The sequence below is a fragment of the Glutamicibacter sp. genome, assembly GCF_050701915.1.
Lineage (GTDB): Bacteria > Actinomycetota > Actinomycetes > Actinomycetales > Micrococcaceae > Glutamicibacter.
On record NZ_JBOGEG010000017.1, the window covers coordinates 1 to 56,217 of the forward strand.

56 protein-coding genes, 1 tRNA gene and 1 pseudogene are annotated in these 56,217 nt (G+C 60.9%); 27 read left to right on the forward strand and 31 right to left on the reverse strand.

The window, feature by feature from the left end; all coding sequences use genetic code 11:
• Positions 1-643 (reverse strand): aminotransferase class I/II-fold pyridoxal phosphate-dependent enzyme (locus tag ACRDT3_RS11145; protein ID WP_431493034.1); only part of this gene is annotated, 643 nt, incomplete at its 3' end.
• A 151-nt stretch (positions 644-794) separates the two neighbouring features.
• On the opposite strand from ACRDT3_RS11145, the gene ACRDT3_RS11150 reads away from it, so the two are divergent.
• The 9 genes from ACRDT3_RS11150 (at position 795) to ACRDT3_RS11190 (ending at position 10,928) form a co-directional block, all read left to right on the forward strand.
• The gene (locus ACRDT3_RS11150) at positions 795-1,454 is read left to right on the forward strand and encodes a GntR family transcriptional regulator (RefSeq protein WP_431493035.1); all 660 of its coding nucleotides are present in this window, start codon (positions 795-797) and stop codon (positions 1,452-1,454) included.
• 131 nt (positions 1,455-1,585) lie between these two features.
• A complete protein-coding gene (locus ACRDT3_RS11155) occupies positions 1,586-3,040 on the forward strand; it encodes an HNH endonuclease (protein ID WP_431493036.1) in 1,455 nt (484 codons plus the stop codon).
• A gap of 382 nt (positions 3,041-3,422) precedes the next feature.
• The gene (locus tag ACRDT3_RS11160) at positions 3,423-4,217 is read left to right on the forward strand and encodes a creatininase (protein ID WP_431493037.1); all 795 of its coding nucleotides are present in this window, start codon (positions 3,423-3,425) and stop codon (positions 4,215-4,217) included.
• A 121-nt stretch (positions 4,218-4,338) separates the two neighbouring features.
• Positions 4,339-5,964 (forward strand): BCCT family transporter, encoded by a 1,626-nt coding sequence (locus ACRDT3_RS11165; protein ID WP_431493107.1) that lies wholly within the window; start codon positions 4,339-4,341, stop codon positions 5,962-5,964.
• A 295-nt stretch (positions 5,965-6,259) separates the two neighbouring features.
• Positions 6,260-7,513, forward strand: a complete 1,254-nt coding sequence (locus tag ACRDT3_RS11170) for an aminopeptidase P family protein (RefSeq protein ID WP_431493038.1) — start codon at positions 6,260-6,262, stop codon at positions 7,511-7,513.
• 193 nt (positions 7,514-7,706) lie between these two features.
• Positions 7,707-9,059: an MFS transporter gene (locus ACRDT3_RS11175; protein WP_431493039.1), complete on the forward strand. Its 1,353-nt coding sequence runs from the start codon at positions 7,707-7,709 to the stop codon at positions 9,057-9,059.
• 31 nt (positions 9,060-9,090) lie between these two features.
• Positions 9,091-9,864, forward strand: coding sequence for an IclR family transcriptional regulator (locus tag ACRDT3_RS11180; protein WP_402735165.1), 774 nt, complete (start codon positions 9,091-9,093; stop codon positions 9,862-9,864).
• 2 nt (positions 9,865-9,866) lie between these two features.
• Complete coding sequence (locus ACRDT3_RS11185; protein ID WP_431493040.1) at positions 9,867-10,283, forward strand: cupin domain-containing protein; 417 nt, start codon at positions 9,867-9,869, stop codon at positions 10,281-10,283.
• Between the two features lie 57 nt (positions 10,284-10,340).
• Positions 10,341-10,928, forward strand: coding sequence for an NADPH-dependent FMN reductase (locus tag ACRDT3_RS11190; protein WP_431493041.1), 588 nt, complete (start codon positions 10,341-10,343; stop codon positions 10,926-10,928).
• Between the two features lie 14 nt (positions 10,929-10,942).
• Here the strand turns inward: ACRDT3_RS11190 and ACRDT3_RS11195 are convergent, their stop codons facing one another.
• Positions 10,943-11,515 (reverse strand): dihydrofolate reductase family protein, encoded by a 573-nt coding sequence (locus ACRDT3_RS11195; protein ID WP_431493042.1) that lies wholly within the window; start codon positions 11,513-11,515, stop codon positions 10,943-10,945.
• 133 nt (positions 11,516-11,648) lie between these two features.
• A tRNA-Ala gene (locus tag ACRDT3_RS11200) sits at positions 11,649-11,724 on the reverse strand.
• 192 nt (positions 11,725-11,916) lie between these two features.
• Here ACRDT3_RS11200 and ACRDT3_RS11205 point away from each other — a divergent pair.
• A complete protein-coding gene (locus ACRDT3_RS11205) occupies positions 11,917-12,342 on the forward strand; it encodes a VOC family protein (RefSeq protein ID WP_431493043.1) in 426 nt (141 codons plus the stop codon).
• A gap of 8 nt (positions 12,343-12,350) precedes the next feature.
• On the opposite strand, the gene ACRDT3_RS11210 is transcribed toward ACRDT3_RS11205, so the two are convergent.
• Entirely contained in the window at positions 12,351-13,577 is a 1,227-nt protein-coding gene (locus ACRDT3_RS11210) for an MFS transporter (protein ID WP_431493044.1), read from the reverse strand.
• Positions 13,578-13,785: 208 nt separating this feature from the next.
• On the opposite strand from ACRDT3_RS11210, the gene ACRDT3_RS11215 reads away from it, so the two are divergent.
• Positions 13,786-14,664 carry an endonuclease/exonuclease/phosphatase family protein gene (locus tag ACRDT3_RS11215; protein WP_431493045.1) on the forward strand — a complete coding sequence of 293 codons (879 nt, stop codon included), beginning with the start codon at positions 13,786-13,788 and terminating at the stop codon, positions 14,662-14,664.
• Between the two features lie 5 nt (positions 14,665-14,669).
• On the opposite strand, the gene ACRDT3_RS11220 is transcribed toward ACRDT3_RS11215, so the two are convergent.
• Positions 14,670-15,335 (reverse strand): alpha-ketoglutarate-dependent dioxygenase AlkB family protein, encoded by a 666-nt coding sequence (locus tag ACRDT3_RS11220; RefSeq protein ID WP_431493108.1) that lies wholly within the window; start codon positions 15,333-15,335, stop codon positions 14,670-14,672.
• Between the two features lie 290 nt (positions 15,336-15,625).
• On the opposite strand from ACRDT3_RS11220, the gene cobA reads away from it, so the two are divergent.
• From cobA to ACRDT3_RS11240, 4 genes are all read left to right on the forward strand, one after another.
• Positions 15,626-16,645: a uroporphyrinogen-III C-methyltransferase gene (gene cobA / locus ACRDT3_RS11225; protein WP_431493046.1), complete on the forward strand. Its 1,020-nt coding sequence runs from the start codon at positions 15,626-15,628 to the stop codon at positions 16,643-16,645.
• Positions 16,645-17,745 (forward strand): uroporphyrinogen-III synthase, encoded by a 1,101-nt coding sequence (locus tag ACRDT3_RS11230; protein ID WP_431493047.1) that lies wholly within the window; start codon positions 16,645-16,647, stop codon positions 17,743-17,745. Before cobA ends, ACRDT3_RS11230 begins: the two co-directional genes overlap by 1 nt.
• A 46-nt stretch (positions 17,746-17,791) precedes the next feature.
• Positions 17,792-18,700: a carbohydrate kinase family protein gene (locus tag ACRDT3_RS11235; RefSeq protein ID WP_431493048.1), complete on the forward strand. Its 909-nt coding sequence runs from the start codon at positions 17,792-17,794 to the stop codon at positions 18,698-18,700.
• A gap of 202 nt (positions 18,701-18,902) precedes the next feature.
• On the forward strand, positions 18,903-19,676 hold the full coding sequence (locus ACRDT3_RS11240) for an IclR family transcriptional regulator (protein WP_431493049.1): 774 nt from the start codon (positions 18,903-18,905) through the stop codon (positions 19,674-19,676).
• Positions 19,677-19,683: 7 nt separating this feature from the next.
• Here the strand turns inward: ACRDT3_RS11240 and ACRDT3_RS11245 are convergent, their stop codons facing one another.
• The 7 genes from ACRDT3_RS11245 to ACRDT3_RS11275 all read right to left on the reverse strand — a co-directional run bounded on the left by ACRDT3_RS11245 (position 19,684) and on the right by ACRDT3_RS11275 (position 27,010).
• Complete coding sequence (locus ACRDT3_RS11245; protein WP_431493050.1) at positions 19,684-20,694, reverse strand: sugar phosphate isomerase/epimerase family protein; 1,011 nt, start codon at positions 20,692-20,694, stop codon at positions 19,684-19,686.
• Positions 20,695-20,707: 13 nt separating this feature from the next.
• Positions 20,708-21,814, reverse strand: a complete 1,107-nt coding sequence (locus tag ACRDT3_RS11250; protein WP_431493051.1) for a Gfo/Idh/MocA family protein — start codon at positions 21,812-21,814, stop codon at positions 20,708-20,710.
• Positions 21,815-21,832: 18 nt separating this feature from the next.
• Positions 21,833-22,672, reverse strand: a complete 840-nt coding sequence (locus tag ACRDT3_RS11255; protein WP_431493052.1) for a carbohydrate ABC transporter permease — start codon at positions 22,670-22,672, stop codon at positions 21,833-21,835.
• The gene (locus tag ACRDT3_RS11260) at positions 22,665-23,657 is read right to left on the reverse strand and encodes a carbohydrate ABC transporter permease (protein WP_431493053.1); all 993 of its coding nucleotides are present in this window, start codon (positions 23,655-23,657) and stop codon (positions 22,665-22,667) included. The genes ACRDT3_RS11255 and ACRDT3_RS11260 overlap by 8 nt, the downstream gene beginning before the upstream one ends.
• 95 nt (positions 23,658-23,752) lie before the next feature.
• Positions 23,753-25,105 carry an ABC transporter substrate-binding protein gene (locus tag ACRDT3_RS11265; RefSeq protein WP_431493054.1) on the reverse strand — a complete coding sequence of 451 codons (1,353 nt, stop codon included), beginning with the start codon at positions 25,103-25,105 and terminating at the stop codon, positions 23,753-23,755.
• Between the two features lie 46 nt (positions 25,106-25,151).
• Positions 25,152-26,264 carry a Gfo/Idh/MocA family protein gene (locus ACRDT3_RS11270; RefSeq protein ID WP_431493055.1) on the reverse strand — a complete coding sequence of 371 codons (1,113 nt, stop codon included), beginning with the start codon at positions 26,262-26,264 and terminating at the stop codon, positions 25,152-25,154.
• Positions 26,265-26,269: 5 nt separating this feature from the next.
• A complete protein-coding gene (locus ACRDT3_RS11275) occupies positions 26,270-27,010 on the reverse strand; it encodes a sugar phosphate isomerase/epimerase family protein (protein ID WP_431493056.1) in 741 nt (246 codons plus the stop codon).
• 158 nt (positions 27,011-27,168) lie between these two features.
• Here ACRDT3_RS11275 and ACRDT3_RS11280 point away from each other — a divergent pair, with 158 nt between their 5' ends.
• Both ACRDT3_RS11280 and hutU read left to right on the forward strand, forming a co-directional pair.
• Entirely contained in the window at positions 27,169-28,383 is a 1,215-nt protein-coding gene (locus ACRDT3_RS11280) for an ROK family protein (protein WP_431493057.1), read from the forward strand.
• A 130-nt stretch (positions 28,384-28,513) separates the two neighbouring features.
• Positions 28,514-30,190, forward strand: a complete 1,677-nt coding sequence (hutU, locus tag ACRDT3_RS11285; RefSeq protein WP_431493058.1) for a urocanate hydratase — start codon at positions 28,514-28,516, stop codon at positions 30,188-30,190.
• 81 nt (positions 30,191-30,271) lie between these two features.
• On the opposite strand, the gene ACRDT3_RS11290 is transcribed toward hutU, so the two are convergent.
• The 4 genes from ACRDT3_RS11290 to ACRDT3_RS11305 all read right to left on the reverse strand — a co-directional run bounded on the left by ACRDT3_RS11290 (position 30,272) and on the right by ACRDT3_RS11305 (position 32,449).
• Positions 30,272-30,781, reverse strand: coding sequence for a Dps family protein (locus ACRDT3_RS11290; protein WP_431493059.1), 510 nt, complete (start codon positions 30,779-30,781; stop codon positions 30,272-30,274).
• Positions 30,782-31,064: 283 nt separating this feature from the next.
• Positions 31,065-31,232, reverse strand: a complete 168-nt coding sequence (locus ACRDT3_RS11295; RefSeq protein WP_431493109.1) for a hypothetical protein — start codon at positions 31,230-31,232, stop codon at positions 31,065-31,067.
• Positions 31,233-31,559: 327 nt separating this feature from the next.
• On the reverse strand, positions 31,560-31,913 hold the full coding sequence (locus tag ACRDT3_RS11300) for a transposase (protein ID WP_431493060.1): 354 nt from the start codon (positions 31,911-31,913) through the stop codon (positions 31,560-31,562).
• Between the two features lie 341 nt (positions 31,914-32,254).
• Positions 32,255-32,449 (reverse strand): hypothetical protein, encoded by a 195-nt coding sequence (locus tag ACRDT3_RS11305; RefSeq protein WP_431493061.1) that lies wholly within the window; start codon positions 32,447-32,449, stop codon positions 32,255-32,257.
• A 755-nt stretch (positions 32,450-33,204) separates the two neighbouring features.
• Here ACRDT3_RS11305 and ACRDT3_RS11310 point away from each other — a divergent pair.
• From ACRDT3_RS11310 to panD, 4 genes and pseudogenes are all read left to right on the forward strand, one after another.
• A pseudogene (locus ACRDT3_RS11310) lies at positions 33,205-33,734 on the forward strand (IS110 family transposase); the annotation flags it as partial.
• 23 nt (positions 33,735-33,757) lie between these two features.
• Positions 33,758-34,330 (forward strand): DUF3060 domain-containing protein, encoded by a 573-nt coding sequence (locus ACRDT3_RS11315; protein ID WP_431493062.1) that lies wholly within the window; start codon positions 33,758-33,760, stop codon positions 34,328-34,330.
• Between the two features lie 180 nt (positions 34,331-34,510).
• Positions 34,511-36,052 (forward strand): histidine ammonia-lyase, encoded by a 1,542-nt coding sequence (gene hutH, locus ACRDT3_RS11320; protein WP_431493063.1) that lies wholly within the window; start codon positions 34,511-34,513, stop codon positions 36,050-36,052.
• Between the two features lie 110 nt (positions 36,053-36,162).
• Entirely contained in the window at positions 36,163-36,585 is a 423-nt protein-coding gene (gene panD / locus ACRDT3_RS11325) for an aspartate 1-decarboxylase (RefSeq protein WP_431493064.1), read from the forward strand.
• Between the two features lie 7 nt (positions 36,586-36,592).
• Here panD and ACRDT3_RS11330 read toward each other — a convergent pair whose 3' ends face one another.
• Together ACRDT3_RS11330 and ACRDT3_RS11335 are read right to left on the reverse strand one after the other, a co-directional pair.
• Positions 36,593-39,049 (reverse strand): ABC transporter, encoded by a 2,457-nt coding sequence (locus tag ACRDT3_RS11330; protein WP_431493065.1) that lies wholly within the window; start codon positions 39,047-39,049, stop codon positions 36,593-36,595.
• A 53-nt stretch (positions 39,050-39,102) separates the two neighbouring features.
• On the reverse strand, positions 39,103-39,468 hold the full coding sequence (locus ACRDT3_RS11335; protein WP_431493066.1) for a hypothetical protein: 366 nt from the start codon (positions 39,466-39,468) through the stop codon (positions 39,103-39,105).
• Positions 39,469-39,635: 167 nt separating this feature from the next.
• Here ACRDT3_RS11335 and ACRDT3_RS11340 point away from each other — a divergent pair, with 167 nt between their 5' ends.
• The gene (locus ACRDT3_RS11340) at positions 39,636-40,121 is read left to right on the forward strand and encodes a DUF6328 family protein (protein WP_431493067.1); all 486 of its coding nucleotides are present in this window, start codon (positions 39,636-39,638) and stop codon (positions 40,119-40,121) included.
• Positions 40,122-40,133: 12 nt separating this feature from the next.
• Here the strand turns inward: ACRDT3_RS11340 and ACRDT3_RS11345 are convergent, their stop codons facing one another.
• From ACRDT3_RS11345 to ACRDT3_RS11365, 5 genes are all read right to left on the reverse strand, one after another.
• Positions 40,134-40,934 carry an oxygenase MpaB family protein gene (locus ACRDT3_RS11345; protein WP_431493068.1) on the reverse strand — a complete coding sequence of 267 codons (801 nt, stop codon included), beginning with the start codon at positions 40,932-40,934 and terminating at the stop codon, positions 40,134-40,136.
• Positions 40,935-41,078: 144 nt separating this feature from the next.
• Positions 41,079-41,909: an ABC transporter ATP-binding protein gene (locus ACRDT3_RS11350; protein WP_431493069.1), complete on the reverse strand. Its 831-nt coding sequence runs from the start codon at positions 41,907-41,909 to the stop codon at positions 41,079-41,081.
• A gap of 15 nt (positions 41,910-41,924) precedes the next feature.
• Positions 41,925-42,728, reverse strand: coding sequence for an ABC transporter permease (locus tag ACRDT3_RS11355; protein ID WP_431493070.1), 804 nt, complete (start codon positions 42,726-42,728; stop codon positions 41,925-41,927).
• Between the two features lie 2 nt (positions 42,729-42,730).
• On the reverse strand, positions 42,731-43,507 hold the full coding sequence (locus ACRDT3_RS11360; protein ID WP_431493071.1) for an ABC transporter permease: 777 nt from the start codon (positions 43,505-43,507) through the stop codon (positions 42,731-42,733).
• 33 nt (positions 43,508-43,540) lie between these two features.
• Positions 43,541-44,530 carry an ABC transporter substrate-binding protein gene (locus ACRDT3_RS11365; protein WP_431493072.1) on the reverse strand — a complete coding sequence of 330 codons (990 nt, stop codon included), beginning with the start codon at positions 44,528-44,530 and terminating at the stop codon, positions 43,541-43,543.
• A gap of 229 nt (positions 44,531-44,759) precedes the next feature.
• On the opposite strand from ACRDT3_RS11365, the gene ACRDT3_RS11370 reads away from it, so the two are divergent.
• Positions 44,760-45,773: an MBL fold metallo-hydrolase gene (locus ACRDT3_RS11370; RefSeq protein WP_431493110.1), complete on the forward strand. Its 1,014-nt coding sequence runs from the start codon at positions 44,760-44,762 to the stop codon at positions 45,771-45,773.
• 68 nt (positions 45,774-45,841) lie between these two features.
• Complete coding sequence (locus ACRDT3_RS11375) at positions 45,842-46,750, forward strand: LysR family transcriptional regulator (RefSeq protein WP_431493073.1); 909 nt, start codon at positions 45,842-45,844, stop codon at positions 46,748-46,750.
• A gap of 131 nt (positions 46,751-46,881) precedes the next feature.
• Here the strand turns inward: ACRDT3_RS11375 and ACRDT3_RS11380 are convergent, their stop codons facing one another.
• The 7 genes from ACRDT3_RS11380 to ACRDT3_RS11410 form a co-directional block, all read right to left on the reverse strand.
• Positions 46,882-47,073: a hypothetical protein gene (locus ACRDT3_RS11380; RefSeq protein WP_431493074.1), complete on the reverse strand. Its 192-nt coding sequence runs from the start codon at positions 47,071-47,073 to the stop codon at positions 46,882-46,884.
• A gap of 90 nt (positions 47,074-47,163) precedes the next feature.
• Entirely contained in the window at positions 47,164-47,547 is a 384-nt protein-coding gene (rbsD, locus tag ACRDT3_RS11385) for a D-ribose pyranase (protein ID WP_431493075.1), read from the reverse strand.
• Between the two features lie 36 nt (positions 47,548-47,583).
• A complete protein-coding gene (locus ACRDT3_RS11390; protein WP_431493076.1) occupies positions 47,584-48,507 on the reverse strand; it encodes a ribokinase in 924 nt (307 codons plus the stop codon).
• Positions 48,508-48,581: 74 nt separating this feature from the next.
• On the reverse strand, positions 48,582-49,517 hold the full coding sequence (locus ACRDT3_RS11395; protein WP_431493077.1) for a substrate-binding domain-containing protein: 936 nt from the start codon (positions 49,515-49,517) through the stop codon (positions 48,582-48,584).
• 49 nt (positions 49,518-49,566) lie between these two features.
• On the reverse strand, positions 49,567-50,535 hold the full coding sequence (locus ACRDT3_RS11400; protein ID WP_431493078.1) for an ABC transporter permease: 969 nt from the start codon (positions 50,533-50,535) through the stop codon (positions 49,567-49,569).
• Positions 50,535-52,049, reverse strand: a complete 1,515-nt coding sequence (locus tag ACRDT3_RS11405; RefSeq protein ID WP_431493079.1) for a sugar ABC transporter ATP-binding protein — start codon at positions 52,047-52,049, stop codon at positions 50,535-50,537. The genes ACRDT3_RS11400 and ACRDT3_RS11405 overlap by 1 nt, the downstream gene beginning before the upstream one ends.
• 21 nt (positions 52,050-52,070) lie before the next feature.
• Complete coding sequence (locus ACRDT3_RS11410; protein WP_431493080.1) at positions 52,071-53,105, reverse strand: LacI family DNA-binding transcriptional regulator; 1,035 nt, start codon at positions 53,103-53,105, stop codon at positions 52,071-52,073.
• 239 nt (positions 53,106-53,344) lie between these two features.
• Between ACRDT3_RS11410 and ACRDT3_RS11415 the strand changes: the two genes are divergently transcribed.
• The 3 genes from ACRDT3_RS11415 (at position 53,345) to ACRDT3_RS11425 (ending at position 55,174) form a co-directional block, all read left to right on the forward strand.
• Positions 53,345-54,022: a metal-dependent transcriptional regulator gene (locus tag ACRDT3_RS11415; protein WP_431493111.1), complete on the forward strand. Its 678-nt coding sequence runs from the start codon at positions 53,345-53,347 to the stop codon at positions 54,020-54,022.
• A 189-nt stretch (positions 54,023-54,211) separates the two neighbouring features.
• Entirely contained in the window at positions 54,212-54,958 is a 747-nt protein-coding gene (locus tag ACRDT3_RS11420; protein ID WP_431493081.1) for an HNH endonuclease family protein, read from the forward strand.
• Between the two features lie 84 nt (positions 54,959-55,042).
• Positions 55,043-55,174 carry a hypothetical protein gene (locus tag ACRDT3_RS11425; RefSeq protein ID WP_431493082.1) on the forward strand — a complete coding sequence of 44 codons (132 nt, stop codon included), beginning with the start codon at positions 55,043-55,045 and terminating at the stop codon, positions 55,172-55,174.
• Between the two features lie 15 nt (positions 55,175-55,189).
• Here the strand turns inward: ACRDT3_RS11425 and ACRDT3_RS11430 are convergent, their stop codons facing one another.
• Positions 55,190-56,050, reverse strand: a complete 861-nt coding sequence (locus tag ACRDT3_RS11430; RefSeq protein ID WP_431493083.1) for a GDSL-type esterase/lipase family protein — start codon at positions 56,048-56,050, stop codon at positions 55,190-55,192.
• Positions 56,051-56,217: the final 167 nt, after the last annotated feature.

Here is a 56,217-nt window from a genome sequence, read left to right on the forward strand (position 1 = left end):
CAGCAAAGTGCGCCATGTCCACGAACAGGTACGCGCCAACCTTGTCAGCGATTTCGCGGAAGCGCTTGAAGTCCAGCTGGCGAGGGTACGCCGACCAGCCTGCAACGATCATCTTCGGCTGGTGCTCGATGGCAAGGCGCTCCACCTCATCCATGTCCACTTCGTAGGTCTGCTCGTCTACACCGTAAGGAACGATGTTGAACAGGCGGCCCGAGAAGTTCAGCTTCATGCCGTGGGTCAGGTGGCCGCCGTGGTTCAGATTCAGGCCGAGCACGGTATCGCCTGGGCGAACCAGTGCGTGGTACACCGACGCATTGGCCTGCGCACCGGAGTGCGGCTGGACATTGGCGAACTTCGCCCCGAACAGCTCCTTGAGGCGCTCGATAGCCAACGTCTCGATGACATCGACCTCTTCGCAACCGCCGTAGTAGCGGCGGCCCGGATAGCCCTCGGCATACTTGTTGGTCAGCACCGAACCCTGCGCCTGCATAATTGCCTGCGCAGTGTGGTTCTCCGAAGCGATCATTTCCAAGCCGCGCTGCTGGCGGGCCAACTCAGCGTCAATACGCTGCGCTACTTCAGGGTCGAGATGTGCGAGGTCTGCGGTCAGGGATTCTGCCGCGAGAGTTGAAGCTTGTGCCATTGCCCATTCCTAAATGTATGAATTGCCGACAACTGATATATCAATCTGCGTTTCACTGTATGATGGAAGTCGCAGCCCGGTCAATGGGTAATCCGAAATTATTTCGGCGCGTAGCAATCATGCAGAATAAAGCAGAGAAATCGGAGGCAGGATGACAACCACCACGCAGCTTCCCATGGGCGCAGAGTCCATGGCCGAACGGGCCTACCAGATTCTGCGGGACCGGCTCATCATGATGGACATCGCCCCCGGCGACCCGATCAACGAAGCCCAGCTGGTCAACGAACTTGGCGTGGGGCGCACGCCGTTGCGCGAAGCGCTCAAGCGCCTTGAGGTCGACCACCTGGTGCACTCCTACCCGCGCCGCGGCACCTTCGCCACCCGGGTGGACATCACGGAGCTGGCCGATATCACCGAGGTCCGCCAGGCGCTTGAACCCCTGGCCGCGGCACGAGCGGCAACCCTGAGCGGAGGCAGTGCGCGCTCCGGCATCGAGGCGACGCTTGAAGCGGTAAGCCGGCTCTCGGGCGAGAACCTTCGCCGCACGCTCATGGAAAACGACCTGGAGGTCCACCGGCTGATCTACCAGGCGGCGAACAACCATCACTTGGAACAGACGCTGATCCGTCTGGACAATCTGGCCACCCGCATTTGGTGCATGGCCCTGGATCGCCTGCCGAGCATCGACGAGCACATCGCGGAGCATGTCTCGCTGCTCCAGGCCATCCTCGACGGGCATGCGCAGTTGGCGCATGATTTGGCCCTGGAGCATATTGTGCATTTCGAGAAATCGGTGCGATCCGTCCTCTAGCCTGCCGCCCTCGACAGGCCGGCCTTGCCGCGGCTGCGCGCTGGGATACGCTGCTTTCGCTGGCGCAAGAATAGTTATCCCCATTGCAAGAAATCGAAGACATGTTCGAATAAGCGAAGTATAATTAGAACATGTCCGAAGCAAAGGCGCACGGAAACAGCCTCACCCCACCAGCACCGCCAGACCCCTTCGACCTGCACCTGCACAACCTGCAAGAAGACCTCGTCCAGCTCGAAGAACACGGCACCAAAGCCGAATGCGCCCACGCCATCGAAGGCCTCGAAGCACTAGCCTCCTACATCCGCTACCAGCAAGCCTGCCTCTCCCACCAGATCGAGAAGAGCTTCGTGCGCGACCATGAGGAACGCGGCGTCCACATGGATGACCAAACCCGCGGCGCCGCCGCCTGCGTCGCCTTGGCCCGCAAGCAATCCCCGCACGGCATGCGCAACTACCTGGTCAACTGCCGCATCCTCTTCGAAGACACCCCGCACCTGGCCGCCGCCTGCTCCCGCGGAGAATTCACCGAAGCCCAAACCCAGGCCATCTTGACCCCGCTCCAGGACCTTAGAGCCCAGCGCCGCACCGAATTCGACCAGCTCTACGCCCAAAACCCGGACATGTTCGACTCCATGGGCACCACCCAGATCAAGGACACCGTCCGCAAGTTCGTCCTCGCCTACACCTCCGACCCGGAATCCATCAAGCAGAAAACCATCGAGGAACAACGCAACCTCACCCTGGAAATCGACCAGAAGCACGGCTGCATCAAGATCCGCGGCGAATACCCCCTGCTCCCGGGCATGTGCCTCAAGCGCTATCTGGACGAGGAATCCAAGACCCTGCGCAAGAAAGGCGACCCGCGCACCCGCACCCAGATCCGCGCCGATTTGCTCTTCAGCTACATGATGATCGGCGAGCCCTCCAAAATGCCCGTCGCCCTGAACATCGGAGTGATCATGACCGACCGGGCCCTGTTCGCCGGCGAACGCGAACCAGCGCTATTGGAAGGCTACGGCTACATCCCTGCCCAGAGCGTGCGTGAATGGATCGGCGGGCACCAGATCCCCAACGATCTGACTTTCGAGCAGATGGAAGCGAAACTCACCCGCGAAAACATCGAGCAAATCGAAGTGCGCACCGAACTCGCCCGCTTCTACACCGCGCCGGGCGACCAGGAACTGATCTCCATGGACTCCAAGGCACGGATCTTCCCGGAGAAGCTCAAGAAGTTCATCGCCGTGCGCGACCGGCACTGCCGCACCCCGTTCTGCGACGGCATCGTGGAGGAAATAGACCACGTGAAGCAGTACGCCCGTGGCGGCAAGACCACGGTCTTCAACGGCGATGGCCGCTGCGCGGCCTGCAACAAGGCCAAGCAAGCCGCCGGATGGTACGAATACACGGCCTACGGCAACGGGCACAGCATCACCATTTGCCCCGGCTCGGCGATGTCCTACGAATCCACCGCGCCACCGGCCACGGGGTACGCGCACAGGCCGTTCCCGCAGCTGATGCGCGACGGCACCTGGCTGCAGAAACTCAAGGAACGCCTGAAGAATCCACCCGAGCCTCCGGAGCCGTGAGCGGCGAGCCGAAACCGCTCATCAACGCCGCCCGCCGCTACTACGCAACCACGCATCACCTACAGCGCCACCCTGCGCGGCGCGCTAAACCGCGCAGGCCGACCCGCCTGGCCTGCGTCCCCTGCGCAACAATTCGAATTTCGTGAACCCGGCAGGCGGGCTTCTGGATACCGCATTGGCTTGGCACCTCCTTCATCCCGCTCGTCGATCAGATGCCGGTCCTGCGAGGACAACCAGGGAAATTTTTCACCAGGAGGCTTGACTGTGATGTGAGCCACTGAAATGATTCAGTGCAACAGCGTTGCGTATCTTGCAACCAGACTCCGATACAGAATATTTCCCGCCTGCGGCAATACTTGCCCCACGGATTCAGGAGAATTCCATGCACTCAGTATTCATTGACGAACTTGATGCCCAGACCTACGCCGAGAACGTAGCGCGTACCGGATCCACCATCATCATCCCGGCCGGAGCCACCGAACAGCACGGACCGCATATGCCGCTGGGCGTAGATGCCATGCTCTCGCGTTCCATCGCTGAAGCGGTTGCGCAGCGCACAGGTGCTTTGGTCGCGCCGGCATTCAGCTACGGCTACAAGTCCCAGCCGCGCTCCGGGGGCGGCAACCACCGCCAAGGCACCACCAGCCTCGGCGGCTCTTCGCTTAGTCTGATGGTTGAGGACGTGGTCGCATCCTTCATTTCCCAGGGCTTCGATAATGTTGTCGTGCTCAACGGGCACTTCGAGAACTACCAGTTCATCTACGAGGGATTGGACAACGCTGTAGCCAAGTGCCGAGCCGCCGGGGCCACCTCGCGTGCCATCCTGCTGTCCTACTGGGACTTTGTCGATGAGGAAACCTTGGCCAAGGTCTTCCCCGACGGTTTCCTCGGCTGGGACATCGAGCACGGAGGCATCCTCGAAACCTCCTTGATGCTGTTGCTCCACCCGCAGCTGGTGAATATGGACCGGGTCGTCGACCACCCGCCGGCAAAGCTCACGCCCTATGACATCTTCCCGGAGGATCCATCACGCACGCCGGACAGCGGTTGCCTCTCTTCCGCGAAGGGCGCCACGGCAGATCGCGGTCAGCTACTTTTCGATACCATCACTGACCACGTTGCAGATGCGCTCAAAGGCGAGCTGCTACTGGGCGACATCAGCATCGAGGTGAAATAGCATGTCGGTGGATAGCTCAACATCCCGAGACCGGAAAAAGTCCGCAAAATCACCCCGGGCATCCGAGGACAACAAGAAGCAAATTGAGGTGCCGCGTTTCATGGGGAGGCACATACCTCCCATGGACCGGCTGCTCATTCGCGTAATCCCGCCAGTATTGATTATTGCCGTGATGATTTGGGTGCTTTCCAATCCAGAAGCCGCCTCAGCCACGATTTCCGAAATGCGCACTTTCGTCACCGGAAAATTCACCTGGCTCTTCATCTTGTATTCAGTTTTCACCGTGGTGGTGTGCATTTGGCTCTCCATGAGCCGAGTTGGCAAGATCCGCCTTGGCGGCCCAAATGCCAAACCGCAGCACAGCAAGTTCGCCTGGTATTCCATGCTGTTCGCTTGCGGCCAAGGCATCGGCCTGATCTTCTGGTCAGTTGCTGAACCAATTATGCTGCGCGATGAAAACCCCGTCATCCCGGCAGGACCGAACGGCGGCGGCGAAGAAGGCGCCATCGTCTGGACCTACTTCCACTGGGGCTTGACCGCCTGGGCCATGTATTGCGCCGTGGCAGTGTGCTTGGCTTACTCGCATCACAACCTCGGCAAGACCTTGACTTTCCGCGAAGCTACAGTCGACATCTTGCCCCGCTGGTCGCGTCGCGGAGCCGGAGTCATCGTTGAGCTCCTGGCAATTATCGCGACCGTACTTGGCCTGGCTACATCTTTCGGATTCGCGGCCATGCAGTTCTCCTCGGGCCTGACTTCCTTCACCGGATTGGCCGCCAGCCCAATGATGTGGTTCATGGTCATTTTGATCTTCGCTGGCATCACCTCAATTTCGGCCATCGTCGGCATCAACAAGGGCATGGCTCGAATCAGCGGATTGAACTCGATCCTCAGTATCACGCTGATCGCAGCGGTGCTGGTCTTCGGCCCGTCGCTGTACATCATCTCGAATATGTCCCAGACTTTCGGCAGCTTCTTCACGAACTTCGCGAATATGAGCCTGTGGACCGATTCAGGCCTGGCCGCCAACACACTGGATTCATGGCAAGACAGCTGGAACGGCTGGTGGACGGTCTTCATATGGTGCTGGGTTATTGCCTTCTCGCCGTTCGTCGCCGGCTTCATTGCGCGCATTTCGCGTGGCCGCACCATCCGCGAATTCGTCCTCGGCGTGACCATCATTCCGTCATTGATCGTGATGGTTTGGGTTGCAGTGATCGGCTCCGCCGCCCTGTACTACGATGACCAGACTGATCGTGGCATCAGCAGCGCAGTTGCCGAGGACACCTCCTCCGGCTTGTTCGCCATGCTTGATTCCCTGCCGGTAGTTGGCACGGTCCTGCTAGTTGTTTCCACCGTCCTGGTGGCCACCTACTACGTGACCTCCTTGGACTCAGGCATTTACGCGCTCAGTGAGTTCGTCTCCGCCCCGGGTAAATCCGGTCCAGTCTTCCGCGTGGTTCTCGTGCTGTCTGTCGCAACGGTGACCACAGTGCTGCTGACCATGGGCGGAACCGCGGTGGTGGATACGGTCCAAACCGGCACAATCATCGGAGCCTTCCCATTCTCGTTCGTGATCATTTTGATGATTATCAATCTGATCCGCAGGCTGCTCAAACGGGACAAGGCGATCAAGCAGCTGGAAAAGGACATCAATAACCCTGACCCGAACCTTGTCTTCGTTGCCGACCCCGACGGCGACGGAGCGATCCTCAAGGCAGAACCGGGACGGGATCAGCAAAACTGAACGGAAAATCCTGCATTGGAATGAAGGCCGCGAAGCTCGTCATATTGCGCTTCGCGGCCTTCTTCTCTACCGAATGGTTTTCATATTCATGCAGGTCAATCCAAATTTACCGCACTGAAGAAAAAGATTTCACAACCACCCTTGACAGTGATGCAGAGCACACATAATCTAGTTGCAACGGCGTTGCAGTGAGCGCAACACGTAATTCTTCTCCGGCGATTCCCATGAATCCTCGCAATCCATCTGATTGGGCCGGCCTCCCTTGACAGTTGATTTCCCACAAGGAGCCAAAACCATGACTACCGCCAACATCGCCACCAACGTTTCCGAACTGGCACGCCTGAAGACCCTGCACAACGGCACCAAGCAGCCACTGACTTTCTCGGATGCAGAGTTCGAGCGCCGCCTGACCGGCCTGCGCCAGATCATGGCCGCCAAGTCCCTGGACGCGGTCATCCTGACCAGCTACCACGGCATCAAGTACTACTCGGATTTCCTGTACACCACCTTCGGCCGCAACTACGCCCTGGTGGTCACCGCCAGCAATTCGACCACCGTCACCGCGAACATCGATGCCGGAATGCCATGGCGCACCAGCTACGGCGACAACATCGTGTACACCGACTGGAAGCGCGACAACTTCTTCTACGGCCTTCAGGAAGCGCTCAAGCGCGATGGAGTGAAGGCAAGCCGGATCGGCGTGGAAGACGACTTCCTGCCGGGCCGCACCCGCCAGCAGATCGCCGACACCTTCGACGGTGCGGCCCTGGTAGATGTTTCGCAGGACGCCATGCGCCAGCGCATGATCAAGTCCGCAGAGGAAATCGAAGTCATCAAGCACGGTGCGCGCATCGGCGATCTGGGCGGCGAAGCCATCAAGGCCGCCATCCGCGAAGGCATCAGCGAATACGAAGTAGCCTTGATCGGCACCGAAGCGATGGTGCACGAGATCGCCAAGACCTTCCCCCACCGCGAAGTGCGCGATACCTGGGTCTGGTTCCAGTCGGGCATTAACACCGACGGCGCCCACAACTGGGCCACCACCCGCAAGCTTGAGCGCGGGGACATCCTCTCGCTGAATTGCTTCCCGATGACCTCCGGCTACTACACCGCGCTGGAGCGCACCTTGTTCCTCGGAGAACCGGATGCCCGCAGCCTGGAACTGTGGAACGTCAACGTCGAGGTGCACAAGCGCGGACTGGAGCTCATCAAGCCCGGCGCGGTCTGCAAGGACATCGCCGCGGAGCTGAACGAGATCTACATCTCCCACGGCCTGCTGCCCAACCGCACCTTCGGCTACGGCCATTCCTTCGGCGTGCTCTCGCACTACTACGGCCGCGAAGCTGGCCTGGAACTGCGCGAGGACATCGAGACTGTCCTGGAGCCGGGCATGGTCGTTTCGATGGAGCCAATGATCACCGTCGCTGATGGCGAGCCAGGTGCCGGAGGCTACCGCGAGCACGACATCCTGGTCATCGGCGAGGACGGTGGCGTCGAGAACATCACCAAGTTCGGCTTCGGCCCGCGGAACAACATCATCGATGCCTAGGGGCAAGCGATAACCGTGGGGCGGGGCCCCAACCCCGCCCCACGGCTGTTTTAACCATCTGATGCGCAGCAAGCACGGGGGCTGCGCCTAGAACCGACGACCACCCACCGGTCAGCCGGAACACTTCATCATTCCAGCGGCAAAGAAGCCAGCACTGGCCAAAGCCGTTGCCCTCCAGAGGCGGTTTCACCCCATGAACCATTCCAGCAACTCCCCATCGCAAGCCCCCACCGGAACCACGGCTGCACCGGCCACCGGCGTGGCCCCGTCCCGCACCATTGACGCGAAGACCCGCCGCAAGGTGATCGCTGCCAGCTTTATCGGCAACTTCGTGGAATGGTTCGACTACGCGGCCTACGGCTACCTGGCCGTCACCATCGCCGCCGTGTTCTTCCCCAGCGATGATCCGCAGGCTGGTTTGCTGATGACCTTCGGCGTATTTGCCATCTCCTTCCTGGTCCGTCCTGTCGGAGGGTTCATTTGGGGGCATTTGGGCGACAAGATCGGGCGGCGCGAAGCCCTGTCCTGGTCGATTCTGATGATGACCGGTGCCACCTTCTGCATCGCGCTGCTCCCCGGCTACGCGTCCATCGGTTTTGGCGCACCCCTGCTGCTCCTGGCCCTGCGCCTGGTCCAGGGCTTCTCTGCCGCCGGCGAGTATGCTGGGGCCTCCGCCTTCCTGGTCGAGTACGCCCCAGCCAACCGGCGCGGCCTGTACGCGGCAGTGGTTCCGGCCAGCACCGCCACCGGCCTGCTCTTCGGCTCGCTGATGGCCGCCGGGCTGACCGGGTTGCTGTCATCCGGGGAATTGGAGTCCTGGGGATGGCGCATACCGTTCTTGCTAGCTGCGCCCATGGGGCTGATCGGCCGCTACATCCGTACCAAGCTGGAGGACTCGCCTGCTTTCCTTGAAGCGTCCGAGTCTTCCGCACCCGAGGGATCCCCAGTCGGGTCGTTGCTGAAGAACCACTGGCGCCAGCTGGTTCAGGCTGCGGGCGCAGTGCTGCTCAATGCCGTCGGGTTCTACGTCATCCTTTCCTACATGCCGACCTATCTCTCCGAAGAGCTCGGACTGGACGCCACCCGTTCCTATCTGGCAACGACCGTTGCGCTGCTGACCTACGTTGGATTCATCTTTGTCACCGGCATGCTTTCGGATCGCTTCGGCCGCAAGCGTGTCTTGATCAGCGCATCGATTCTGTTCATCCTGTTCACCGTTCCTGCCTTCATGGCTTTGGAATCGGGAAACTTCTTGGTTATCGTCCTGGTTCAAATCCTGCTCGGCGCGATGCTCACGCTCAACGACGGCACCCTTCCGAGCTACCTCGCGGAAATGTTCCCCACCAAGGTCCGCTATTCCGGCTTCGCAGTGTCGTTCAACCTCTCAAATGCATTGTTTGGCGGAACGGCGCCATTCGTGGCCACATTGCTCATTGCCACCAGCGGCAACGTCCTTGCCCCCGGCTGGTACTTGATGGGCGCAGCGGTGATTTCGCTGGTGGCGGTGGCCTGCTCGGTCGAAACCAGCCGCAAACCACTGGTTTGAGCCGTAGGATAGTAGCAACTCAGGAGGGGAAATGACTGAAATTCGCAGTGAAACCCGAGGTACCTCGGTGATCGTCAACGTGCTCGATGTGCTCCGTTGCTTCACCGTTGAGCGCCCGGTAGTGGGCGTCACCGAAATCGCGGAGCAGGTCGGCCTCCACAAATCGAGCGTCTCGCGCATTCTGGCCACCCTTGAGCAGGAACGCGTTGTGGATCGCGACGCGGAAACCCGCAAGTACCGCTTGGGTGTCGGCCTGATTGCCATTGCCGGACCATTGCTTGCCAACCTGGACGTGCGGCAGGTGGCTTACCCCATTCTGGAAGATCTGCGTGAAGCTACCGGCGAGACCGCTGTACTGAACATCTGGGACGGCAGCGAGTCGATTTCGGTAGAACAGCTGCCTTCAACCCATCTGGTCAAGCACACCTCGGTCATGGGGTCGCGGTACCGTTCGGGGCTGAGCGCTACCGTCCAGGTATTCCTCGCCAATGAGGATCCAGCACGCCGCGCGGAGCTGATCTCCAACGGAGAGATCGATCTTGCCGGCACGGCCCCCGCCGAATACCAGGCACGCCTGGATCTTGTACGCGAGCGGGGCTACGCGGTCAACTACGGCGAGACCTCCGCCGAGGAGGTCGGAGTGGCCGCAGGAATTCTCGATCACCGCGGTGAACTCGTCGCCTGCGCCATGACCGCCGCTCCGTTCTACCGCATCGGCGCCGATGAGCTGGAGCAGCTTTGCTCCAGCACCCGTGCCGCAGCAAGGCGAATCAGCACCAGGCTGGGATACCAGGCGGAGGGATAGCCATGGATCCGTTTGAAGCGCGCGATGCCCATGCCTTCGACTACCGGATGCACGAAGGCTCAGCCATGAAGGTCAGCCACCACTTCGCCGGGCACACCGGGATGCCGGTAGCCATCCAGACCTGGGTGATAGAACCAGGCGGCTTCGAGGGCTTCCATCGCCACGAGGGCCAGGGAGCTTTGCAGGAGTTCTACCAGGTGATCGAGGGCCGGGCGCGGATGCGGGTCGGCGAGCGCGTATACGAGCTCGGTCCCGGTGACAGCGTATTGGCCGATGCCGGAGTGGACCACGACCTGTGCAATCCCGGCGGCACGGACCTGCGCGTGCTCACTGTTTGGGGCCCGCCGGGTGTCGCCGACTTCTCGGACTTCGGTTCGCACCAGATTGCGCAGCGCGGTCATCCAGGCGGCCTGGCTTAGCTGGGAGTTTGCCCAAGTACCTTTTGCCGACCCTGGTCCCGGTGCTGAAGTGGTGCCATGGATTACAACATCGGCTATTTCGTTGGTTCGCTCGCCACGAACTCCATCAACCGCGTCCTGTCCAAGGCCCTGATTGCCCTGGCACCTGAAAACCTCAGTTTCACGGAAATCCCGATCAGCGATCTGCCCTTGTATAGCGCCGACTACGATGCGAACTATCCGGAGGCCGGGACCGCGCTCAAATCCGCCATTGAGGCCTCGGACGGGTTGCTGTTCATCAGCCCGGAGTACAACCGCTCGATTCCTGGTGCGCTGAAGAACGCCATCGACTGGGGCTCTCGGCCCTGGGGCACCAATTCCTTCGCGCGCAAGCCCACCGGCCTGCTCGGTGCTTCGGTCGGAGCCATCGGCACCGCGGTCATGCAGTCCAGCATGCGCAGCGTGCTCAGCTTCCTGGATGCCCCGCAGCTGAACTCCCCCGAGGTCTATTTGCAGTACCGTCCCGATGACTTCGGCGCGGACGGGAGCATCAGCAACCCGGACACCGAGAAGTTCTTGGCCCACTACATGGGCGAGTACGCTGCGTTCGTTGAGCGCGTGCTCGATTCGACGGCCGCCGGCCACATCGGAGATGAAGGGTTGTAACCGCAAACCGGGTGCTAGCCGCGCGAGTATTCGGCAAGGCAGACTCCGGATGCAAAAGACCGCATGCTCTCCAGCTTCCAGCGATCCGGGGCATACCCGGTGTCCCCGAAGAGCCTGATACCCGACCCGAACATCACCGGCTGGACCTTCAAGGCCAACTTGTCGATGTCCGGACGGAGCCTGGCGGCAAGCTGCCCTCCGCCGCACAGCCAGATGCCGCCACCCGGTTCGGCTTTCAGTTCCCGGATTACCTCTCGCGGATCCGCATCGGTGAACTGCACCTCTTGGCTTCCTGGAGGCGAAGGGTGCTCGCGCGTGAAGACAATCTGCCTCAGGTGCGAGTACGGGCTGGGCAGTGCAGGCAAGCCGATCGCGTAGGTATTCCATCCCATCATCACCGTATCGAAAGGGCCTCCCTCCATGGGCAGTCCGGCCGCCTGCGCCAGTTGGGTCGGCGCGGTGCCGCGGTAGCGGTCCCAGATGGGCTCCGCATGGGCACCAGCCACTGCGAAAGCATCGAATTCGCCGTTCGGACCGGCAATGTACCCGTCCAGGCTCACTGCAACGAAGTAGGTCAGTTCTCGCATGATTCTCCCTTGGCTCGAAGTCGGGATTTTCTGTGAAATTGAGCCAACCCTACAGCATGGGCGAGCAGCACCTTAGGAGAATGCGAAAAAGCCGGGAAACATCATTTCTGACGTTTCTCGGCTTGTTTCCATTTGGTGGAGGTAAGGGGATTCGAACCCCTGACCTTCTGCATGCCATGCAGACGCGCTACCAACTGCGCCATACCCCCAAACGAGGTGGTTTTCCGCGGTTTGAACAACCGCTGAACCAAGATAAAACTCTACCGGAGCATTGTTGAAAACGCCAAATCGGCCATTCGAGACGCTGGTCACACTCTGCTATTCACATGGTGCTCCCTAAGTGGAAGAATATGGGGCGGGACCTGCCGGCCCCATCCCATTCCTTCGAAAGGCGCAATCCCATGACCATCGGACTGAACCCATACCTGCGTTTCGCCGGAGACGCCAAGGAAGCAATGGAGTTCTACCACCAGGTACTAGGTGGCGAGCTTTCCATGATGACTTTCCAGGAGGGCATGAATGACAATAATCCGGCCCTTGCCGACCAGATCATGCACGCCTCGCTATTCGTCGAACGCGGCCTGCACTTCATGGCCTCGGATACCCCGCCTGAAATGGACGTCCGAGGCAATGGCGTGATCGCGCTAAGCAGCGACGGCGTCGCTGAGGCCGACGCAGAAACCCTGACCAAGTGGTGGGAAGGGTTGGCCGAAGGCGGCCAGATCAACGTGCCATTGGAGCCGGCCCCGTGGGGTGACTCCTTTGGCGAGCTGCGCGACAAGTTCGGCGTGGTCTGGATGTTCAACATCACCGCGGTGGCAAGCTAGCCCAAGCGCTAGTGGGTGCGCGCCTGTTCGCGGGCTTCCATAGCTTCGCGGCCTACGAGCAGGCCCACCTTCTTCGCGCGGATCTGGGTAATCCAAGCGATCAGCAAGCCCAAGGCGGCCAGGCCAGCGCCGACCACCGAGGGGGCGCGGAAGCCGTAGCCGGCAGCGATCACCGCAGCACCCAGGGCGGCGCCCAAGGCGTTGGCAACGTTCAATGCCGAGTGGTTCAACGAGGCAGCCAGCGATTGCGCATGCGGGGCCGAATCCATCAGCAGCGTCTGCAATGCAGGGATCAGCAGGGAACCCACCGCGCCCATCACGAATACCATTATCATCGTCGGAACCACCCAACTGGTCACGGCCGCGAAAATCAGCATGGTGGCGATCATGAAGACGGAAGAGAGCTTGATCGCGCCGAAGATCGACCAGTCGGCAAGCCGGCCACCGGCCAGCGAACCGACGACCATGCCCAAGCCATAAAGCGCCAAAGCCAGCGGAACCAGCTCAATTGGCAGCCCGGCTTCTTCGGTCAGCGTTGGCGAGATGTACGAATACACCGCGAAGAATCCACCGAAGCCGACAATGCCGGTGAGCATTGCCAGCCATACTTGGGCACTCTTCAAGGCGGTCAGCTCGCGGCGGATGCTCGCCCCTGCATCGGTCTTGCGCCATGGGACGAACAGGCTGATCAGCACAGCGGTCAACACGCCGATCGCGGTGACGACCAGGAACATCGAACGCCAGCCGAATTCCTGGCCGAGGCGGGTGACCAATGGGACACCGGCAACGTTGGCCACCGAAAGCCCGAGCATCACCCAAGCAATGGCGCGCCCGCGCATCGTGGCCGGAACTAGGCTGCCGGCAAGCACACCGGCCAAACCGAAGTAGGCACCGTGGGGCAGGCCAGCAAGGAAACGGGTCACCAGCATGGTGTTGTAGTCCGGGGCGAAGAATGAGGAAAGGTTGGCGAGCGTGAAGAAGAGAATCAACAGCTGCACCGCACGCTTGCGCGGGATCTTGGCAGCCAGCGCAGTGAGCACCGGGGCGCCCACCACCACGCCAATCGCGTAGGCACTGATCATCAGGCCCATCTGCGCATAGCCCACTTCAAGGTCAGCGGCGCCTTCCTGGAGCAAGCCCATCATGGCGAATTCCGTGACGCCGATGCCGACGCCGCCCATGGCCAAGGCAACGATTGCCAGCAGTAGTTTTCCGCCAGATAGGTAGGCAGTCATTCAATTTCTCAATTCATGGCAGGGTCTTGGGAAGCGGCTCCCTCGGCGCTCTTATCCATCGTAGTGACTGCATCGCGCGAGATTGGCAATCCCCAAGCCGAAAATTACGAATCCCACAGTATTTTGTGCCACTGTATTAAGTCCTATGCCTCATTCATCGCATCATCGCCTGTCGGCCTCGCGAATAATCGCGAGGTTCTTCTTTGTCATGCTCTGTCTCGCGCTGGCCGGGCTGATGGTGTTCCACCAGCAGATCCCCGATGTCCTGGGGCTCGGATTGATCGTCGATAACCTGGCCCCGTGGATGGGCATCGGCATTCCGGTGCTCTTGCTCATGGCCTTGGTGGTGCGCGGACGCATCAGCTTCATCGGCCTGCTCGTACCCGTAGTTGCCTGGGCGGTCCTCTTCGGGCCAGCTTTCCTGCCTTCGGACCAACGCGTCCCGGAAGCGTCCCTGCGCGTTGCCACGCAAAACGTCCACGAGTCTGCGGGCGTGCAGGCCGCCCGGGAATTGGCCGCCAACGGCGCGCAGGTCATCACCTTGCAGGAAATCGGAGAAGGCCAAGAGCCGGAGATCACCGCAGAGCTCGCCCAATCCCATCCCTACAGCTACATGGTCAGCACCGTAGGCGTGTGGAGCGCCTATCCGCTGGAGAATCCCGAACCCCTGGACCTGGGTCTGGGATGGGACCGCGCGTTGCGGGTGGACGTGGCCAGCGAGAAGGGAGATGTGCGCCTGTACGCTGTGCATGCCGCTTCGGCCCGGCCCACCGGGCACCATGAGCGGGACATGATGCTTGCCTCCTTGGCCGGCTACCTCGCCGATGATGATTCTTCAAAGATCGTTGCCGCCGGAGATTTCAATGCCACCAGCTCGGACCGCCACTTCGCACCTGTCGCTAACCAGCTGGAGGAAGCCCACTACAGCGACTGGGGCCTGGCCCTGACCTGGCCGCGGTCCCTGTTCCCGATGCTCGGCATTGACCATGTGATGCTGCGCGGAGTCGAATCAGCCGGTTTGGAGCGGCTGGAAATCGCTGAATCCGATCATTACGCGCTCTTTGCCACGATCGACCTGGGGAACTAGTCCCCTTACAGCCCGGTCTGGCGCAGCGTGATGTTGATGCGTCCGCCGCCAAGGCCCAAGCCTGCAGGCGCGGTCCCCGCATGGATCTTCGTAACCCCGTGATAGGCAAAGCGTGACGGGCCGTCGAAAACGAACAGGTCCCCCGAGGCCAGCCGGATCTCTTGCCATGGCCGGTTGCGGTTCTCGGTATTGCCCAGGCGGAATGTTGCCGAATCGCCGATGGACAGCGAAACCACCGGGGCGTTGATGCGCTCTTCCGCATCCTGGTGCATGCCCATGGCGGCCTGCGCGTCGTAGAAGTTCACGATTGCCGCATCGGGCTGGTAGTCCTGCGCGCGCTGCCGGTCCCCAGTAGCTTCAGCGACCGCCTGCTTGCCCAAGCGGATCAACCAGTCTTCCATGGGCGCCACGGATTGTCCGTCCAGGTCGTCAGCGGTCTTGGAGTAGCGGCTCGGGCTCCAATGCCACCCCAGGCACAAGCTTTGCACGCTCATCGGATGGCCGTTGACGGTTGTACGGTGCGGCGGAACAGGCCCGCTGCCCCATTCAAAGAAGCGCCGGACGATCCACTGCTGCGCAGTCGCGTCCAGCCACCCCGGCAAGTGCCAGGCTCCTGGGCGCAGTGCACCCCCGATTCGGGGCAGTGCGCTGTCGTCGAAAAGCGATTCCATGTTCCCAGCGTGCCCGTTGCAGGCAGAGCTCGGCAAGTCTCCCGCGTATTCGCTCACTGAACTTTGCAGGATCAGCCAGGCCGGTGCCTCGCAACAATATTTACATTAGTGACTTTGTGTTTCGTCTTACCCTCGCGAAGATTTCGAAAAGGTTAACCTTTACTCGATTTATTGCGCTTGAAACATTTGCGATACCTCCGGGAAAACCTGAACCCCTAAGCTGAATGCATCCACTAGTTCAAGGAGAATCCCATGTCACCCCTAGAAATTCGAGCAGAATCAAGGAAACCATGATTGGCATCGACCTCGAACTGCGCGGATGCACTGTGCTGATTGCTGGAAGTAAATCCGAGAGCAAAAATACTGCGATTCGCTTCGAAGCAGAGGGCGCCACGGTGCTCACCGCCGACGAGCCCTTCCAGGCAATACAGCTGCTGGAACAAGCCGGCCTGCTGGTGATTCGCGATGCCGAACCGCTGCGCTTCGCCTCGGTGGTGCAGGCATCGCGCATCCCGGTAATGCACCTGGTACCAACGCCCCAGGCCGGATCCATCACCCTGCTAGGCGGAGGCCCCGGCGCACTGGACCTGCTGACCCTGCGCGGAGTGCGGGCGCTTGCCGAGGCAGAAGTCGTCTTCGCCGACAGGCTCGGGCCCGCAGCGCACCTGCCGGCTCTCGCACCGCAAGCGAAAATCGTAGATGTCGGAAAACTCCCCGGTCACCACAAGCTCACCCAACGGGAAATCGAATCCCTGATGATCGAAGCCGCCCGCGGCGGAGCTTCCGTAGTCCGGCTCAAGGGCGGAGATCCCTTTGTCTTCGGCCGCGGCTTCGAAGAAATCGCGGCCGCGACCGCTGCGGGCATCCCGATCAGCGTCATCCCGGGGCTGAGCTCTTGCATCACCGTTCCAGCAGCAGCCGGCATCCCCGTCACCGCCCGTGGGGTCAATACCATGTTCACCGTAGTCTCTGCCCACGATCCACTCAGCGATGCGCAGCTTGACCACCTGGCCAAGCTGGGCGGAAGCATCGTGATCCTCATGGGCATGGGCACCCTCGAGCAGACCGTCGCCGGATTGCACCGGGTTGGCATGGACCCGCAAATGCCATGCGCCATCATCGAATCCGGCACTACCGATATCCAGCGCACCAGCTGCACCCAGCTGGCCAAGCTCGCCGAAACAGCCCGCAGCCATTCCAACCCTGCGGTCATTGTCATCGGGGAAGTCGCCGGACTGCCGGCCAGCCTGCTGAACACTGCAACGCAAGAAGAGCCAGTCCCGCTGGAACCGCAATTGGAAGTGGCCTGATGAGCAGCCCCAAACCCTTGTCCGGCTTCCGGCTAGCCGTCACCAGCGACCGCCGTTCAGCAGAACTCATCGAGGCCTTCGAACGCCGCGGCGCCGAAGTGACCCATACCCCGCTGCTTCAGCTTGCACCGCTGGACGACGAGCAGCAACTGATCGCGCAGACGCAAAAGCTGATTGAGGTCCGTCCGCAGGTAGTCGTCATTACCACCGCCTACGGGCTGCGCCGTTGGGTTGATACCTCCGAGGCCGCCGGAATCGGCGACGAGCTGCTAGCCGCGCTCGGGCAGGCGCAGCTGTACGTCCGCGGGGCCAAAGCCCACGGCGCCGTCAAGGCGCTGGGCCTCGAACCGGCCGCAGTGGCCAAGGACGGACGCAGCGCCTCCATGCTTCAGCTACTGGAGGGCAAACTCCAAGGCGCCACCGTAGCCTTGCAGCTTCATGCCGATTCCGATCATGGAATGCCCCAGAGCCTGCGCGAGCTGGGCGCTCGCCGGGTACTGCGGGTGGAGCCCTACCGCTGGCAGGACACCAGCAGCGATAGCGGGATTTCTGCACTGGTAGAGGGCCTCTGCGCCGCCCACTTCGACGCGGTGACCTTCACCAGCGCGCCAAGCGTGCACGCGCTGTTCGCGGCTGCCAAGGCCCGCAATCGCCTGCCCGCCCTGCTGCGCTCCCTGGCCGAGCGCGTCGCGGTGGCCACCGTTGGACCGGTGACCGCCGCCCCGTTGATCGAAGCGGGCATCTGCCCGCTGGTTCCCGAGCGCCATCGCATGGGCGCCATGATCGGCCAGCTCGTGGAGCATCTGGGCTCGCTGGGCACCTTGCAGGCGCAGACGGTCCACGGCCAGGTGCAGCTGCGCGGACGCACCCTCTCGGTCCAGGACGAGGACTGCGAGTTGACTCCCGGGCAGGCCGAATTGGTTCGCGCGCTGATCGAGGCTGGCGGCAGCGTCCTGTCCCGCGACGAGCTGGGGGCAGCACTCCCGGAAGCCAGTTCCAAGCATGCCTTGGATATGACCTTGAGCCGACTGCGCAAGGCTTTGCCCCAGCCGGAAATCATCGCCACGGTCATCAAACGTGGGTACAGGCTGAATGTGTGATCGCCCTAATGGGCTTTTTCCCTCCGGGTTACGTAGGATCAATGTCATGGTTACTATTCAGGTTGCCGGTGAAGCTCTAGTCGACATCGTTGATGGTGTGGCGCATCCCGGCGGTTCCCCGATGAATGTTGCTGTTGGACTAGGCCGCTTGGGCCACGAAGTCCTGCTCCAGACAGATATCGGCGATGACGAGCATGGACGGCTGATCGCCGAACATGTGGCGGCCTCAGGCGTGCAGCTCGCAGCCGGATCACACACCGATGCGCAGACTTCCAGCGCCACCGTGGTGCTGGACGAGTCCGGAGATGCCAACTACGAGTTCCAGCTGAACTGCAAATTGCAGAGCATGGCTTCAACCCAAGCCACCTTGTTCCATTCAGGTTCCGTTGCCGCGTTCCAGGGTCCAAGTGCCGCTCGAATCCATGAGGCTTTCGAGGCATCCCCTCCCGGCCAGATCCTGAGCTTCGATCCGAACCTGCGTCCGGAGTTGGTTGCGGACCGGGCAGAATCGGTCAAGCAAATCGAGAAGCTGGCCGGGCTGGCGGATGTCGTCAAGCTCAGTGACGAAGACGCCCTATGGCTCTATCCGGGATGGGACACCAACCGCATCCTGGAGCACTTCTTGGACCGCGGGGCATCGCTAGCGATCATTACCTTCGGCGCACGTGGCGCCGAGGCCCGGACCAGGCAAAGCGAGGTCATGGTTCCCTCGATTTCGGTGCGCACCGTAGATACGGTCGGCGCCGGGGATGCGTTCATGGCTGGGCTGCTCCACGCCATCTTGGACAGCTCGCTGGCCAAGTCCCTGCGCGATGGCACGGAGCTGGACAGCGTCGAGCTGGAGAAGGTCATGCAGATCGCTTCGGTGTGCGCGGGAATCACCGTGTCGCGCGCCGGGGCAAACCCTCCAACGCTCGATGAACTGAATCATTTCCTCAGCGCCACGACGCGCTAGGACTTTCATATCCGGCCGATAGTCGCTGGGATCTCCGCCGGGAATGGCGCTGGTCCCAGCGGCTATTTATTTCATTCGTTGTGGGTGCCACGTATTATCCGCCCGCGTTCACCGCAGCGGCTTGGATTATCGAAGGAAACAGCAGATCAGGTTGCTAGAGTTCCTTGCAGAGCACTATGCACGATTCTTTGAGGAGGCCCCCATGGGCAGCAAGGTTCCAGCCGCCGACAACACCTTGCGGATCCTCAGGTTGCTGGCCAGCCGGAAGACCCCGACTCCGGCAGCAATGATCGCTACGCTGCTGGAGCTTCCTCGATCAAGTGTCTACCAGCTGCTGAACGTGATGCTGGAGCATGGATTCATCACCCACTATCCAGAGGACAAATCCTACGGTTTGGGGGTCTCAGCTTTCGAGCTTTCCAGCGCCTACACCCGCCAGGAACCGCTGGCCCGATTGGGTGCCCCGCTGATTGCCCAGCTGGTCGACAAGCTCGGGGAAAGCGCGCATCTGGCCGTGCTGCATGGTTCCGATGTTCTTTATATAGTCGAGGAACGTGCCAAGGGCCGGCCATCTTTGGTTACCGATGTGGGTGTTCGCCTGCCTTCGCATCTGACCGCCTCTGGCAGGGCCATCCTCGCCGCGCTGCCCAAATCCCAGGTGCGTGCGCTCTACCCCGGAGCCGCCAGCTTCTCGGAGCGCGTGGCTGAATCATCGATCTCCAGCTACTCGCAGTTGCGCCGCGAGCTGGACCAGAGCACGCAGCGCGGTTATGCCGTAGAGCGCGGGGATGTCACCCCGGATTTCCACTCGCTCGCGGTAGAAATCCGGGATTCCAACGATTGGCCGGTGGCAGCCGTTGCTGTCACCTTCCTGGCTGATCGTGTCCCCGAAGAGCAGTGGGAGAATCTCCTGCTGCAGATCCGCGCCACCGCTTCGGTGATTACCTCCCGGGTGCAGGGCAAGCGTCCCTCCTAGCCAGCTGCTACTGGTTTGAGAATGCCGCGTCGAAGGACGCTTCGGGGCGCTTGAACAGGAGGCTGCGGATGTAGCCCACAGCTTCCTTCGCCCCATGCAAGCGGTCCATTCCCGCGTCTTCCCACTCAATGGAGATTGGGCCCTTGTACCCGTGGAAGTCCAGTGCGCGGAAGGCATCTTCCCAGTTGATGTCTCCGTGGCCGGTGGAGACAAAGTCCCAACGCCGGCGGGGGTCGCCCCACGGCAGGTGGGAGCCCAGGATGCCGTTGCGCCCATTGGGATGATGCATCCGGGTGTCCTTGCAGTCCACGTGGTAGATGCGCTCGGCGAAATCGGTGATGAATGCGACCGGGTCAATGCCCTGCCAGAACATATGGCTTGGATCCCAGTTCAATCCGAAGGCCTCGCGGTGGCCGATTGCTTCCATGGTGCGCACGGTTGTCCAGTGATCGTAGGCGATTTCGGATGGGTGCACTTCCAGCGCGAACTTCACGCCCTGCTCATCGAATTCGTCCATGATCGGATTCCAGCGATTCGCGAAGTCCTCATAACCTGCATCGATGACCTCGCCCGGCACCGGCGGGAACATCGCGACGTACTGCCAGATCTTCGAGCCGGTAAAACCAACCACTACATCGGCACCGAGCCTGCGGGCGACGCGTGCCGAGCGCTTCATGTCCTCCGCTGCCCGTTGGCGTACCCCTTCCCCGTCTCCATCGCCCCAGACATAGTCGCGAAGGATGGCCTGGTGGCGGAAGTCGATGGGGTCATCGCAGACAGCCTGGCCGTCCAGGTGATTGGAGATCGCCCAAGCTTTCAGCCCGTACTTGTCCAGGATATCCAGCCGCGACTGAAGGTAGGCCGGGTCCTCGTCGGCACGCTTGAGGTCCAGGTGATCACCGCTGGCGGCGATTTCCAAACCGTCATAACCCCATTCAGAAGCCAGGCGGGCGACCTCCTCGAAAGGCATATCAGCCCACTGCCCGGTGAAAAGCGTAACTGGATGCGTAGCGTTCATGGTGGTTTCTCCTCTAGTCATCGGTGGCGATCCAGTCTCCGGAATCAGCTGATTCCAAAACGGCATCGGTCAAACGGCAGGCGCGGGCGCCATCGGCAAAAGTTGGAAGCCCTCCGGGTGCAACGCCGCGGATCGCCGCATAGGTGTCGGCCACGAAAGCGGCAAAAGCATCAAGGTAGCCCATCGGGTGCCCGGCAGGCACCACGGACAAGCGTGCAGCATCGGGGCTGAGGTCCGCGGCCTGGCGGGACAGGATTGAAGACATGTCGGGTTTGCCGATCCACAGTTCTTCCGGCTTTTCCTGCTTGAATTCCAGCGCTGACCGGTCTCCGGACAGCTCGATGGTCAGGGCGTTCTTCCGGCCGGCGTTGACCTGCGAAACCATCAGCGTGCCGATGGCTCCCGAAGCCATCTGCACAATCAGGGCAGCTGCATCCTCGGTATCGACATCCACTGCGCCCCGCTGTTTGTGGGCAATGGAGGTGGTCGCGTTCAGCCGGACGATCCGCTCCCCCGCAATGAATTCCAGCAGATCCACCAGATGCGAACCGATATCCGCGAAGGCCCGTGAGGGGCCGCCTTTGGCTGGTTCCACCCGCCAGTTATTGTCGCTGACCGTATGCATCCAATCTTGCAGGTACTGGCCACGCACGGTGAGCAGCCGGCCAAGTTTCCCCTCCTGCACGTGGGCCCGGGCCTGCCGCACCATCGGGTGGTAGCGGTAGACGAACGGCACCGAAGCCACGGCCTGGGACCGGGATGCCAGCAATGCCAGCTCGCTGGCTCCTTGGGCGCTGGTCGCCAGCGGCTTCTCGCAAACAACGGACAGGCCAGCTGCCAGTGCAGCGGTTGCCTGCTCGGCGTGCAACGCATTGGGCGAGGTGACATGGACGGCGTCGCACTGCTCGAGCAGCGCTTCCACGCTGTCGAAACCGGGCACGCCCAGGGCGGCCGAAGCTTGCCCGGTGGACTGCTCCCCGTTGGATCGCACCCCGATCAGCTGGGCTCCCGCCCGGCGGATCGCATCGGCGTGGGTCCGGGCCATGAAACCGCCGCCGATGACGCCGACCTTCAGTTCCTGCATGGCCGGTGCAGCCTGCTGGCTGTTCAACTGGGACATGTAATTCCTTGTCTTTTCTTACTTGACCGCGCCGGAGGACAAGCCTGCGACCAGATGTCGTTGTGCAAAGAGGAAGCCGACAAGCACCGGAATCGAAACAACCACCGAAGCGGCCATCATCTGGTTCCAGTACACATCGGTCTGCGAAGCGTAGGCCTGCAAGCCGATGGACAGCGTCCTGGTATCTGAATTGGTGAGCACACTGGCAAAGAGCACTTCGCTCCAGGACGTGATGAAGCAATAAACCGACACCGCGATGATGCCGGGGCGTGCCACCGGCAGGACCACTTTGACCAGTGCGCCGAGCCGGCCAAGTCCATCAACCATGGCCGCCTCTTCCAGTTCCTTGGGCATGGCGGCAAAGAACCCGGTGAGCATCCAGATGGAGAATGGCAGGGAGAATGTCATGTACGTGACGATCAGTCCCAGGTAGGTTCCGTTCAGCTGCAGTCCCACGGCACGCTCCAGCTGGGTGAAGATCAGGAAGAGCGGCAGCAGGAACAGGATGCCGGGGAACATTTGGGTGGAGAGCACGATCAGCCGGAAGGACCGTGCGCCGCGGAAGTCGAAGCGCGAGAGCGCATAGGCGGCCAGGATCGCGATGGAAACCGAGAGGATGGTGGCGCTGATGGTGACGATCAACGAGTTGGCGAAGTACTTGCCCAGCGGCACCGTGGTCCAGATATCCAGGTACGGGGCCAGCGTGATTTCCGAGGGAATCCACTCGAAGGCGCCGCGCACATCCTTGAGGGGCTTGATGGAGGTCGTGAGCACCACGTAGAGCGGCAGCACGATGATCAGGGTGATGAACGCTAGTCCGAAAACTCGCAGGATGCGGAAGCCGCGGGTCTCAATCATCGATGCTCTTTCCCTTCGGCATGACAAGTCGGATGTAGAACGCTGAGACGATCAGCAGGGCAATCAGCAGGACGACGCTCAAGGCGCCACCCACGCCGAAGTTCCAGTTGTTGAAGGACTGCTGGTAGATCAACGGGGAAATCAGGGTTGCTTCTTCCGGGGACACCGGGCCGAAGAGCAGGTAGGGGATGTCGAACTGGTTGAACACCCACAGTCCCAGCATCAAAAGCAGCACCACGTTGGCGTGCTTGATCATTGGCAGGGTGATCCTGGTGAACTGCTTCCACAGGCTGGCTCCATCCAGGGAAGCGGCTTCATAGACTTCGTTCGGGATGGATTGCAGGGCGGCCAGCAGCATCAGGAAAGCGAAAGGCCAGAATTGCCAGACGGCGACAACCACCATGACAAAGAAGGAATTCCCGCCCAATAGCCAGAACGGCCCTTCCTCCAGGATCCCGAGGTCTTCGACCAGGAAGCGGTTGACCATGCCATCGCGCTGGTTGAACATGAACGCCCAGGCGATGGTGGTGACGTAGCTTGGCAGTGCGTAGGGCACCAGGAACAGGGTGCGGAAAAATCCGTTGCTGCGGAATTTGGATGCCAGCAGTACCGCGGCGAAGATGCCAAGGCTCCAGGCGATTGCCACTACCAAGAAGGTGAACAAGAACGTCCGCCCGAGGGCGTCGAAGAATTGGGAACCGATCGGGCCGTTGGGGTCCAGCGCGGTGGTGAAGTTCTGCAGTCCCACGAACGGGGCCTTGACCCAGTTGGCAATGGAGAACTGGGTCAGCGAGAGGAAGGCAATCCATACGCCCAGCAGCATCGGGATGATATGGATCAGCAGTTCCAGGAATGCTGCGGGAGCTGAGAGCGCATAGGGGAAGAACCGGTCGCGCTTGATTGAACTGCGCTTGATCGCCTTTGAAGCGGTGCGCGGCTTGAGCGGTTCGCTGATTCGAGGCGGTGTCTGGGCTGGCGCCGACATTCGGTCTCCTTTCTTGAAAACGAATTTGTGTGCTGCAACTGGCTGCGGGGGCGCAAGGAGGTCCGCTCCCGCAGCCAGTGCAACGTGTCGGGCCGCTAGCTAGCCGGCATCTGCTTCTGCGCGTCTTCCAATGCCTTGCGGACATCGGCCTCGGTGATTTCCTCGCCCTGGGCAATCCTGGCGAATTGCTTGGCGATGGCCTCGCCTACGAGGGATTCCATCTGCCCTTCGGTGGGGAACAGCGGCATCGGGGCTGCGTTATTGGCCAGGATCCCCTTCTTGGCCTGCTGCTCGGCGGTGTCGAAGGCCGGGTCGTCGAAGGCTTCGGTGACCGATGGCAGCGAGGTGTATTTGGCGTTCAGCTTCTTCTGCTCATCGACGCTGACCAGGTGGTTCACGAATTCAAGGGCGGCATTCTTGTTATCCGAGTTCTCGAAGACGCTCACGTTGATGCCTGCAACCAGCGACTGGGTGGCTTCCAGCCCGGTGGCATCGGCGTTCTTCAGCGGGATCGGCGCCATGGCGTAGTCCTTGAAGTCGGCGGCGTTGAAGGACTTACCCGGGGCCTGGTCGAAGAACATGGCGGCGTTGCCGTCCATGATTTCCCCTGGCAGGACCGAGCCATCGTTGATCTCGGCGTTGGACTTGGAGACCACGCCTTCTTCGCCCATCAGCTGGATCCAGTCGTTGACGCCGCTGACGACGCCATCATTGGTGAAGTCCGGCTTGCCGTCCTTGGTGTACAGCTCGCCGCCGTTTTGCATGCCCAGGATGAATGCGGAGTGGGCATTGTTGGCGGTACGCTGTCCGGCCAAGGCGAAACCGTACTGGTCGACCTTGCCGTCATCGTCGGTGTCCTTGGTCAGCTTCTTGGCGGTGGCCAAGAATTCATCCCAGGTTTTCGGCGCTTGCTTGATGCCGGCTTCGTCGAACATCTTGGTGTTGTAGTACAGCCCGTAGGCCATGGAGTACAACGGCAGCGAGGTTGGGGCTTGTCCTTCGGCGCCGCCGGTGGCAAGGGCTGCCGGCACGAACTTTTCCGCTCCGCCCACGGCTTCCAGCGCCTCTCCTTCAAAGGGGACGAAGGCGCCGCTGGCCTGCAAGGTGGTGGCCCAGGTGTTGCCGATGTTCAGCACGTCCGGACCTTCGCCGCTGGAGACGGCGGTGAGGATGCGGTTGTACAGGTCAGCCCAGGGGACGACTTCCAGCTCGACCTCGATGCCGGTTTCCTCGGTGAACCGCTTGATGGATTCGCCCAGGATCTCTTCGTCCTGGGTGACGGAGCTGCCCTGGTTCGAAGCCCAGTAGGTGATGGTTCCGCCGGCTTCTTCCGAGCCGGAGCCGGAAGCCGAGCCGGAGCAGGCGGCCAGGCCGCTGAGCGACAGCGCTGCAATGGAGGTGATCGCGGTGAAGCGCCCCAGCTTGCTCTTGAAATGTGGTGCAGACATGTTGGTTCCTTTTCAGGTGCGGGTGGTGCTGTAAAGGGGTGGTGCTTCAGGCGAGGATGCCGGGAGCCGAAGGATCCCAGGCCGGGTCCAGCAGCGCGATAGGCTCTACCGTCGAGGTCACCTCGACGAATGTTCCCGATTCGATTGCTTCCGCGGCGCAGACCATGATGTCCAGGACGTGGAACGCCAGTTCCCCTGGCACACGTTCCTTGCGTCCCTCCCGGATGGCCTGGGCCAGTTCGGCTACGCCGGTACCGCGCCCGTAACTGGATCCTTGGGCAACGACAACGCTCGGCTCCTGGTCCGCCAGGTGGAGGATGGTGTCGCCGGTGAATTCGTTCGGATCCGAGAGCTGCGCGGTGCCTTCCGTTCCCGAGATCTCCACGAACCCTGCACGCTTGAGCTTCGAGTCGAAGCTGAAGATGCACTGCGCGCTGGCCCCGGATTCAAAGGAGAGCAGCGCTCCGACGTGGGTTGGAACCTCGACCGGGAAGCTGGTTCCGGCCTTGGGGCCTGCGCCGATCACCCGCTGCGCGCGAGCCTGCGATCCCAGGGCGGCTACCTTGGCTACCGGGCCGAAGACACGCACCAGAGTGGTCAGGTAGTAGGGCCCGAGGTCGAAGAGCGGTCCGGCGCCGTTGGCGAAGAGGAATTCCGGGCTGTGGTGCCAGGATTCCGGGCCAGGGCCCTGGAAGATGGCCAGGCCGGACAGCGGGGTGCCGATGGCGCCGCTTTCAATCTGCCGCAGTCCGCTCTGGATGCCTGCGCCCAAGATGGTATCCGGTGCTACGGCGACCCGGACCCCGGCCGCCTTGGCGGCTTCTACCAGCTGCCGGCCGGATTCGCGGTCCAGCGCGTAGGGCTTCTCGCCCCATACGTGCTTGCCGGCGGCCACCGCCTGCAGGGCAACCTCGACATGAACTGCCGGGATGGTCAGGTTCACGACGATCTGGATGTCGTTGCGGGCCAGCAATTCTTCGTAGGTTCCCGAGGCTTCGACGGACCATTTCCGCGCTTGGCTTGCTGCGCGTTCGGCATCCAGGTCGGCGATGAACCGCACGGCGAGGTCTGGGAATGCGGTGAGGTTCTCAAGGTATTGGTCGCTGATGGTGCCGGCTCCGACAATGCCCACGCCCATAGGCTGATTCTGAAATTCCATATGCCCTAGTTCTTTTCTGCTACGAGGTAGGCGCGGCTTTGGGACACGGCCTGGAAGATGTCGCCTGCGAAGTCATCGAGCTCCACCACATGCAACATGCCGCTGGTGGCGTCGATGATCTGGTCGATCGGCATGGAGCCGCTGCCCACCGGAACCTGTTCCTTGTGGTTCTTGGACTTCGGCCCGTCCTTGATATGCAGGGCCACGACGCGGGGAGCCAACGCTTCAAGCAGCTGGAGTACATCGGCGCCACCCACGGCAACCCAGTAGGTGTCCACTTCCAGGACGACTTCAGGGTCCAGCAGGCTAGCCAGGTATTCCAGGGCCGTCTTGGAATTGATCTTGCTGGAGATTTCCCAGTCGTGGTTGTGGTAGCCGACCTTGATGCCGTATTCGGCTCCGCGCCGGGAGGCGGCGTTGAGTTTTTCCGCGATGGCGTGAATGGATTCGGCATCCTGCCACTGCTCCGCCGGGATGAACGGATCGATGACGGTGGTGATGCCGAGCTTGCCGGCGGCGGCGAAGACCTCGTCGTAGTCCGAGGAGAGCAGCGGTGCGTGCGCCGTTGGCGCGCTGAGTTCGTTCTTGGCCAGCGCCTGGGCATACTCGTCAGCGCGGGCCACGAAGTTGTAGGGCTCGACTTGCGTGTAGCCGATGCCAGCTACTCGCTCAAGTGTCGCGGCCAGGTCCTCTGCGATGTGTTCGCGCAGCGTGTACAGCTGGATTGATAGGTCGTGGGCAGGCAAAGGCGTCTCCTGAAAGAAGTGGTGGGTGCGATCCAGATGCTCATGACTTGCATCACACATTGAGACTAGTTTTACTTTTGTCGATAGTCAATAGAAGTATGTCGACATTCTTTTAAAGTGTTTCGGCTTCTCGTCTATTGCTGTGTTTTACTGGGTTCATGGCCAATCCTTCGAGCCCCCAAAGCCTGCAGTTCGCCCGCGGCGCCAGTGGTGCAGGCGACGTCTTGCAACTGTTCATGGACGGTGCCGCGCACAGCCGCACCGACCTTGCCGCCCTGACCGGCATGGCTCGCTCCACCTTGCAAGAGCGCCTCGACGTGCTCATCCAGCTTGGCCTGATTGGCACCATCGCAGATGGCGCGTCCACCGGTGGCCGCCCTCCCCAGCGGCTCGCGCTGCTCCCCGACGCCCGCCTGGTGCTGGCCATCGATTTGGGAGCAAGCCACCTGCGCATTGCGCTGACCAACTTGACCCCCGCACCCTTGGTGCAATCCCAGGCGCCCATTTCCTTCGCTGACGGACCCGAAGCGATCTTGCAGACCGCGATGGACCTGGCCGATGGATTGCTCGATTCGCTGGGGCGCACCCGTGAGGATGTCATTGCCATAGGCATGGGAGTGCCAGGACCGGTGAATTTCGAGACCGGCCGTCCAGCGAATCCGCCAATCATGCCCGGATGGGACGATTTCGACATCCCGGCATGGTTCCAGCAGCACTTGGACGCCTTGGTTGTCGTGGACAATGACGTGAACCTGATGGCCATTGGCGAGAAGGACCAGCTGGAGACCGGCAGCGAGGACTTCATTTTCGTCAAGCTAGCTACCGGTATCGGCTCGGGCATCATTTCCGGAGGACTGCTGCAACGCGGAGCGCAGGGCACGGCCGGCGATATCGGGCACGTGCGTATCCGCCGCGGGGATGGCATCTACTGCCATTGCGGCAATGAAGGCTGCCTGGAAGCCGTGGCCGCCGGACCCAAAATTGCCACCGCATTACGGGCGCAGGGCATCGAAGCCCACAGCAACACCGATGTGGTCGCCCTGGTGAATGCAGGGAACATCCAGGCGATCCACGCAGTGCGCCAAGCCGGCCGCGACTTGGGCGAAGTACTGGCTGCAAGCGTGAGCTTGCTGAACCCGTCGCTGATCGTGGTCGGCGGACGGATCTCCGCCGCAGGAGAGCACCTGCTGGCAGGCATCCGCGAGGTGGTCTACCAGCGCGGGGCCCCGCTATCCACCCAGCATCTGCAGATTCGCACCTCGCGCAGCTGGGAAGTTGGCGCCCTGCGCGGAGCCAGCATGATCGCCATCAGCCAGGCCCTGAGCCCGGAGGCAATCGAACGAAGCGCGCTGGCGCTAATCCCCGCCAGCTAGGAGCTGAACGCGACCGGAAATTCCCCTGATTCTGAAATACCGGACAGCTCTGCCTATTCTCCGGTATCCAAGCCATGGCCGATAGCCAATGATGGAATCAGTTAGCTACGTTACATCGTAAGGAATTGCCATGAGCCACGAACCACGTGTTGTCCGCGCCCCGCGCGGTACCGAACTGACCGCCAAGTCATGGGCCACCGAAGCCCCATTGCGCATGCTGATGAACAACTTGGATCCGGAAGTTGCCGAACGCCCCGAGGATCTCGTGGTCTACGGCGGCACCGGCAAGGCAGCCCGCTCATGGGAAGCCTTCGATGCGATTGTCCAAACGCTCAAGGACCTGGAAGAGAACGAGACGCTGCTGGTGCAGTCCGGCAAGCCGGTAGGCGTGTTCAAGACCAACAAGTGGGCACCGCGGGTGCTGATTGCCAACTCCAATCTCGTTGGCGACTGGGCCAACTGGGAGCACTTCCGCAAGCTGGAAGCCGAAGGCCTGATGATGTACGGCCAGATGACCGCCGGGTCGTGGATCTACATCGGCACCCAGGGCATCTTGCAGGGCACCTATGAAACTTTCGCCGCAATCGCCGAGAAGCGCTTCAACGGCTCGCTGGCCGGAACCCTGACCCTGACCGGTGGTTGCGGGGGCATGGGTGGCGCCCAGCCGCTGGCCGTGACCCTCAATGGCGGTGCCGTGCTGATCGTTGACGTGGATGAAACGCGTCTGCGCCGCCGTGCCTCCAAGCGCTACCTCGATGAGGTCGAGCTGGATCTGGACAAGGCGCTTGAGAAAGTCCTGGCAGCGAAAGCCGAGGGCCGCCCGCTGTCGGTAGGCTACGCCGGCAACGCCGCCGAGGTGTTCCCGGCGCTGCTCAAGCGCCACGAAGCTGGGGAATTCACCTTCGACATCGTCACCGACCAGACCAGCGCCCACGATCCGCTGAGCTACCTGCCGGTGGAATACACCGTGGACCGGTGGCATGCCGAAGCCGAAGCCGATCCGGCAGGCTTCACCAAGAAGGCCCAGGCTGCCATGGCTGCGCAGGTCGAGGCGATGGTGGGGTTCCAGGACGCCGGCGCGGAGGTCTTCGACTACGGCAACTCGATCCGCGATGAGGCGCGCAAGGGCGGTTTCACCCGCGCCTTCGAGTTCCCGGGCTTCGTCCCGGCCTACATCCGCCCACTGTTCTGCGAGGGCCTGGGCCCATTCCGCTGGGTAGCGTTGTCCGGGGATCCGGAGGACATCAAGGTCACCGACCAGGCACTGAAGGAACTGTTCCCGGAAAACGAGCACCTGCACCGCTGGCTGGATGCCGCCGAGAAGCACGTGGAGTTCGAGGGCCTGCCGGCGCGCATCTGCTGGCTGGGCTACGGCGAGCGCCACAAGGCTGGCTTGCTGTTCAACCAGCTGGTCGCCGAAGGCAAAGTTTCTGCACCTATCGTGATCGGCCGCGACCATCTGGATTCGGGTTCGGTCGCTTCGCCTTACCGCGAGACCGAGGCCATGAAGGACGGCAGCGACGCCGTGGCTGACTGGCCGCTGCTGAACGCGCTGACCGCAACCAGCTCCGGGGCCTCGTGGGTATCCATCCATCATGGCGGCGGCGTCGGCATGGGCCGTTCCATCCACGCCGGCCAGGTTTCCCTGGCTGACGGCAGCGAACTGGCTGCCGCGAAGCTCGAATCCCTGCTCACCAATGATCCGGGCATGGGCGTCATCCGCCACGTGGATGCAGGATATGAACGCGCCACCGAGGTCGCCGCCGAGCGCGGCGTGCGCATTCCGATGGCAGCACAGGATAAGTAGCACCCTTTAAATAAGCTTGAGGCGCCACCAACGCGGCGCCTCAAGCTAATGCCATCTAATTGCAGGTCACCGCTGCCGGATCTACGGCTTGCGGGTTTCGGCACTGATAAACCAGGCCTGCTGCTCCAGATCCGCAATGTATTGGTGCAGGATGTCGGCGGTGGTTGGATCCGCTTCGTCCACCGGGTCATGGACCTCGCGCATGAGGCCCACAGTTGTCTGCAGCGCCTCGACGACCATGTCCACTGCATTAGTGGTCAGGATTTCGGTGTTCACGGGCTGTTCCAGCTTCGTGTACTTCGTGACAGTTGCTGCCAGCCCGTCGGGGGTGGCATGCAACGCGCGCATCCGCTCGGCGATTTCGTCGGAACCGCGGCGTGCAATATCGACGATTTCGTCAAGGTTCTGGTGCAGGTCGCGGAAATTGGGACCGACAACATTCCAGTGGATCTGCTTGCCTACCAATTGCAGGTCCAGCAGCTGGATCAGCACGGTCTGCAAGGAATCGCGCAGCACTTCCGGGGCCACGAATCCGTTCTCGGCGTTCTCGCGATCAGTTTTCTTTGCTGGAGTCTTCTTCGAATTAGCCAATGCTTCTCCTTACGTTGTCATGGACGCTTGGGGCAAGACCTTTCTCGGTGTCCCACTGTGGACACTATCGACTTGCCGTCTGGATTCCGAACAGATGGACGATTCTTTCGGACAACATTCAGCTTTCTCCTCACGCCGAATGAGTTTCGCCGGCACCTGCAAAGGAAGTCCGGCTAACCGTTTCCCAGGTTAAAGTCATTGGCTGGGACCCATGCCTGCTTGTAGCACAAACTTGCATTGAAGTGTCAAGCTCCAAGTTTTATATAGCTCTTTGACTCGTTTCCTAAGCAGCCACATCGTTCGTCAGCGTCTGTTCTGTCCACAGTTGATGCACCCGTGCCGGCGACCTGTATCCGAGCGCCGAATGCAACCGCTGGGAGCTGTACCAGCCAACCCACCCGGAGGTCTCGGCCATGACTGCAACCTGCCCAGACCATTGCTTCCGGTCGATCCATTCTGCCTTCTAGACCGAGTACAGCGCCTCGGCCATGGCATTATCGTGGAATCGCCCATGGAACCTACCGAAGCAACGACCTTGGACTCGGCCAAGGCTAGCCCGTATCCAATGAACCGGAATTGCACGCCGCGATCTGTAGTGGACGAGACCGGTCGCGTCCTCGCCATCTTGATACTTCCTTGCCAGGGCCATCATCAAAGCATCCCTGACCAGTGACTCCCGCATGTGAGGAGTACTTGCCAGCCCACGATTTCGCGGGTGAACAAATCCAAAATGAACATCGCGTAGACCCACCCGACCTGGGTTGAAACGTACGTTATATCAGCCAGCCAAAAGAAGATTGGGGGATGCCGCGGTGAACTGGCGATCCACCAGATCCACCGGGCATGATTCTGGAAAAGTCACTGCTTTCTTCAGGATCTCATTGGCCCGATTGGTTTCGGCCAGTTCGGCGCGCAGGCGTTTATTCTCGGCTTCCAGGTCAATGGACTGCGCTGGTGTCATCGCGCCGCTGCTCTTATAGTTGCGGACCCAGGTGCACAGCGTTTCGCTGCTCAGAGCTAGCTCTTTGGCGACGCGTCGGATCGCGCCGTTCGCTGTGCTGGAATCGGCCTGCGCGTGGATCACGAGGTCCACGGCATGGGTCTTGAGTTCGTCGGTGTATCTGATCGGCAAGAGAGAAGTGTTCCTTTTCCAATTTCCTTGCCTCTATTAAACCCGGTGCGGCTCAATGGGCTTCCAGCCCTATCCCGGTAACCAGACGCTGCGCGACGGAGCAGGCTAACAACTTAGGTGCCTTAACTGGCTCGGCATGTGCCAGACCCCAGTTCCTGGGGCACTACGCCGGCCTTCATAGTTCAGCGTTCGAAGCAGCGCCGCATGACCTGATAGCGCACGATCGTTCGTGAATGCGAACACACTTCTAGAAGCGTTGTTGTTTGTTTGCCGGGGTTAGAAAGTGGTTTGGAAATTCTTTTAAGAAGTTCCAGCCCCTACCTGTTCAGAGAAAAATGGACCTACAACCTTGGATCGTAATATCCTTTTCCCCGGTCGATATTCTTTCTGGCATCTCGAAGCGCTTGAGAAATTTCAGGATTGGAACCTTCAAAATCGTCAGCACGCCTGTCCAATCCCCGGAACGCTCCGATAATGAACGGCAATGCGCACAATACGACAATGGCACAGACGATTAATATCGATGCAATATCCATACGAGTCCTCGTTCCGACCTACGCTTACACTATTCTTACAGGACTATTGAATTTTCTTCCTAGCCTACTTACGGCTGAACCCTGCGTAGAAGCATGCAAGCTTCTGCCACTGAGGAGCATTCGACTGCGCGATTTGATAGCAGGTATCAGTGTTAGCCCACCATTCGCAGGAGTGATCGGGGTTGTCTGGATAACCGCAGATTTTCGCTGGTTCAGCTATATTGCCAGGGTTCAGCTGAGAAGAAGGCGTTGCAGCGTTGGCACCGAATCCTGAAGCCAGGGCTAAAGCAGTGCTAGCAAAAACAAGTGAGGTGGGTGCAATAATTCTCGTCATTGACATGCTCGTTTACCACCTAACGATTTGATAATGTATTTGTTTCAGCCTAGTCGCAAAGTTAAATACTGTAAATACTATGTTCGTAGGAGGGGACTGGAGCAGTGAACTCCGCTGGTACTCAGGCTGCCCAAAATGAGAGGAACATCTGCCTTGGTTCCCGATGCTCTTGGAGCGCACCCGTTATCTCTTTTTGATAGCCGCCGACAGGACCATGGAGGCTATCGACCAACCAGTCCCGGCATGATGTGTTGCCCCTGTCTTCAATGATCACAGGGGGTGTTGCCATCGAGGCTGGGAAGGCACAGTGAGGTGATGGCTAATTAAGAGCACGACGCCAAGCACCACCAGTGCACAGACCTCAGTCATAACGTGGATGTAAGGTTTTGCTCCAGCAGGTTGGCCGAACCGGTGAGAGACCATGCGCGAAGGAACCAGCCTCACGAAAACCGACAACATCCAGATCTTCCTCGGCCTCGACGTCAGCAAGATCTGGAACAGACACCTGCCGAACGACGAGGCTAAGCTCACCAGGGATTACCAGGAACTCAGCACCCAAGGCACTGTCTTGGTCGTTGTGGACCAGCTAGCCACCATCGGCGCACTGGCCGTCGCGGTAGCCCAGCCGCTGGACATCACCGTGGCCTACCTGCCAGGCCTGGCAATGCGCCGCATCGCCGACATGTACCCGGGAACAGCCAAAACTGACGAAAAAGACGCATTCTTCATCGACAATGCGGCCCTCACGATGCAGTACACGCTACATGGCCTGCAGGTCTCGGACAAGGAGGAAGCCGCGCGGGGAATGCACACCCAGATCCATCCGCCCCTCGAGCGCTTGCTCGGTGCCCGGCTAGACTACGACGTGACATTGGAAGTCCTCGTCGTCTGGCCCACCCCTGCACGCTGCAGCATGCAGGCAAAGCCAAAATCGATGCGAAACTAAAGAAACCCGTTCAACTGACAGGATGGAAATGTTCCCGAAAATAGCCAAACGCTTTGCTGGTCCGCTGGCGGTTGTATTTCTTGCCGTCTCGCTGTCAGGTTGCGTAAGCATTCAATCCTCCAGTGAAGACTCAAGCGCTCCAGCGGAAAAAACCACGGCTCCGGAGAACGCTGGTCCCATCGAAGGTAGCGTCACTCCGAGCACCAAGGCTTCGGAAGACGCGTCTACCAGCACTCCTAATGTTCCGAAAGCTCCTGCGGACAGCACATTCCAGTCCGTCTATGATTTCCTCGATGCGCAAGCGACTGAAGTCAGGTGCACCGGGAGCATTGATATCGCCGAAATGGGGCAAATGCTCAAGCTCGTCGGGGATTGCGAAAACGTGACAGTTTCTGGATCCGGAAACATGATCGTCGCTCCGCACATCACGAATCTTGAACTGGCTGGCAGCGGGAATATCGCAGCGGTCAAGAACATCAAGCAGGTAACCTTTAGCGGCATCGGCAATTCTGCCGCATCCCTTAATGGGAACGCCAAGGTTACCGACAACGGTTCCTCCAACAAGTTCGGCGAGGACGCCTTCGAAGGCATCACGTTCTAGTACCTGGATTGCTGAACGGACCGCCATTGGCATGGCCAATGGCGGTCCGTTCTTTTCTGCCCACAAGGCACTGTCTGGCATTTCGGACAGATGACCCGATTATCGATGCCGTACCATCGCGTTCTGCCGAACAATGGAGATTAGAGACCTCATGACAGCGCAGAGAACGGATTGTTAATCATGCCCACTTCCCCACTCATCACCTTGGACCTGGCTGGTGCCACCGCCGAAGACGTGATTGCCGTAGCCCGGCACAACGCACAGATCAGCATCGCGCCACAGGTCCTCGAAGACCTGGCAACTGTTCGTGCCCACATCGATGCCCTCGCCTCAGCCGATACCCCGGTCTATGGCATTTCAACCGGTTTCGGTGCCTTGGCTACGCGCCATATCGCGCCCGAGGACCGGGCAAAGCTGCAGCGTTCGCTGATCCGCTCGCACGCAGCCGGCATGGGAGAACCTGTGGAGCGAGAAGTGGTGCGTGCGCTGATGTTCCTGCGCGCCAAGACCCTGGCCTCCGGCCGCACCGGCGTACGCCCGGTCGTGCTAGAGACCATGGTTGGACTGCTCAACGCCGGCATCACCCCAGTAGTGCGTGAATACGGTTCACTGGGCTGCTCGGGTGATCTTGCTCCGCTCTCCCACTGCGCACTGGTCCTGATGGGCGAAGGCGAAGCCACTGACCGCGAGGGCGTGCAGCGCCCCGTGCCGGAGCTCCTCGCAGAGGCAGGACTGAAGCCTGTGGAACTGGCGGAGAAGGAAGGCCTGGCGCTGGTCAACGGCACCGACGGCATGCTCGGCCAGCTGCTGATGGCACTGGCAGATCTCGAAGAGCTCGCAGACATTGCCGATGCCACCGCGGCCATGAGCGTCGAAGCCCAGATGGGCACCGACCAGGTCTTCCGCGCCGAACTGCACGAGCCGCTGCGCCCGCACCCGGGGCAGGGCCGCAGTGCGGCGAACATGTACAACTTCCTATCCGGCTCCCCCATTGTCGCCTCGCACCGCGAAGGCGACGGCCGGGTGCAGGACGCCTACTCGCTGCGCTGCTCCCCGCAGGTTACCGGCGCGGTGCGCGACACCATCGCCCACGCACGCCTGGTCGCCACCCGGGAACTGGCGGCAGCCATCGACAACCCGGTAGTTCTGCCATCGGGCGAGGTCACCTCCAACGGCAACTTCCACGGCGCTCCGGTCGCCTACGTCCTGGATTTCCTGGCCATCGCGGTTGCCGATCTGGGCTCCATTGCCGAACGCCGCACCGACCGCATGCTCGACCCTGCCCGGTCCCGCGACCTGCCGGCTTTCCTTGCCGACGACCCGGGCGTGGACTCGGGCATGATGATCGCCCAGTACACGCAGGCAGGATTGGTTGCCGAGAATAAGCGATTGGCAGTACCGGCGAGCGTGGATTCCATTCCGTCATCGGCAATGCAGGAGGACCATGTTTCCCTGGGCTGGCATGCGGCCCGCAAATTGCGCACCGCGGTGGGCAACCTGCGCCGGATCCTCGCCATTGAAATGCTGATTGCCGGCCGTGCGCTGGACCTGCGCAAGCCTTTGCAGCCAGGCCCGGCCACAGGCGCCGTGCTGGAGCTGCTGCGCACCAAGGTCGCAGGTCCGGGCGAGGACCGTTTCCTCTCTGCCGAGCTGGAAGCGGCGTGCGAGTTGCTGGCCACCGGCGAAGTGCATCGCGTGCTGGAAACCCATCTGGCTAAGTAGCCGTCCACGGGCAACTGTGTGGGGTGACGGACATTGCTGGGGCATCTGCGGGCAAGAGGCGTAAACTTGGATACCGGGAATCCACTTACCTCGCGTGAAAGAATCATCCAATGCAACGCACCATGTTCAAGTCCAAGATCCACCGGGCAACTGTCACCCAGGCAGACCTGCACTACGTAGGCTCGGTCACCGTCGACTCCGAGCTGCTCGAAGCCTCGGATATCCTGCCCGGCGAACTGGTCAGCATCGTCGACATCACCAACGGCGCACGCCTGGAAACCTACACCATTGCGGGCGAGCCGGGAAGCGGGGTTATCGGCATCAACGGTGCGGCAGCGCATCTGGTGCACCCCGGCGACTTGGTCATCCTGATCAGCTACGCGCAGATGGAAGATGCCGAGGCGCGCAGCTACGTGCCCAGCGTGGTGCATGTCGATGCCGATAACCGGATCATCCACCTGGGCGATGACCCCGCCGAGGCAGTGGCCGACGGGGTGCAGACCCCGCCGCACGTACTGCTGAACAGCAAGTAACCCAGCTTCACAAGGCCAGCCGACGCGCAAGATACTGCGCGGTTCGGCTGGCCTCGTTGCATGCCACCTGCGTCGGGGTCCCCTCGGCGACAATCTGCCCGCCGCCGTCGCCGCCGGCCGGCCCCATGTCAATCACCCAGTCGCTGGCGGCCACCACATCCATCTGGTGCTCCACCACGATAACGGTGTTGCCTTGGTCGACCAGCTGCTGCAGCTGCGATACCAGCAGCTGCACGTCGGCAGGGTGCAGTCCGGTGGTCGGTTCATCGAGCAGGTATAGCGTGTGCCCGCGGCGCTGCCGCTGCAGCTCGGTGGCCAGCTTGATGCGCTGGGCTTCGCCGCCGGACATCTCGGTGGCTGGCTGGCCCAGCTGCAGGTAGCCGAGCCCCACCTCGCGCAGGGTGGCCAGCGCCCGCGCAGCTGCAGGAATCCCGGAGAGGAATTCCTCGGCTTCGCTCACATCCAGCTCCAGAACCTGCGCAATGTTCTTGCCCCAGTATTCGACCTCAAGGGTCTGCTCGTTGTAGCGGGCTCCGTGGCATTCGGGGCATGGCCCATTGGTCCCAGGCAGGAAGAGCAGCTCGATTTCCAGATAGCCTTCGCCCTGGCAGGTTTCGCAGCGCCCGCCGGCGACATTGAAGGAGAACCGTCCGGCGTCGTAGCCGCGTTCTTTTGACAACGGCAGCTCGGAGAACGCCTTGCGGACCGCATCGAACAGACCAGTGTAGGTGGCGACATTGGACCTCGGGGTGCGTCCGATGGGCTTCTGGTCCATCAGCACCACCCGGCTGAGCTGCTGTGCCCCGGTCACCTCGGCGATCACCGCGCGCTCGGCGGCCAGCTCAAGTTCCGCCGCTTCGGGTAGCACCGGGCCGCCGGCAGCCTGGGCCAGGGCCCCGCAGACCAGGCTGGACTTCCCGGAGCCGGATACACCGGTGACCGAACAGAAGACTCCCAGCGGGAACGCCGCATCCACTCCCGCAAGGTTGTGCAGCTCCACTCCTCGCAGGCGCACCCATCCGCCGGATTCGCGCGGCTCGCGCCGCGGCGCCGGCCCCGGATCCAGGAAGCGCCGGGTCACGGATGCTTCGATTTCGGACAGGCCGGCGACTTCTCCGCTGTAGAGCACCTGCCCGCCGTTGCTGCCCGCACCCGGCCCGACGTCGACAATCCACTGCGCACGGCTGACCACATCCATGTTGTGCTCCACCACGAACACCGAGTTGCCCTCGGCCTTGAGCGCGTCGAGCACCTCGATCAGCGGCTGCACATCGGCCGGGTGCAGCCCCGCCGAAGGCTCATCGAGCACATAGATGACACCGAACAAACCTGCGCGCAGCTGGGTGGCAATGCGCAAGCGCTGCATCTCCCCCGGCGACAGCGTCGGGGTGGCACGGTCCAGGCTCAGGTAGCCCAGCCCGAGCTCCACCAGCACCTCGATCCTGCCCAGCAGGTCGGCGCTGATGGTGCTCACCACTTCGGTCTGCGCTTCTCCCCCGGCATCAGCCGCGAAGGGGCGCAAGATCTCGGCCAGGGAGCTTAGCGGCTTGCCGTTGAATTCCGCGATATCCAGCCCGTCAAAGGTGATCTGAAGGGCATCGGGGCGGAACCCCGTCCCCGAGCACGCCGGGCAATCCTGCGAATGCATGAAAGCCAGCGCCTTGGACCGCAGGTTCTCGCTCTTCGAGGTCGCGACCGTGTGCCGGACATAGCGCTCGGCACTCCAGAACCGGCCCTTGTAGGGTTTGGCCACGCGATCCCGTTCCGGAGTCACTTCCACGACCGGCTGGTCCTCGGTGAACAGCAGCCACTTCCGTGTTTCCGCGGGCAGCTGCTGGAACGGGATATCTATGTCGTATCCCAGGTGCGTGGTGATGTCTCGCAGGTTCTTGCCCTGCCAGGCACCGGGCCAGGCCGCAATCGCGCCATCCCTGATGCTCAGGGAAGAATCTGGAACCAGCGATTCCTCGCTGACCGAATGCACCGTTCCCGCACCGTGGCATTGCGCGCAGGCGCCGACCGCGGTGTTGGTGGAGAAGGCATCCGAATCCAGCCTCGCCGCACCCTGGGGGTAGATTCCTGCACGGGAGAACAGCATGCGCACCGAATTGGACAGCGTGGTCAGGGTCCCGACCGTGGAACGGGAACTGGCAGCACCACCCCGCTGCTGCAGGGCCACGGCCGGTGGAAGCCCCGAGATGAATTCCACCTTGGGCGTGTGCCCCTGGGCGATCAGGCGGCGCGCGTACGGAGCCACCGATTCCAGGAATCGGCGCTGGGATTCAGCGAAGATGGTTCCGAAAGCCAGGGAAGATTTCCCCGAACCGGAGACCCCGGTGAAGGCGACAATGGAATCCCGCGGAATGCGCACTTCGACATTGTCCAGGTTGTTCTCGTTGGCACCCCGCACGTGGATGAATCCGTCATGGTTGGCAGGTGCCCGGGAGGATGCAAAGCTCTTCATCTTTCCCACACTATGCGCCTGCACGGCGCGGACTCAATTCGCAAGTCGCAAGCTCACCCTTCGGATTGGCACGCCGCGTCGGGACATCCTTGCCAGGTTTTCGAGAAGTATCCAACGATATCGAGACTGTGATCCAACGGGTAGATTGCATCCACCTTCCCGTGGATACGCGCCGCCGCCTGCTCCACGGCCAGGTGGAAGAACCGGCAGACCTCTGAGTAGTGCCAAACATCGGCAATCAGCTCGACCAGTTGTCCATGCGTCAGCGGCCGGCTGGGTTCGAATCCGGCTTCCGCAATAGCCTGGAACACGATATCCTCCGTGAGCTCATGGCCTTTGCCGCAATCGCACCAGGCCAGGCCCCGGCTTGGCATCGACCACACATCAATGCTGTTCTCGGCGGCGCTATCGAGTTCCAACTGGTCCTCCATCGTTCGGTTCAGGCTGGGTCCCCAATGTACTGCCCGCGACCCACAGTTTGGCCCGGTGGATCAGCAGGCTCTTGCCTGCACCGGCATTGCTTGGCATAGTCGTTTGAGCCGGCGGGGTTCAACCAACCGACGGATTCCGGCCGAGGAGAACAGTGATGATCAAGCGTTCCCATCCCGATACCAGCGACGGCGCACCGCACCGGCAGTGGAATGAGCTGCTGCAGGAAATGCGCGTGATGCAAACTGGTGTGCAGATCCTGGCTGCCTTCCTGGTGGTCTTGCCGTTCCAGGCGAGGTTCGAGATGCTCAGCCGGACCGACGAAGTCGTCTACATCATCCTGCTGGTTGCGGCCACGTTGCTGATTCTGCTGTTGATCACTCCCGTGGCCGTGCACCGCTATTTCTTCGGACAGCGGCTGAAGGAGCAGACGGTCAGCTTGGGGCACGCCATCGTCAAGATCGTGGGCATCGGCGTGGGCCTGCTGGTCTCGGGATGCGTCTGGTTTGTGTTGCAGGTGCTCTTCGGCTGGCAAATCGGTGCCTGGGTCGGCGGGCCGCTGATCCTGGTGACCTTGTTCCTGCTGCTGGCGCTGCCACGGATCTTGATCCCGGTTGGCTCCGAGAACGGCTCGGGGTCGTGAGCTTCCGGCCGGCTAGGCCATCTTGTCGACGCGGCGCAATATCAACCGCATCGGGGCATGCCTGATGAATCGCGGAAGCAGCCGCGTGGCTGCCTTGGCGGCGGCGATCACGCGGGCATTGCGCTTCGCGGCTTTTCCGGTGAGGCGATAGCCGAAGCCCTCGCGCACCGAGGCCGGCAGCTGGGCGATGGTCACGTCGCGCATCAGCGGCATGCCGATCCGGATCCACCACGGGGCATGGCGCGCTTCGAATAGCTCACGGGCCAGCGCCCGGGTCTGGTTGGTGACTTCCAGCGCGGCTTGATTCTGCGCAAAGTACTGTTCGAAGTCGTTGAGGTCCCGTGGCCAGTAGCTGCTTGGCATCTGCAAGGCATCACCGAGCCGCGCGTACTGCAAGTAGAGCGCTTCCAGGTCGGCCTTGTTTTCATCCATGATCTGTCCGGCAATGACACGGGCCGAATCATAGAGCGTGGCTGCCACCCACAACTGCAGCCTGGGATCCAGCGCAGAATATGCGGGCCCGCGGTTGTCCCGCGTTGCGCGAATGGGACGGTGCGCCGCGTCAACATGAGCGATGATCTTGCGCTGCTGTTGTGCTGTGCCATTGCTCAACGCATAGATATAGCCGAGGGTATGAATCAGACGGCTGAGCGGGTTGGCGGCGAAATCAGAGTGCTCGGCAATGGCCCGGCCAATCTGCGGGTGAGCCAGTTGAAGCAAGATGGCTCGGCCCGCGCCGAGCAGGAGCCCGGCTTCGGGCGCGATGCGGGAGAACAGCTCACCGTTTTGTCCTGTAATCTTCTGTCGCCCCATGAGACTAATTCTAGGGATCAGGGTGGGCAGCAACTAGGCAATGGGAGATTTGTCGTTTGGTGCCGGTGCCTCTCCGAGGCAATCCACCGGCACCGAACCCCCTGTCGCGACCTTCATTCCCGGATTATTGTGCCGTCGAAATTATCAAGAACGCAAGGCTGCAGACGCGGTTTGGATCATTCGCATAACATCGCTTCGAAGTTCTGCGTATGCAGGAGTCGCTCGAGTTTCTACTTGATCACGTTCTGTTCCAAGGGGCACATCCACGACTTCGAGGACCGTCGCGGGCTGTCCTCCTAAGACAACTACCCGATCAGACAAGTAGACGGCTTCGTCAATATCGTGGGTAACCAACAAGATCGTCATGCCGAGGTCATCCCGAATACGCCGGGTCAGGTCTTCGAGTTCAAAGCGAGTCTGCGCATCAACGGAAGCAAACGGCTCGTCCATGATCAGGATTTCAGGCTTGTAGGCCAAAGCACGAGCAATCGCTACACGCTGTTGCATGCCGCCCGAAAGTTGCCATGGGTATTTGGAACCTGCTCGTTCCAGCCCGACTTCTTTCAGAGCCGCGCTGATACGACGCGAGACTTCTTCACGCCCAAGTCGCAAATGCCGCAGCGGGAACTTCAGGTTGCCCTCGACCGTCAGCCACGGCATCAACGAGCGATTGTAATCTTGGAAGACCAACGCCATCTCTTCCGGTGGACCCGACATTACGCGCCCGTTGACTTCAATACTTCCGGTCGTAATGTCATGGAGCCCGGCCAGCGATTTCAACAGCGTCGTTTTGCCCACTCCCGACGGGCCGACGAGGCAGACGATCTCCGCATTCTTCACGTCCATATTAAGGTCCGCGATAATCTCTGGTCCGGACCCGTAGCGCTTGCTGACGTTTTTCAGGCTTAAAACTGCTTGCACTGGATTATCCTCGAATTTAGTCGTTGCTTGGGGATCTAGCGATTCAACATGCATGTTCTTCGGACTCCTTTAAGATGCCAGTTGCAGGGCTTTGGATTTGTCGTACCAGCGCAGCACGCGTGCGCGGAGCCTGGCGAGCAGATAGTTCGAGAAGAATCCGATAACTCCTAGAAGCACGATCCCGGCCCACATGTCCACGCTCGCGAAATTTTGCTGAGCGAGAATCGTCAGAGCACCAATTCCAACGGAAGATCCGAGCATTTCGGTGGCAATCATGACCACGAAGGAAAACTGCAAGCTAGCCTGCAAGCCCGTGAAGATTTGCGGAAGTGCAGAAGGCAGGAGCATTCCGAGAACACGTTCGGCGTTGGTAATGCGATAGACCTTTGCTACCTCGTGAAGTTGCGGCTCGACTGCTTTGATTCCGTCCATGGTCGCGATCCACGTTGGAGGAAACGCCGCCAGGACAATGACCAGCAGACGCACTTCATTCCCAAAGCCCAACAAGCTGATGAATACAGGAATAATGGCGATCGACGGAACTGCACGGTAGAAGTGGATCAGCGGCGACAGCAGTTCTGAAAGCATGGGCACCAGTGCAAAGAGCAAACCCAGAACAACTCCGAGGACGACTGCGATACCGAAGCCAGCGGCAAGATTTCCCAAGCTGGGAACGATGTCGCTCACGAACTTGTCAAAAAGCCACAGTTCCCTGAATCTCACGAAAATCTCAGAAAGGGGAGGGAAAAAGGGGTTGGTGCTCTTGCTGGACCAGGCCCACCAAATACCGAGCAAGGCCAACGGAACCCCGATTTGCAGGGCAAGGCCGAATTGGCGATGTTTCTGGACCGTCTTGTCCACGAGCTTAGACATGTTTAATGCACCACCTTTCGATAGGACGGATGCCACTTCAAGACACTGACTTCGATACCGCCGCTGAGCAACTGCAAGAGCAGTCCCACCGCTCCAAGTACCAGGACCAATCCATAAAGCTCAGCGGTTTCATTGGCGCTTAGCGCTCTCTGGATTTCGTAGCCCAATCCAGGACCACCGCCGAGCAGTCCGGTTACCACTGAAACGATCAATGCGATCGGTATTGCCGTGCGAACTGCCGTCGCGATAAAGGCCGAAGCCGATGGAAGCACCACTCGACCGAGAATCTCGCCCGTCCCAACCCCGTAGGATCGGCTCGTTTGTATAGCAACTGGGTCAGTTTCACGCACTCCAGCTGCGGTTTGGTACAAGATCGGCAGCAAGCAACCGTAGAAAACGAGGAACTCCCCCATTTGCTGGGTGGGCCCAAATACCAAGATCGCCAATGGCATGATGACAATGGGCGGAATCGGCTTCAAGAATTCAATGACAAAGCTCAAGGCCTTGCCAACCATGCCGAACCAGCCGACAGCCATGCCCAGTATCACGCCTGCTACCAGAGCTAATGCAAACCCCTTGGCGGCCATGGCCATGGTCACGGCCAATGATGCCCAGAATTCCAGGCTCTGCACCAGATCGCTTGTGGCAGCGAGTACTTCTCCGGGGGTAGGCAGCGGCGAGCCTTTCATCGGCCCGGCCGCTGCCACATGCCATGCCAGCACTGCCAAGACGAGGCCCGCAATGCCGAGAACGGTTTTTCTAGTAGTAGCAGTGCTCACGATTCTGGCTCCTAGTTGATATCCAGCAGTTGGTTATGGCAGCGGGACTGCGATCTTATCGGTAACCTGCAGAGGAGAATCCAAGAATCCGATGCCTACCAGCTTCTCGCTAATACGGCTGATGTCGCTGGAGTCCATGACGGTTGGGAAGTAGGTGAACTTTCCGCTGTCGACAATAAGCTTCTCTTCGATTCCCGTAAGCTCGGCTGCGGTGGCAATGGCTTCATCCCGATGCTCATTTGCGTAGGCATTGGATTTCATTACTGCTCGTTGGAACTTCGCGATGGTTTCATTGTCTTTGGACATTTCCGGCCCAACCATCCAGGTACTGGTCATTCCACCTTCGTAGAATGCAACGCCCGGACTCCACAACTTTTCAGCGCCGTTGGCTTCGGCCTCCAAAGTAAACGGCATTGGAAGGGTAATGGCATCTACACGTCCGGACTTCAGCGACTCAATCTGAGATCCGAAATCCAAAGCAATCCACTCGACGTTTTCCGGATTGCCACCGTCTTTGGCGACTTCGTCAGTGACAAAAGCTTCGAAGATCGCCTTTCGTGCATTGACGCCTACCTTCTTGCCTTCGAGATCCTTTGGCGATGAAATGCCGCTGTCGGAGTTGACGTAGACACCGTAGGTATCGAATTCTGATTCTTCTTTCACGTCTTCTGGGTATCCGACGACAGGCGCGATGGAAGTTACTTGGATGCCCTTTTTCTGGGCATTTATGCCTGGTATCAGCGGGATTGAGCCGATGTCGACCTTATTGCTCTGCAACGCGGCCGAGGCTGCTGGAGGATTTCCGTTCGTCGTAATCTCCAGTTCAAGGCCTTCGTCTTCGAAGAACCCTTGTTCCATTCCCAAGGTAATCGCAGCACCCGAGGTCGTTCCGTCCACGCTGACGGTCAGTGGCCCCTGGGCTTCTCCCGCTTCGGAAGAGGTATTCGAGGAGCAGGACGTTATCCCGAGGGCTACGATTGCTGCGGATGCCGCAAGGACACCTAGTTTCCTGGTTTTCATCATGTCGTTCGTTCCTTCCGGGCAAGTTCGCTAGAACTGCGCTTGGGTGTGACTAGCGCCACTGATTTGAATTCATGGTTTCACGGTCCACGATTAAGCGATAACACTAAGTTTCGATGTGGTACATAACTAAAAACTGTTTGCTTCAGTTGACTGAATAAGTTGAGATTTTCGTATAGCACCCTCTGACGAATTGGACATTGACTTGAATATGCAAACGGCTGGCGAAGGCATGCACGCAATCACCCTGGGAACTGCAGGAGGTCCTGTCTGGTGGGGACACGACGAAATCGATGCTGGCATCTGCACCGCAGTCGTTGTGGATGGCCGCGTTTACCTCGTCGACTTCGGCTACGGGGCAGGCCGCCAATTACGCAGTGCCGGCTACACCTTCGGTTCGGTTGAAGCCCTGTTCATTACGCACATGCACTCAGATCACACAGTGGACCTTTCCAGCCTCTTCCTCTTTGCCCGAAATGAAATAGGGCAACGGAAAGTCAGGATTTTCGGCCCAGGCGACCGTGGCAAGCTGCCGCCATTGACTCCGCTAGCCAAGGAAGTGCCCAAACCAGTCAATCCCGAATCGCCTGTGCCGGGCATTACCGAGACCTTCGATCGACTCATGCGCAGCTATTCGACCGACATCAATGATCGAATTTTTGATTACGGTGCCCCATCCCCAGCAACAAAGTTCGACGTCAGAGATATCAGGTTGCCCGGCGCGGTTCCATTTGATCCCAACGAAAACGTTGCACCGGATATGGAACCATTCGTCGTATTCGAGGATGAGCGTGTTTCCGTCAAGGCCATCCTCGTCGATCATCATCCAACGGCCCCGGCTTACGCTTTCCGGTTCGACTCCAAGTACGGATCGGTTGTCATTTCAGGCGATACCGGATATTGCCAAAACACCATCAATATTTCTCGGGGCTGCGACATCTTGCTCCACGAGGCCATCAATTTGGACGTTGTCGCTCAACAAGCGATAACCACGTATCCAAATGAACAAGTCCGCGCTTCGGTGATGTCGCATCACAGCCGAGCGCACACAACTGCGAAGGATGCTGGCCGGATCGCACAAAAAGCAGGAGTCGGAACACTTGTGCTCCACCATCTGGTTCCGGCCAATGCCCCTTCCGAAAGCTGGCAAACCGCGGCAGAAGAATTCGATGGATCACTTGTTATCGCCGAGGATTTGGGCGTCATCTGCGTACACGCGAAAGCGAAGAATTCGGTGGTCGAATAGCTTCTGGGGAACCTCGGCAGGCGAAATGCGCAACTTGGCCTTGGAAGATGCATGACTAGAATATGAAGATGATCCGCATGACAATTCGGCAGCTTGAATATTTCCAAGCTGTGATGGAGACCGGCAGCGCTACAGCAGCCGCAAAGCTGTGCCATGTGAGCCAGGCTGGTCTTTCATCTGGGATTCTGCAATTGGAATCGGCCCTGAATGTCCAGCTGTTCGCTCGGCAAAAATCCCGGAATCTCACGCTGACGCCGGCTGGCCGTGCCTTCAGCGTTTCGGTTCAGTCGGTACTTCAACAGCTTCAGGATCTTGAAGATGGAGCTGCAACGTTCGGGCGCTCGGTCAGTGGAACCCTGCGGCTTGGCTGTTTCGAAAGCCTATCTCCAACGCTGCTTCCCCAGCTTGCCGGATACTTCACCAGGGAATATCCAGCTGTCACGCTTCGGTTTCTAGAGGGGCATCCACGAGCCATCGAAGCAGACTTGCGCGCGGGCCGCTGCGAAGGAATCCTCATTTACAAGCAGCACGTATCCAGCGATCTGATTTCGCATTCGCTCGGCAGCCATCCACTGTATGTGGCGTTGCCAGTCGATCATGATCTCGCCGGAGAGGAATCCATTAATCTGGATGACCTGGCTGCTTACCCATACGTGCTTTTGGACCAAGAACCTATCGGCACCCTGGTAACTAACTTGTTGCGTAGCCACGGAATCCAATCTGAGCCCTTGCTGACCAGCCGATCAATCGAGACAATCCGTTCCGCGGTAGCCCGTGGTTTGGGATTCACCGTGACCGGAGTCCGTCCACCCCATGACTTGAGCTTCGACGGTCTGCCCATCGCCTACAGGCCATTGTCTGAAGGCGGACAAGTGCGCGAAATTGTTCTGTGCACGATGCCTGGTGCCCCTCTGTCACGGCGGCTCAGTGCCGCTTTGGAGTATTGTCGCGAACTGATCAGCCATACCTCCCTGTAATCGCGCGGGACGGTAAATTCTGCCATTAACTAGCTGATGCGTTCCCCATCGATCGGTTGTCGTTCATCTACTGCCATCTTCAAGAAGATGGTATCGGCGGAACTGGACTAGAGCTTTCGGAAAATATCAGCTCAGGATCCTTGCGTCGCACCGTTCTTCAGCAGGACAACGACCCAGCTTGCGGCCATGAACAAGGTTCCCGCGATCACCGCAATGCTCTTGAGCATCAGGCTCGGGTCGCTGAACAACGCTGGCACGGTGAGAATCAGGACGGCGGCCCCCAGCACCATGAGGGCAAAAGCTGAATAGAATATCTTCTTCACTGCATGACTCCCAGGATAGGCCGCTGCCGCAATAGAGCCGTGAAATCCGGTGCCCGCAATAATGGCGGGCACCGGCTCAAAGCTGGTTGCCTAGAATGCTACACCGCAGTGCAGGATCACGTTGGCATATGGGGTAGCTTCACCCGTGCGCACGATGACCTTGGCCTGGGGCAGTTCTGCTTTCAGCTCTTCGTGGGAGATGAAGTCAGGATCCAGTCCCTTGTCCAGGCACAGTTCCTGCACCGGGCCGCTTTCGGCTTCGGCAGCCAGGGTGCTGTTCTCGATAACCATGTTCCGGGCCAAGACCTCGAGCACCTGCTCGAAGCTGGGCAGCCCCTGCACCAGGGCCAGGTCGATGACCGTTGGGCCTTCCGGCAGCGGCAGGCCGCAATCCGCTATCACCACGGTGTCGGTATGCCCGCATTTGGCCAAGGCGGCCAGCATCGGGGCGTTGAGAATTTCGGATTTCAGCACGGCGGCTTCCTTAGGTCTTGCTCGAAAAAAGGGAACTTAGAGGTTCTGCAGGGAACGCGGATAGGAAGCCTGCGCTCCGTGTGCCTGCACAGTCAGCGCGGCGAACTTGCCGGCAAATTCTGCGGCTTGTGCCAGATCATCCCCATTGGCCAAGCGGGCAGCCACCGCACCGGTGAACGCGTCGCCGGCACCGGTGGTGTCCACGGCCTTGACCTTCACCGCGGGCAGCGAGCGAACCTGGACTCCGCCGTTTTCTTCTGGGAAGCGGTCGGCAACCAGGCAGCCGTTGGCGCCGAGGGTGATGACCACGCTGGCGATGCCTTCCTCTACCAGCATTCCGGCGAGGCGCTCGTACTTGCCGTCGAACCGGCGGGCAGGGTGCGGATTCAGCTGCTGGAGCACGGCTTCGGCTTCATGCTCGTTGACCACCAGCGGGTTGGCCTTGAGCAGGTACTCGCGGTCCAATTCGATCACTGGCGCCAGATTGAGCACGATGCGCTCGGTGGCAGCATCCATGGCGGCCTTGATGCCGGAGGCGGGGATTTCTCCCTGCAGCACCACGATGCCCTCGATCCTCCCGGCCACCTTCACGGCTTCACCGGTGACCGTCGAGTTGGCTCCGGAAACCACGGCGATGGAATTCTCCGCGGCCGCATCCACCTGGATGATGGCCACGCCGGTTGGCTCGCTGGCGCGGGCCACGCGATCCAGCTTCACCCCGGCCTCTTCGAGCTGGCCCAGGGCGATTCCGGCGTGCGAGTCGTTGCCGACGGCGCCGATGAATTCTGTGGCGGCACCGGCCAGCGCGGCGGCCAGCGCCTGGTTGGCGCCCTTGCCGCCGGGCGAGAGCTGGTAGGAATCTGCCAGCACGGTCTCGCCCGGGCCGGGAAGGCGGGCCATCAGCGCGGTGATGTCCACGTTGCTAGAGCCCACAATGGTGACCTGGATGTCCTGCTGCATGCTAATTCCTCTGGTTCTCTCCACCCGGCGGCCGATGGGCGCCGGTGCACTGCTTGGTTGCCGCTAAGGGCAGATTACTCGCCTGCGTACTCGGCGACGTTCTTCTCGTCAACCGTGTCAACGGCTACCTGCACGTTGGCTTCGACTTCCTCGCCCTTGATGGCCTTGGCCAGGATCTGCACCGACTGCTTGCCCAGCTCGGCTGGGTTCTGGGCGATGGTGGCAACCAGGGTGCCGGCCTCGACGGCCTTGAAGCCGTCATCGGTGCCGTCGAATCCGACCACCTTGACGTCCTTGCCGGCCTTGTCGCCCAGCGCCTGGATTGCGCCCAGGGCCATTTCGTCGTTCATGGCCAGCACGCCCACGGCATCCGGGTTGGCCTGCATCAGGTTGGTGACAACGTCCAGTGCTTCTGCACGGTCGAAGTTGGCGGTCTGCGAGGAGACAACCTCGATGTCCTTGTACCCGGCCAGGCCCTTGTCGAAGCCTTCGCCGCGCTCGTTGGTTGCCGAGGCTCCTGGCACGCCTTCCAGCACGATGATCTTGCCCTTGCCGCCCAGTGCCTCTCCCAGTGCCTTGGCAGCCTGCTCGCCGCCGGCCACGTTATCCGAAGCCACGAAGGAAGCGATCTTGGTCTCGCCCACGGCGCGGTCAACGGCAACGATCGGCAGGCCGGCCTCGGCCACCGGGGCCAGGCCGGCTTCAGCGGTTTCGGTATCCACGGCATTGATGATCAGCCCCGCAGAGCCGTTGGTTGCAGCGGTGGCCAACTGGTTGGCCTGGGTTGCGGAGTCGTTCTGCGCGTCGACGACGGACAGGTCGATGCCCTGCGCCTCTGCCTCGGCCTGGGCACCATCACGCAGGTCGACGAAGAACGGGTTGTTCAGGGTGGACACTGCCAGGGTGGCCGAGCCGGCCTCTGCCTCGGTGCCGCGGTTGCAGGCAGCCAAGCCGGCCACCAGGGCCAGGCCAACGGTTACGGCTGCGGTCTTGCGCATGATGTTCTTCATGGGGTTCTCCTTTGAACTTATGTTGAATTGTCGGGTACGGGTGAAAAATCTAGTGCTTGACGTTCTTGCGGCGCAGCACGTCGAAGCCCACGGCAATCGCAATCACGGCGCCGATGACTACCTGCTGCCAGAAGGCGGAAACCGAAAGCAGGTTCAGCCCGTTGCGGATCACGGCCAGCACCAGGGCGCCGATCAGGGTGCCGGAAATGCGTCCCACGCCGCCGGAGAGCGATGCGCCGCCGATGACCACGGCCGCGATGGCATCCAGTTCGTAGCCCGAAGCCAGGGTCGGCTGGGCCGAGTCCAGGCGGCCGGCCAGGATCATGCCGGACAGGGCCGCGAAGACGCCGGAGATCACGAAGACGGTGACCAGCACGCGTTTGACCGGGATGCCCGAGAGGCGCGCGGCTTCGGTGTTGCCGCCCACGGCGAAGGCGTTCTTGCCGATGACGGTGCGGTTGAGCACGAAGGCGGCGAGCAGGCCGGAGACAACCAGGATCAGGATCGGCATCGGGATCGGGCCCAGGTCATCGCCCAGCCAGGACACCGAGGAGCTGGTGGAGATCGGCCGGCCATCGGAGATCACCAGGGTCAACCCGCGCACCACCGTGAGCATCGCCAGCGAGGCGATGAAGGTGGGCAGCTTGCCGTAGGCGCTCATCGCGCCGGTAACCGCGCCGCACAGTGCACCGACGGCCAGGCCGATCGGGATGGACAGGCCATCGGGCAGGCCGGCGGTGGTGATGGCGTAGGAGGAGCCCATGGCCGAGAGCGCCGCGACCGAGCCGACCGAGAGGTCGATGCCGGCGGCGACGATCACGAAGGTCATGCCGAAGGCCATCACCGCGATGGTGGAGACCTGGATGCCGATGTTCATCAGGTTCGGCCCGGTCAAGAAGCGCGGGGTGGCGATGAACAGGGCCAGGCATAGAATGACCAGGCCAACCAGGGCTCCGTTGTTGGCAAGGAATGCCTTGAAGTCAAAGCCCTTCTTCGGGGCAGTAGCTACGCTGCTCATTACTTGGTTCCCATTTCTTCTTCGCGGTGCACATTGCTGACGGCCAGGGACATGATGGCGTCCTGGGTGGCTTGGCTGGTGGCCAGTTCCCCGGCGATGCGTCCCTGGCTCATGACCAGGACGCGGTCGGACATGCCCAGCACTTCGGGCAGTTCGCTGGAGGCCATCAGGACGCAGCCTCCGGAGGCGGTGATCTCATTGATCAGTTCGTAGATTTCGACCTTCGCGCCCACGTCCACGCCGCGGGTCGGCTCGTCGAGCAGCAGCACCTTGGCCCCTGCGGTGAACCAGCGGCCGAACACGGCCTTCTGCTGGTTTCCGCCCGAGAGCGAGCGGATGGGCGCATCGATGCTGCCCATGCGGATGCGCAGGCGTTCGGCGACCTGCTGCGCGCGGGCCTTCTGGCCCTTGCGGTCCACCAGGCCGTTCTTGGCGGTGGCGGCCATGGTGGCGTAGCCGATGTTCTCGGCCACCGAGGCATCCAGGACCAGGCCCTGGGTCTTGCGGTCCTCGGGCACATGGCCGATCCCGGCGCGGGTGGCTGCGGCCACGTCGAAGCTGGCCAGCTTCTTGCCGTTGACCGCCACGATGCCGCTGGCGTACTTGTCGGCTCCGGCGATCGCGCGGATCAGCTCGGTGCGCCCGGCCCCCATCAGGCCGGCCAGGGCAACCACTTCGCCGGGGCGGACTTCCAGCGAGATGTCTTTGAGCATGCCGTCGCACAGGTTTTCCACGCTCAGCAGCGGCTTCTCGCCTGGCTCGGTGGCCACGCGCGGGAACTGCGCGTCGATGTCGCGGCCGACCATGAGCCGGACCAGCTCGTTCTCGTCGGTGTCCGCCGGCACGGTGGCGATGAACTTGCCATCGCGCAGCACGTTCACGAAGTCGCCGATTTCGGCAATCTCATCGAGGTGGTGGCTGATGAACACCATGCCTACGCCCTGTTCCTTCAGGGTGGCGACCACCGAGAACAGGTGCGCAATTTCGGCCTTGGTCAATGCCGCGGTTGGCTCATCGAGGATCAGCACGCGGGCGTCCAGGCTCAGCGCCTTGGCGATCTCCACCAGCTGCTGCTGGGCCAGGCCCAGCTGCCCCACCGGCGTATCCACATCCAGCTTCAGTCCGAGCTTGTCCATCGCTTCGCGGGCGATCTGGCGCATGGCGCGGCGGTTGATGATGCCGAATTTGCGCGGCACGCGGCCCAGGGTGATGTTCTCGGCGATGGTCATCGATGGCACCAGGTTCAGTTCCTGGTGGATGGTGGCGATGCCCAATGCCTCGGATGCCTTGGTGTCGGGAATCTTCACGGCCTTGCCATCCACCATGATCCGGCCGGCGTCCGGCTCGTGCACGCCGGCGATCATCTTGATCAGCGTCGATTTGCCTGCGCCGTTCTCGCCGAGCAGCACACAGACCTTGCCGGCATGCACCTCGACGGTGACCTCGTCGATAACCTGTACCGGGCCGAAGGACTTGCAGACCTTGTCCAGGACCAGCAGAGCGTCATTACTCATTCTCGTTCCTTCCATCCTCACCTATGCGCCGGTGGCGGCTTGCGTTGGGGCCAGCGACTCACGCGCGGTGAATCGGCTGATGAATTCTTGGGGCTCGGGGCTCTTGCCGGCCATGACTTCCTGGAGCGCGGTGACCGCGGCGCGGCCCATGCTGGTCAGGTCGTGGCTGATCGTGGCGATCGGTGGATCGTGCATGAGCATCGCGTCCACCTCGTCGAAGGTGATCACCGAGAGCTGCTGCCCGATCCGGATGCCGGCTTCGCGCCACACGGTCAGTGCGCCAATGGCCATCGGCGCATCGGCGATGATCACTGCGGTGGGCTGCAGTTCATGCTCCAGCAGCCAGCGGGCGCCTTCGGCGCCCGAGGCGGCGCGGAAGTCACCGGCGAAGTGCAGTGCAGAATCGGTTTCCAGGCCGTTGGCTGCCATCGCCGCGTCAAAGGCGCTGTGGCGCTCGCGGGCGGTGGAAGCGTGGTCCGGGCCGCCCAGGAAAGCGATCTTGGCGTGGCCCAGGATCTTCAGCTGCGCGATGGCTTCCTCCAGCGCCCCGGTGCTGGCGGCGGTTATGGATGGAATGCGAAGCTCGGGCAGGGTGCGGTCCACGAAGACCAGCGGAGTTCCCGAGGCAATGATGCGCTGCATCATCTGGCTTGGCCGGTCGGCGTCTTCATCAAGGCCCTGGGGTACGACAATCAATCCGTCAACGCGGCGCGAAAGCATCGCGGCGAGGAACTGGTCTTGCTGTTCGGTGTCCTCATTGGCATTGCCGATGAAAGTCATCATGCCTGCTGTAAGTGCCTGCTGCTCGACAGCGTGCGCGAGATCGGAGAAGTAGGGGTTTCGCACATCGGATATCAGCAGCGCGATGGTGTCGGTTTTGGTGGAGCGCAGGGAGCGGGCTTGGGCATTGGGCACGAAACCCAATTCCTTGGCAACAGCTTCTACCTTTTCACGGGAAGCGGCCGAAGTGGCGGGGTGGCCGGAAAGAACGCGCGAGGCAGTCGCGGAAGATACTCCGGCTGCAAGTGCCACATCTTTGATGGTGACAGCGTTCATGGCGATAAGCCCCTTTGCTTACGTGTAATCGATTCCATGGAATCGATTACACAGTTTTCCGCACAAAGAAATTTAAGTCAATACGCCGCCTCGGAGCTTCAAATAATCCTTGTACAGGGACTAAAATTTTTGGGCCCGTGACTAGCCACTTCCGGTTTTCTGCAGCATTCCGCACGAAACATCCAATAATCAAAGTCACCTCGGGGCCAGCTGGCCTGATGGTCGCTAAGATGGTGCTTGTGTCGGTCAACCAGCTTTCAGATAGCGCTCAGAACTATCTCAAGATCATCTTCGGTCTCAACGAGTGGTCAAGCGATCCGGTAACCGCCAGCATCATCGCCAGCAAATCAGGCATGAAGCTCTCCACGGTTTCCGGCGCCCTGAGCAAATTGCGCCAGCAAGGCCTACTCGACCATGCGCCCTACGGAGCCGTAACACTGACCGAGCTGGGACGCGAGTATGCGGTCACCATGGTGCGCCGCCACCGCCTGATCGAGACTTTTCTGGTGCAGATGCTGGGCTACCGCTGGGACCAGGTGCATGACGAAGCCGAGAGCCTGGAGCATGCGGTGTCCGACTTCATGATCGAGCGCATCGACAGTCTCCTGGAGCATCCCACCCGCGACCCGCATGGTGACCCCATCCCGACTGCCGAAGGCCGCATTTCCATCCCGCAGGCTTTCAATTTGGGCGAAGCCAGCGACGACGCCCACGTAGTTGTTGAACGCATTGCCGATGATGATTCGCAGCTCTTGCAGCATTTCTCCGACCACCGGATCGTTGTCGGCGCGCAGCTGCGCATAACCGCCGGCGAGCAATTCTCCGAGACAGTGAATGTCCAGGTCTGCTCAACTGGTGAAACCCTGCGCTTGGGATCGCGCGCGGCTGCGGCGGTATGGGTCTCCCCCGCCCCCTAAATTTCCTTTTCGGCCCCTGGTTACCGGCAAGCGGAATCGGCACTTCCATGCACCTTGGGACTGATTGTCCAGCCCATGGCTTAGAGTGATGGTCAACCAGGGATACTGCAATGTACAAGTTTTACATGGGGGTCCATTGCAGCATTCTTGGCCATCTCCCTCGCTCTCGCTCTCTTGAAAGACATCGCCTTGCCAAGAAAACTCATCGCTGCGCTCTGCGCGGCAGTCTTGGTGCTCGCTGGATGCAGCGCACCGGAGGCGCCTACGGCACTTCCAGATATGGAGCCCGCACCGGCTGAAAACCAGCTGGCAACGCATCAGCCATTGCAAGTTGAACGGGCTGCCACCAGCAGCAAGAAGGTCACTCCCGGGGCGAAGCTCAATGGCCCCAAAGCCACCGCAGTGCTCAAGACCCTGCCGGTAAAGGGCAAGGCGGCCGCCACTGGATACAACCGGAACAAGAAGTTTGGCAACGGGTGGAAGGACTTCGACAAGGACAAATGCGATGAACGCCAGGACACCTTGTCCCGGGACATGTCCAAGGTGAAGTTCAAGGACCGCAAGAAGTGCACCGTCGCTTCGGGCACGTTGCATGACAGCTACACCGGCAAGCGGATCAATTGGAAGGTCAAGTCCGGCAGCGTCGACATTGACCACGTGGTTTCCTTGAAGAACGCGTGGATCTCCGGTGGCCAGAAGCTCTCGCAGGCCCAGCGCCAGGCGCTCGCCAATGACCCATTGAATTTGATGGCGGCTAGCGCCTCAGCCAATCGCCAGAAGGGCGATAAGAACACGGCCGAATGGCTCCCCAAGAACAAGTCCTTCCGGTGCCAGTACGTAGCAACCCAGATCAGCGTCAAGAAGAAGTACGCGCTGTCGGTCACCAAATCCGAAAAGCGGGCCATGGCCCAGGTGCTGAAGAGCTGCCGCAACTAGAAGGCTGCGAAAGTCACCACGATCAAGCCTGCCGGTTCAAAGCCCAAGGCATCGCCGAAGAAGGACGCGAAGAAGGCTCCTGCCGTGGTCAACGGCACCGTGCTTCCAGGTGCCTACTGCAAGTCGACAGACAAGGGAAAGCGCGGCAAATCCAAGGCCGGCAAGTACTACACCTGCAAGACCAATGGCAAAGGCAAACTGCGCTGGCGCGCCTAAGGTGATTGCAGGCCCTTAGCGAGCCAGCTGGTTCAGCTGCAGATGCGGGCGCAGCGCATGGAAATACCCTTCCAGATAGCCGGTAGTGGTTGGGTGGAAATTGAAGCTATCGGCAGGGTTGCCCGGATCCAGATACAGCCATGAATCGCGTGAACCCACCGCATTGTTGTTGAACGGGCCCAGCACGGGAATGAATTTGGCGCTGGTTCCCTGCGTTGCATCGCGGATGGCTCTATTCAATGAATCGGCGACCTTATTGAGCTTGCGTGCGTTGGCCGCGGTGATCAACGCCTGGTCGCCAACGGAATTCGTCAGCAGGCGCGGATAGCCCAGCACCAGGATGTTGCCTGCAGTTTGCCGATCGAGTTGGGCCAGGGTTCGCTGCACTTGGCCAGTCACCCCTGCCAACTCTTCCGTGGCATCGGCAACCATCGATTCGCACAGGGATGGGTTTCCGAAATTGCTGCAGGCCATCAGGGTGCTGCTCCAGGCAATATCGTTGCCGCCTACGCTCAAGGTAACCAGGTCTGCAGCAGCTAAATAATCGGAGACGTAGGCTGCGGCTTGGGCAACCTGGCCGGAGGTGAAACCGGCGCATGCGGCATCAATGGCCAAGTGCACACCGGGAAGGCCAGCAATCGCATCCACATGCGAGACCCCGTCGGTTTGGAAACAGCCCGGCAGCGGGCCAGCGGTAATTGCCCCGGATCCAAAGCCGGCCGAGTACGAATCCCCGAGATTCACATATTCGATCGCGTCTGGCGATCCCTGGGTGGGCTCAGCTGCTGACGGCGCGGCTCCTGCCAGGAGCAATCCAGCTAAGCCGAACGAAGCCGTAAACAGCGCGAGTATCTTGCGTAGTGCTTTGCCAGCCATTGGAAATACCCCAATTCCATGATGCGTGCGTCCGTTGCCCTGCAGCGCACTAGCTCGTTTGCTTGCAGCTGCATGGAAAATACGCCTTTGGCCCGCCTGATCCAGCGCTTCTTCCCCCGATCTTGAGCGCCGAAGGCGAGATCAAGGAACCCCTGCAGTTGCCACCG

Coding starts and splice junctions, on each gene's coding strand:
- ACRDT3_RS11190 (WP_431493041.1), top strand. CDS start 10,341: ATGGATTACAACATCGGCTATTTCGTTGGTTCGCTCGCCACGAACTCC.
- ACRDT3_RS11315 (WP_431493062.1), top strand. CDS start 33,758: ATGTTCCCGAAAATAGCCAAACGCTTTGCTGGTCCGCTGGCGGTTGTA.
- ACRDT3_RS11410 (WP_431493080.1), bottom strand. CDS start 53,105: ATGAACGCTGTCACCATCAAAGATGTGGCACTTGCAGCCGGAGTATCT.
- ACRDT3_RS11430 (WP_431493083.1), bottom strand. CDS start 56,050: ATGGCTGGCAAAGCACTACGCAAGATACTCGCGCTGTTTACGGCTTCG.
- ACRDT3_RS11215 (WP_431493045.1), top strand. CDS start 13,786: ATGCTCTGTCTCGCGCTGGCCGGGCTGATGGTGTTCCACCAGCAGATC.
- ACRDT3_RS11395 (WP_431493077.1), bottom strand. CDS start 49,517: ATGAAGAACATCATGCGCAAGACCGCAGCCGTAACCGTTGGCCTGGCC.
- ACRDT3_RS11355 (WP_431493070.1), bottom strand. CDS start 42,728: ATGTCTAAGCTCGTGGACAAGACGGTCCAGAAACATCGCCAATTCGGC.
- panD (WP_431493064.1), top strand. CDS start 36,163: ATGCAACGCACCATGTTCAAGTCCAAGATCCACCGGGCAACTGTCACC.
- ACRDT3_RS11220 (WP_431493108.1), bottom strand. CDS start 15,335: ATGGAATCGCTTTTCGACGACAGCGCACTGCCCCGAATCGGGGGTGCA.
- ACRDT3_RS11230 (WP_431493047.1), top strand. CDS start 16,645: ATGAGCAGCCCCAAACCCTTGTCCGGCTTCCGGCTAGCCGTCACCAGC.
- ACRDT3_RS11375 (WP_431493073.1), top strand. CDS start 45,842: ATGATCCGCATGACAATTCGGCAGCTTGAATATTTCCAAGCTGTGATG.
- ACRDT3_RS11390 (WP_431493076.1), bottom strand. CDS start 48,507: ATGCAGCAGGACATCCAGGTCACCATTGTGGGCTCTAGCAACGTGGAC.
- ACRDT3_RS11400 (WP_431493078.1), bottom strand. CDS start 50,535: ATGAGCAGCGTAGCTACTGCCCCGAAGAAGGGCTTTGACTTCAAGGCA.
- hutH (WP_431493063.1), top strand. CDS start 34,511: ATGCCCACTTCCCCACTCATCACCTTGGACCTGGCTGGTGCCACCGCC.
- hutU (WP_431493058.1), top strand. CDS start 28,514: ATGAGCCACGAACCACGTGTTGTCCGCGCCCCGCGCGGTACCGAACTG.
- ACRDT3_RS11350 (WP_431493069.1), bottom strand. CDS start 41,909: ATGCATGTTGAATCGCTAGATCCCCAAGCAACGACTAAATTCGAGGAT.
- ACRDT3_RS11180 (WP_402735165.1), top strand. CDS start 9,091: ATGACTGAAATTCGCAGTGAAACCCGAGGTACCTCGGTGATCGTCAAC.
- ACRDT3_RS11240 (WP_431493049.1), top strand. CDS start 18,903: ATGGGCAGCAAGGTTCCAGCCGCCGACAACACCTTGCGGATCCTCAGG.
- ACRDT3_RS11195 (WP_431493042.1), bottom strand. CDS start 11,515: ATGCGAGAACTGACCTACTTCGTTGCAGTGAGCCTGGACGGGTACATT.
- ACRDT3_RS11365 (WP_431493072.1), bottom strand. CDS start 44,530: ATGATGAAAACCAGGAAACTAGGTGTCCTTGCGGCATCCGCAGCAATC.
- ACRDT3_RS11155 (WP_431493036.1), top strand. CDS start 1,586: ATGTCCGAAGCAAAGGCGCACGGAAACAGCCTCACCCCACCAGCACCG.
- ACRDT3_RS11340 (WP_431493067.1), top strand. CDS start 39,636: ATGATCAAGCGTTCCCATCCCGATACCAGCGACGGCGCACCGCACCGG.
- ACRDT3_RS11345 (WP_431493068.1), bottom strand. CDS start 40,934: ATGGGGCGACAGAAGATTACAGGACAAAACGGTGAGCTGTTCTCCCGC.
- ACRDT3_RS11150 (WP_431493035.1), top strand. CDS start 795: ATGACAACCACCACGCAGCTTCCCATGGGCGCAGAGTCCATGGCCGAA.
- ACRDT3_RS11270 (WP_431493055.1), bottom strand. CDS start 26,264: ATGGAATTTCAGAATCAGCCTATGGGCGTGGGCATTGTCGGAGCCGGC.
- ACRDT3_RS11305 (WP_431493061.1), bottom strand. CDS start 32,449: ATGGATATTGCATCGATATTAATCGTCTGTGCCATTGTCGTATTGTGC.
- ACRDT3_RS11210 (WP_431493044.1), bottom strand. CDS start 13,577: ATGACTGCCTACCTATCTGGCGGAAAACTACTGCTGGCAATCGTTGCC.
- ACRDT3_RS11370 (WP_431493110.1), top strand. CDS start 44,760: ATGCACGCAATCACCCTGGGAACTGCAGGAGGTCCTGTCTGGTGGGGA.
- ACRDT3_RS11245 (WP_431493050.1), bottom strand. CDS start 20,694: ATGAACGCTACGCATCCAGTTACGCTTTTCACCGGGCAGTGGGCTGAT.
- ACRDT3_RS11175 (WP_431493039.1), top strand. CDS start 7,707: ATGAACCATTCCAGCAACTCCCCATCGCAAGCCCCCACCGGAACCACG.
- ACRDT3_RS11250 (WP_431493051.1), bottom strand. CDS start 21,814: ATGTCCCAGTTGAACAGCCAGCAGGCTGCACCGGCCATGCAGGAACTG.
- ACRDT3_RS11255 (WP_431493052.1), bottom strand. CDS start 22,672: ATGATTGAGACCCGCGGCTTCCGCATCCTGCGAGTTTTCGGACTAGCG.
- ACRDT3_RS11405 (WP_431493079.1), bottom strand. CDS start 52,049: ATGAGTAATGACGCTCTGCTGGTCCTGGACAAGGTCTGCAAGTCCTTC.
- cobA (WP_431493046.1), top strand. CDS start 15,626: ATGATTGGCATCGACCTCGAACTGCGCGGATGCACTGTGCTGATTGCT.
- ACRDT3_RS11330 (WP_431493065.1), bottom strand. CDS start 39,049: ATGAAGAGCTTTGCATCCTCCCGGGCACCTGCCAACCATGACGGATTC.
- ACRDT3_RS11160 (WP_431493037.1), top strand. CDS start 3,423: ATGCACTCAGTATTCATTGACGAACTTGATGCCCAGACCTACGCCGAG.
- ACRDT3_RS11265 (WP_431493054.1), bottom strand. CDS start 25,105: ATGTCTGCACCACATTTCAAGAGCAAGCTGGGGCGCTTCACCGCGATC.
- ACRDT3_RS11260 (WP_431493053.1), bottom strand. CDS start 23,657: ATGTCGGCGCCAGCCCAGACACCGCCTCGAATCAGCGAACCGCTCAAG.
- ACRDT3_RS11165 (WP_431493107.1), top strand. CDS start 4,339: ATGGACCGGCTGCTCATTCGCGTAATCCCGCCAGTATTGATTATTGCC.
- ACRDT3_RS11280 (WP_431493057.1), top strand. CDS start 27,169: ATGGCCAATCCTTCGAGCCCCCAAAGCCTGCAGTTCGCCCGCGGCGCC.
- ACRDT3_RS11185 (WP_431493040.1), top strand. CDS start 9,867: ATGGATCCGTTTGAAGCGCGCGATGCCCATGCCTTCGACTACCGGATG.
- ACRDT3_RS11170 (WP_431493038.1), top strand. CDS start 6,260: ATGACTACCGCCAACATCGCCACCAACGTTTCCGAACTGGCACGCCTG.
- ACRDT3_RS11235 (WP_431493048.1), top strand. CDS start 17,792: ATGGTTACTATTCAGGTTGCCGGTGAAGCTCTAGTCGACATCGTTGAT.
- ACRDT3_RS11205 (WP_431493043.1), top strand. CDS start 11,917: ATGACCATCGGACTGAACCCATACCTGCGTTTCGCCGGAGACGCCAAG.